Below are 57,671 nucleotides of genomic sequence, written 5' to 3' on the forward strand. Positions count from 1 at the left end.
GTCTGCCAGGTGCGGCGCCCGAACAGCAGCGCCTCGGCCTTGGTCAGCGCGTCGGCGAAGGCGCCGCCCACCACCTCCGGGTCGAAGAAGGGATGCGTCCAACCGCCGTGCGCGAAACCGCCGTCGGTGTCCTCCTCGGGCGCGCCGGGCGCCTGCACCACGCCGTCCAGACTGATGAACTCATTGATCACGATGCGCACGGGACTTGCTCCTCTTCCGGGCAGTTCGGTTCACGGCCACGACCTACGACCACGACCTGACGAAGCGTCGCACGCCGCACCGACATCATGAGGCCCGTCCGGTCCCGCGGCGGTGAAGCGCGGGGCCCGGCACGCCGAAGCGTGCCGGGCCCGGAGCGGAGGCCCTGACGTCAGGTCAGGACCGCTCGGTGTGCGAGTACGGCGGTCGCGGCGACCAGGGCCGCCGGCCCCGCGGATGCCGGGTCAGGGTGTACCCGCCGACGCCGGCCAGCGAGGCGAGGGCCGCGCCGCCCAGGGTCCAGAACCACCGGGTGTTCCAGCCCGAGAACAGCCCGGAGTACCAGTGGGAGGCGGGCGTGCTCGGCGCCGCCACGGCGGCACCGCCGGGCGTCGACGCCACGCCGGACGCCGAGGCTGCCGCGCTCGGCAGGCCGGTGGCGCCCGGCGCCACGGTCGCGCCCGGATTGACCGGCGGCACCAGCGCGGCCTTGAGCGCGCCGCCCTCCGGCTGCGCCTCGTCCGCCCCGCCGGTGGCGCCGACCCGCACGTTCACCTGGGCGGCCAGGCCCAGGTCGGACTGCTGCACGTCGGAGGTCGACAGCCGGACGTAGTAGGTGCCCGGCAGCGGGTCGCCCGACCAGGGTTCGGCCCAGGAGCGGATCTGCCGCAGGGTGCAGCTCATCGAGAGCGAACCGGCCGTCTGGTCGGCGGTGCCGTTCTGCGGCCCGGCCGTGCAGGCCTGCCGGCGGCGCAGGCCGTCGAAGAGGTCCACGGTCCAGGTCTGCGGGCCGTGCCGCTGGGCCGCCGGCGGCAGCGAGACGTCGACCGTGACGGTGTCGGTCTGGCCTGCCGAGGCCGCGAACGCCCAGTAGAGGTAGTCGCCGGTGGCGGCGGCGACCTGGGCGGCCTGGCCCGGGGCGAGCGTGGTGGCAGTCAGGAAGGAGGTGCCGGAGCTGGTCACCGGCGCCGCCGAACCGCTCGCGGACGCCGAGGGAGAGGGCGAGGGCGAGTCGGCCTGCGCCGCGGGCGCCCCCAGCACCAGCACGGCCCCTGCCGCGACGCCCACGGCGGTCAGGGTGGTCAGGGCGGTCGAGATTCTGCCACGCATCGTCAGTTCCCCATGCCTCATCAGTTCGCCCGCCAGACCGCGATCCGCCAGCGCGCGACCCAGCCCCAGAGCAGGCCGGTGACCAGCCCCGCACCGGTGAGCACCAGCAGCATCACCCAGCCCCGGCCCAGGCCCAGCGCCGGACCGTCCGGCGCCGGCGAGGCCGCCACCACGTCCACCGTCAGCTCCAGCGGCAGGCCGGGATCGGCCTGCACGCCGGGCTGACCGGCGAAGGAGTTGCTGACGGTCAGGCAGACCACCTGTCCGGTGTTCGGGTCGGTCGCCGGGACGCCGGCCACCGACGCGGTCGGCGAGGCGGTCGCCCCGACCGATCCCGGCGCGGACCACCGCAGTCCGGTGGACGCCACGTCGGTGCGCCCGCTGCCCGCGTCCGTCCCGCGCACCAGCTCCTGCCCGCCCACGTCGGTCGCCCGCAGCAGCACGCCGTAGTCCGGCGCCACCGCGCGGTCCGGCGTGACGCTCACCGAGGCGCGCAGCTCCTGGCCCGGCTTGACCGACACCCGGTAGAAGCGGTGCTCGGCGAACTTCTCCCGGTCGGCGTAGACGCCGGGGGTGAGCAGCGGCGCGCCCGCGCAGCTGTCCGCGCCGGCGATGTCGGCCGGAGTCGCCCGGTAGCTGGTGTCCGACCGGGTGACCAGCTGCTGCACCCGCTGGCTGAGCTGCTGCTGGGTGTGGACGTCGGTGTAGGTCCCGCCGGTGGCGTTCGCGATGCAGAGCAGCTGCTGGCGGACCTGGTCGTCGTGCGCCAGGCCCAGCGTGTCCACCACCAGGTGGGTGCCCTGGGCGGCCAGTTCACGGGCCACGTCGCAGGGGTCCGGTGGCGAGCAGTCGTCCTCACCGTCGGTGATCAGCACTATTCGCCGGGTGGCCTGCCCGGTGCCCAGGTCCTGCGCCGCGCCGCGCAGCGCCAGTCCGATCGGGGTCCAACCGGTGGGGCGCAGGGTGGCGACCGCGGTCTTGGCCTCGACCTTGTCGGTCCTGCCGACCGGGTAGAGCACCTGGGTGTCCTTGCAGCCGTCCGTCTTGTCGCTCACGGGGTAGGTCGCGCCCAGCGTGCGGATGCCGAACTCGGCCTCCGGCGGCAACGCGTCGATCACCTCGTCGATGGACTGCTGGGCCACCGAGATCCGGCTTCTGCCCTCGATGTCCTGGATCCCCATGGAACCGCTGACATCCAGGATCAGGTCGACCTTCGGTGCCTCGGTGGTGCTCGTCGGGGCGCTGGGCCCGGCCGTGGGCTGGTCGGCGTACGCGGGCAGGCCGCCGCCGAGGACCGCGAAGGCCACGGTCAGCAGGGCGGCGAGCAGGGCGGCGGGCCGGGTCGGCCATCGTCGTCTGATGATCATCACGGCCCGCATCTTATGGATCATCAGTTCGGAACTCACAATGCACCCCACCGCCGTCCGCCGGCAGCCCGCCCGGAATCCGGTCCGGCGGACGTTTCCACCGGCCTCCCCAGGGAAGGCGAGCTCTCAGGGGAGGCGACACGCCGCACGCTGGCGGCGAGGAGGCCACTGATGAGCGAGAACGACGGGCCGCTGTACGAGCTGGTCTTCGCCCACGCCGAAACCGATGCCGCGACCAGCGAGCCGTACGACGTGGTCCTGGTCCGCCCGACCGGAGCCCGCGGCCCGGCGGGCCACCCCGTGTACGGCGACGCGACGGGGATCGTTCGCGCGGAGATCAGCGACCAGGGCGAGGTGCGGATGCTGCTCAGCGGCGGGCACCAGGCTCCGCGCACGCCACTGACGGTCCGCCGGGTCGACCCGTCCTGACCCGATCCGGCGAAACACCGAACGAATCCCCGCCGAACACGGCCGCACTCAAACTGACGCAAGCTAACATTTGCGCACAATGGTGAGCTCCCGTCGAAGTCATGTCAAGAGACCGCACAAGGCCTGCGGGACTTCCACCCGGCCCAACGCCCACTTCTGCGCGAGGCCTTGACATCGGTACGCAACCTGGCTGTCATATGTCCAGCCGTTTGAACCTGTTTATTTCTGTCGGTTCCTGTGCCGGCTTCGCCACCCCCTCGCCCTCCATCCCCACCCCGTCGCACCCCTCCCCCGCCACCTCGGAGGCCACCCTTGCGCACCTCCCCCGCCGGTCTGCTGGGCCGACTGATCCGGCCGGCCCTCGTCCTCGCGCTCGCCGCGGCCGCCGCACCGCCCCTGCTGCTCAGCGCCGCCACCCCCGCCCAGGCCCAGGACAACGGAGCCTCCGTCACCCCGCCGATGGGGTGGAGCAGTTGGAGCTTCCTGCGGAAGGACCCCACCGAGGCGAACATCGAGGCGCAGGCCAAGGCGATGTCGACCTCGGGCCTCGTCTCGCACGGCTACCGCTACGTCAACATCGACGACTTCTGGTACCTCAACCCGGCCAACACGGTCGACGGTTACGGCCGCTGGGCGACCGACCCCAGCCGATTCCCGGACGGCATGGGCTCGGTAGGCAGCTACGTCCACAACCTGGGCGAGAAGTTCGGGATGTACCTGACGCCGGGCATCCCGGTGGCCGCCTACAACCAGAACACCCCGATCGCCGGCACCTCGTTCCACGCCCGCGACATCGTCTCGAACACCCTCGGCTTCGAGACCAACTACAACTACGGCTACGGCTCGATGTACTACATCGACTACGCCAAGAACCCGGCCGCCGCCCAGGCGTACCTGAACTCCTGGGCCGATCAACTCGCCTCCTACGGCATCGACTTCCTCAAGATCGACGGGGTCGGCGACGGCGACGTCGCCGACATCCAGCACTGGTCGCAGGCCCTCGACCAGACCGGCCGGCCCATCCACCTCGCGCTGTCCAACTCGCTGGACATCAACAACGCGCCCACCTGGCGTGCCAGCGCGAACAGTTGGCGGATCGACGGCGACATCGAGTGCTACTGCGCCAGCGGCTCCTACCCCCTGACCGACTGGAACAACGTCGCCGGCCGCTTCCAGGACGCCCCGCCGTGGGCGCCCTTCGCGGGTGCCGGTGGCTGGAACGACCTGGACTCCGTCGAGGTCGGCAACGGGAACAACGACGGTCTGACCCCCGACGAGCGGCAGAGCCAGCTCACACTGTGGTCGATCGAGAACGCCAACCTGCTGCTCGGCACCGACATGACCAACCTGGACAGCGGCGACCTCGCACTGCTCACCAACGACGAGGTCCTCGCCGTCGACCAGGCCGGCCACCCGGCCACCCCGGTCGACCGGACCACCCAGCAGCAGGTCTGGTCCGCGCCGAACGGCGACGGCAGCTACACGGTCGCCCTCTTCAACCTCTCCTCCTCCGCCGCGACCGTCACCGCGCACTTCCCCGACCTCGGGTTCAGCGGCTCCGCCACCGTGCGCGACCTCTGGAGCCACACCGAACTCGGCAGCTCCACCGGGACGTTCAGCGCCACCCTGAACCCCCACGCCAGCCGCCTGCTGCGGGTCACCCCGAGCACCGGCAGCCACTACACAGCCCTGCACTACAACCTGGTGAACGCGGCCTCGGGCCAGTACCTGGGCGTCAGCGGAGCATCGACCGGCAACGACGCCGGCCTGATCCAGGCGCCGGCCGACGGCACCGCCGACCAGCAGTGGCAGCTGGTCCCGACCGGTGACGGTTCCTACAAGATCGACAACGTCAACAGCGGCCTGCTCGCCAACATCCCCGGCAACAGCACCACCACCGGCACCCAGCTGGTCCAGTACCAGGACGACAACGCCGCCAACTCCCGCTGGAAGCTGACCAGTACGGGCAACGGTTCGTACACCGTCACCGCCCGCTCGGACGACCAGAACATCGACGTGAACGGCACCTCGGTCGTCCAGGCCGCCCCGAACGGCGGCGCCGACCAGCAGTGGAAGCTGGTCCCCGTGCCCGTCGCCGGGATGCGGTACAAGCTGGTCAACGCCCTCACCGGCGGCCGGATGGACGTCAACTACGACTCCACCGCGGACAGCGCCGGGATCGTGCAGTGGCAGGACAACGGCCAGACCGACCAGCTGTGGACCGTCACGGCCACCGGCTCCGGCTCGTACACCGTCGGCAACGTCAACAGCGGCAAGCTGCTCAACATCCCCGGCCCGAGCACCCTCCAGGGCACCGGACTGATCCAGTACCACGACGACGGCAACAGCAACTCCCGCTGGACACTGGTCGACGCCGGCCCCAACCAGGTCCAGCTGACGAGCGCCTACGACGGGCAGCTGATCGACGTCTCCAACGGCTCGCTGAGCGACGGCGCCACCGTCCTGCAGTGGCCGAACAACGGCGCCGGCAACCAGAAGTGGATCCTGGTTCCCACCTCCTGACCCGGCCGCGTCCGACCACGTCCCGACCAGGTCCGACCACGGCGGCCGGGCCGGAGCTGCCCACACTCCGGCCCGGCCGCCGCTCGACGCGCCCGGCCTTTACTCGGCGTCCAGCTGCCACATGGCACCCAAGTCCGGTTCCCCGCCCAGCTGTTGCTCGGCCCAGATCACCTTGCCGGTCGCGGTGTGCCGGGTGCCCCAGCGCTCGGCGAACTGGGCGACCAGGAAGAGCCCACGCCCGCCCTCGTCCATGGTGGCGGCGTACCGCAGGTGCGGCGAGGTGCTGCTGCTGTCGGACACCTCGCAGATCAGCGTCCGGTCGCGCAGCAGGCGCACCTGGATCGGCTCCGTCGCATAGCGGATGGCGTTGGTGACCAGCTCGCTGAGAATCAGCTCGGTCACGAACGCCATCTCCTCCAGCCCCCACCGGGCCAGCTGCCGGCTGACCGCCGCCCGGACCTCGCCCACCGCCGCGCGGTCCGAGGGCACCTGCCACTGCGCGATCTGATCACCCGTCAGAACCCGGGTCCTGGCCACCAGGAGCGCCACGTCGTCGGTCGGGCGGGCGGGCAGCAGGGCGGCGAGCACCGCCTCGCAGATCTCCTCCGGCCCCCTGCCGACCTGCTGCAGCGAGCGCGCCAGCAGGTCGAGGCCCTCGTCGATGTCCCGCTCCCGGTCCTCCACCAGCCCGTCGGTGTAGAGCACCAGCGTGCTGCCCTCGGGCAGGCACAGCTCGGCCGCGGCGAACGGCAGCCCGCCCAGACCCAGCGGCGGACCGGCGGGCACCTCGGGAAACTCCACCCTGCCGGCCGGGTGGACCAGCGCGGGCGGCGGATGGCCGGCCCTGGCCATCGTGCAGAGCCGCGAGACCGGGTCGTAGATCGCGTAGAGGCAGCTGGCCCCGGTGACGGCGTCGCTGTCCGCGCCCGCCGACTGGTCCTGGTCGAGCTGGTTGACCAACTCGTCGAGGTATCCGAGGAGTTCGTCCGGCGGCAGGTCGAGGGAGGAGAAGTTGAGCACCGCGGTCCGCAGCCGTCCCATGGTGGCGGCGGCGTGCAGGCCGTGGCCGACCACGTCGCCCACCACCAGTGCGACCCGGGCGCCCGGCAGCGGGATGACGTCGAACCAGTCGCCGCTCACGTCCGCCTGGGCGGGCAGGTAGCGGTAGGCGACCTCCAGCGCGGTCTGCTCGGGCAGGCCGTGCGGCAGCAGGCTGCGCTGGAGGGTCACCGCCATGGCGTGCTCGCGGGTGTAGCGGCGGGCGTTGTCGATGCTCAGCGCCACCCGGGCGACCAGCTCCTCGGCGAGCGACTGGTCGTCCTCGTCGAAGCGGGCCGACCCCTCGGCCCGCCAGAACTTGGCGAGCCCCAGCAGCACGCCGCGGGCCCGCAGCGGGACCCTGACCACCGAGTGGATGCCGAACTCCAACAGCTCGCCGGCCCGTGCCGGGTCCTGGGTCAGCCAGGCGGTCGAGGAGCGCAGATCGGGGTCGCGCACCGCGTGCCCGGTGTCCAGGCTCCAGGCCTGCGGGGTGGCCGGCCGGATCACGATCACCTCGCCCACCGGGTAGAACGGCGCGTCCTGCCGGATGCCGCTGACCGCCACCCGGCGCATCGGCGCGGCGATGCCGCCGGGCGGCTCCGCCCCGTTCAGCACCGGCTCCGCCAGGTCGACGGTGACGTAGTCGGCGAAGCGCGGCACGGCGAAGTACGCGAGTTCCTCCGCGGTCCGGGTCACGTCGAGGCTGGTGCCGATCGCCACGGTCGCGTCGTAGAGCAGCTTGAGCCGTCGGCGGGCCGCCTCCGCCTTGTCCGAGAGCGCGTGCAGTTCGGTGGAGTCGCGCAGCGTCGCCACGCTGCCGGGCGGACCGCCGGCCTGGTCGGTGGGCCGGATGTTCACCAGCAGCAGCCGCTCGCCGGTGACCAGCACCTCGTCACTGATGAGCTGCCCGGAGGCCAGCTGCTCGGCCGCCTCCTGGTCCAGGCCCAGCTCGGTGATCAGCCGCCCCTCGGCGTCCGGTGGCAGGCCGAGCAGCCGGCGCGCCTCGTCGTTGGCCAGCAGCAACCGTCCGTCGCCACCGACCACCAGCACGCCCTCGCGCACCGCGTGCAGCACCGCGTCGTGGTGCTCGTACATCCGGGTCATCTCGGTCGGCCCGAGCCCGCGCGTCTGGTGCAGCACCCGTCGGCTGGCCAGCGCGGTCCCCGCCGTCGCCAGCACCAGCGCGCCGGCCGCGGTGCCCAGCACCAGCGGCAACTGGTGGTCGACGACCCCGCTCACCTTGCTGACGGTGATCCCCGCGGAGACCAGGCCGACCACCTTGCCGGTGGGGTCGTACACCGGGACCACGGCCTGCACGATCGGCCCGATCGTCCCGTTGAGCCGCTGGATGACCACCTGCCCCTGCAGGGCCGGCTGGTAGGTGCCGACGAACTTCTGCCCGATCCGGGCCGGGTTGGGATGGGTGTAGCGGATGCCGTCGGTGTTCAGCACCACGATGAAGTCCACCCCCGAGGCGACCCGGGCCGCCTCGGCCTTCGGCTGCAGGATGGCGGTCGGGTCCGGGGACGCCAGCGCGGCCACGATCCCCGGCGAGTTGGCGAAGGTCTGGGCGACGGCCACCGAGCGGTTGCGGGCCTCCACGTTGCTGTCCCGCTGCGACTCCAGCACCAGCGCCAGCACGGCCGCCAGCACCAGCAGCAGCACCACGACCACCTGCAGCAGGAACACCTGCCCGGCTACGCTGCGGATCCCCCGGCCGAACCGGGACCGCCGCTTCGGGGACTGCGGATCCTTCGGGGACTCCGGATCCGCAGGCGGGGGCTCCCGCCGACTCCCCCGGTATCGGCCGGTGAGCAGAGCGGTCGACGATCGGACCGGCACCCGAACCATGCCCTTGGTGTACCCCCGATTGACCGCGCCAGGCCACCGGAGGCCGATCACAACGCCGCGCATACGCTGCCGCCGCCGCGGTGGCCGCGCTCCGTCGAGCCGAATGTCAGTACGGTTCGAGACGATGGGCACCATGAACGAGACCGCCGCTCTGGCCACTCCCGCCGCCTACGCCGACGCCGTCGCCACCACCGTCCGCGCCGCCGCGGCGTACTACGCCGACGGCGCCACCACGCTGGGCGACGACGAGTACGACGCGCTGGTCCGCGCCATCGAGGCCTACGAGAGCGCCCACCCGGACCAGGTGCTGCCCGACTCCCCCACCGGCAAGGTGGCCGGCGGCGCCGCAGTCGGCGAGGTGCCCCACTCGGTCGCGATGCTCTCGCTCGACAACGTGTTCTCCGCCGAGGAGCTCGCCGGCTGGGCCGCCGGTCTGGAGCGCCGCCTGGGCCGTCCGGTGGCCGGCTGGTGCGTGGAGCCCAAGCTCGACGGTCTGGCCGTCGCCGCCCGCTACCGGGCCGGTCGCCTGGTCCAGCTGCTGACCCGGGGCAACGGCCTCGCCGGCGAGGACATCACGCATGCCGCTGACGCCGTGCTGGGCCTGCCGGCCGCCCTCGCCCAGCCGCTCGACCTCGAACTGCGCGGCGAAGTGCTGCTCACCCAGCAGCAGTTCGAGCACGCGAACGCGGTCCGGACCGAGCACGGCGCCACCCCGTTCGCCCACCCGCGCAGCGGGGCCGCCGGCACGCTGCGCGCCAAGGACCGCCCCTACCGGATCGAGCTCACCTTCTTCGCCTACGGCGCCGTGGGCCTTGCCCCGCTCGGTCTGGACACCCTGGGCCACGCCGAGCTGCTCGCCCACCTGGCCGGGCTCGGGGCCAACACCGCCGCGACCACCGCCGCCCACCCGCTGCGCTGCACCACCCTCGACGAGGTCCAGCAGCGGATCGAGCGGATCGCCGCGCTCCGCGCCGAGCTGCCGTTCGGCATCGACGGCGTGGTGGTCAAGGCGGACGCCGCCGCCGACCAGGAGCAGGCCGGCAGCGGCTCCCGCGCGCCGCGCTGGGCGGTCGCCCGCAAGCTCCCCGCCCAGCACAAGGTCACCCGGCTGCTCGCCGTCGAGTGGAACGTCGGACGCACCGGCGTGATCGCACCGCGCGGCGTGCTCGAACCGGTGGTGATCGACGGTGTCACCGTCACCTACGCCACCCTGCACAACCCCGGCGACATCGAGCGGCGCGGGCTGATGCTGGGCGACCAGGTCTTCGTCCACCGGGCCGGCGACGTGATCCCCCGGGTGGAGGCCCCGCTGGTCGAGGAGCGCACCGGCGCCGAGACGCCGATCGCCTTCCCCGAGGTGTGCCCCCGGTGCGGCGACGCGATCGACCGCTCGGAGCAGCGCTGGCGCTGCGTGCGCGGCCGCGGCTGCCAGGCCGTCGCCTCGATCCGCTACGCCGCGGGCCGCGACCAGCTGGACATCGAGGGCCTCGGCGGCACCCGGGCCGTCCAGCTGGTCGAGTCCGGCCTGGTGCGTGACGTCGCCGATCTGTTCACCCTGACCAAGGCCCAACTGCTCACCCTGGAGCGGATGGGCGAGACCAGCGCCGACAACCTGGTCGCCGCCCTGGAGACCGCCCGGCGTCAACCGCTGCACCGGGTCTTCTGCGCGCTCGGCGTCCGTGGCACCGGCCGCACCATGTCCCGCCGGATCGCCGCGCACTTCGGCAGCATGGCCGCGATCCGGGCCGCCGACGCCGAGGCGCTGGCCCAGGTCGACGGGATCGGCACCGAGAAGGCCCAGCTGATCGTCAGCGAGCTCACCGAGCTGGCCCCGGTGCTCGACCGGCTGATCGCCGAGCAGGTCGGCACGGCGGTCACCGAGCCCGCCGGCGCCGCCAGCGGCTCGCCGGCCGCGGCGCAGCACGCCGAGCCGACCGGCCCGCTCGCCGGCCAGGCCGTCGTGGTCACCGGCAGCATGACCGGCGCGCTGGCCGAGCTGTCCCGCACCGAGATGAACGAGCTGATCGAGCGGGCCGGCGGCAAGGCCTCCTCCTCGGTCAGCAAGCGCACCACCCTGCTGGTCGCCGGGGAGAAGGCCGGCTCCAAGCGCGCCAAGGCCGAGGAGCTGGGCATCCCGATCGTCACCCCGGAGGCGTTCGCCGATCTGGTCGCCGAGCTGCTCGCCGACCAGCCGGCCGATCAGGGTTGACCGCCCGATCAGGGTTACCCCTCCGATCAGGGTTACCCCTCCGATCAGGGTTGAAAGGCGGAGGAACGAGCATAAACGGGCCAAAAGGGGGCGGGTGACAGGCGCCGGATCTCAAGGTTGACGGAGGCCGCCGATGGCCGATCCGAAGGGCTTTCTGACCACCCCGCGCCGCCCCAGGACTCGTCGTTCGGCCACCGCGCGGGTCGCGGACTGGAACGAGGTCTACGAGGGGCAGAGCCTGCTGCCGATCGTCGGCGGGCAGGCCGGGCGCTGCATGGACTGCGGCATCCCGTTCTGCCACGACGCGTGCCCGCTGGGCAACCTGATCCCGGACTGGAACGACCTGGTCTACCGCGACGACTGGCAGGCCGCCGCCGCCCGGCTGCTGGCCACCAACAACTTCCCCGAGTTCACCGGCCGCCTCTGCCCGGCGCCCTGCGAGAGCGCCTGCGTGCTCGCGATCGACTCCGATCCGGTCTCCATCAAGAACGTCGAGATCACCATCGCCGAGCGCGCCTGGCAGCTGGGCCACGACCGTCCACTGCCGCCACTGGACCCCTCCGGGCACCGCGTGGCGATCGTCGGCTCCGGCCCGGCCGGCCTGGCCTGCGCCCAGCAGCTGACCCGGGCCGGCCACCGCACGGTCGTCTACGAGCGGGCCGACCGGATCGGCGGCCTGCTCCGCTACGGCATCCCGAACTTCCGCCTGGAGAAGCACTACCTGGACCGCCGGATCGAGCAACTACGCTCCGAGGGAACCGAGTTCCACACCGGGGTCACGGTCGGCAGCGACGTCTCGGCCGCCGAACTGCGCGCCGGGTGCGACGCCCTGGTGATCGCGGTCGGCGCGACCCGCTGGCGCGAACTGCCGGTGCCGGGCCGCGAACTGGACGGCGTTCACCAGGCGATGGAGTACCTCCCGCTCGCCAACCGGGTGGTGGAGGGCGACTTCGGCACCCCCGCGATCGACGCCGAGGGCAAGCAGGTGGTCATCGTCGGCGGCGGCGACACCGCCGCCGACTGCCTGGGCACCGCGCTGCGCCAGCACGCCGGCGCCGTCACCCAGCTCGACATCAACCCGCGCCCGGGCGAGCACCGCACCGCCGGGCAGCCCTGGCCGGTGTACCCCAGGACCTACCGGATGACCACCTCGCACGAGGAGGCCGAAGCCCTCACCCGCACCGCCCCGCAGGCCGGAGCCGACGCCCGGATCTTCTCCGCCACCACCCTGCACCTCGAAGGCGACCCACACGGCCACGTCACCGCCCTGCGCCTGGCCGAGGCCGAGCCCGCCGACCGCCGGCCGCGGACCGGCACCGACCAGGTGATCCCGGCCGACCTGGTGCTGCTCGCCCTCGGCTTCCACGGCCCGGACCCGGACAGCCCACTGCTCCAGGACCTGTCCCTGGACCTCACCGACGACGGCACCATCGCGCGCGACACCCGCTTCGCCACCCACCACGACGGCGTCTTCGTGGCGGGCGACGCGGGCCGCGGCCAGTCCCTGATCGTCTGGGCGATCGCCGAAGGCCGCTCCGCGGCCGCCGCCGTCGACCGGTACCTGACCGGCCGCACCGCCCTGCCCGCCCCGATCACCGCCGCGGACCGCCCCTTGACGCTCTGACCCGGGCCCCGGACGGCGCGGATTCACCGCTGCCCCTCACTGCAAGGTGACGATCCGGTGCATGCCGAGCACGGCGTGCATGAACCCGAGCCGCTCGTCCGGCACCGTGCAGATCAGCGCGTAGCTGCCCGGCTGGAGACCGTGCGCCTGGATCGAGGCGCTGTGGTCCGGCGACAGCACACCGAGGCCGGTGGCCGGGCCGGTGAACGGGGACTTCGGCTGCCGGCCCGCGGCGATCCCGGCGTAGTAGATCCGCAGGTCCTCCTCGGTAGTCCCCGGGGCGACCGGGCGCAGCTGCAGCTCGTGGAGTTCGGCGGACTCGTTGTGCACCAGGTAGGCCAGGTGCGCGTGGTCCATGTCCTCGGTCTGGAACCGGGGGCCGGCCGCCTCGTCCCGTTCGATCACCATGCCGTCGTCGAAGCGGGCCTGGTTGGCGCTCTGCCCGCTGGTGCCGACCAGGTCCAGGCGCTTCATCACCGGATGAGCCGGGTCCGCCTGGAACGCCGTCAGGTCCAGCAGGTAGACGGCGCCCGGGGCCACCTCCTCGGTGAACTGCTCGTGGACGGCCGAGGTCACCATCGCGCCGCCGAGTGCCTCCGCCTCGCCGCGCACCGCCCGGATCCCGGCCGCCGCCGTGCCGCCGGTCACGCTGAACGAGTCCGCGAGGTCGTGCAGCACCTTGTCGATGGTGACGCCGGCGTGCGGGCGCAGCAGCTGCAGCTGTCGCCCGGCCGCGTCGTCGGTGGCGATCCGGAAGCTGACCAGGCCGCCCTGGTGGCTCTCCGGCGCCTGGATGCCGGCGGCATTGAAGGTCACCTCGATCGGGTGGTCCTCGGGCGAGGCCGCGTTGGCCGGGCACGTTGCGCCGACCACCGCGGTCAGGGTGAGGGCGGAGACCGCGACGGCCCGGGTGGCACGGCTGCGCAGCTGCTGCGACATGGAAGTCCTCTCGACGTGTGGTGCACGATCGATCCCCGGTCGAGCCGCACTCCAGCGGCCCCGGCGCAGAGATGATCCGATCGGCGTACCGGCGAGACGGCGCGGAGAGTGAGCACGAGTGGCGCGCTGTGATGAGCGCCCATAGCTTCGGGTCAACGGACACGCGCAGCCGGGCATCGAGCGCGGCGTCGCCGGCGGACTGCGACCCGTCCGCCGCTGAGCACGGAGACTCCTTGCCAGGGTCCTGGAAGGCAGGAACTCATGCCCACACGACGGCCCACACGACTGCCCACCCGGCGGGCGCGTCAGCTGGCGGGCGCCGCCGCCGGTCTGCTCATCGGCCTGGGCACCGCGCCGCCCGCACACGCGGCGACGGTCCGTGTCGTCCATCCGGGCCAGTCGATCCAGCAGGCCGTCGACGGTGCCCGCCCGGGGGACACGATCCTGGTGCTGCCCGGCACGTACCACGAGAGCGTGCTGCTCACCGCCTCGGACGTGACGCTGCGCGGAGCGGGCCGGCTGACCGTGCTCAGCCCGCCGGCGGACCCGGCTGCCGGGTCCGCCAACGCGTGCGCGCAGGCGGGCGCCGGCATCTGCGTCACCGGATCGGCGGGTCACCGGCTCACCGGTGACCGGATCGAGTCGCTCACCGTCTCGGGCTTCGCGAAGAACGGCATCTCGGCCTCGGAGACCGACCGGCTGACCGTCCGTGAGGTGCTCGCCGAGCGCAACGGTTCGGAGGGGATCAGCCAGGAGAAGTCCACCCGGGGCCGCTTCCAGGGCAACGTGTCCCGGGACAACGGCCAGGCCGGCATCTTCCTGGCGAACATCGCCTACGGCAAGGGCGGCGCGATCGACACCGAGGGCGCGGTGATCAGCGACAACCAGCTCTCCGGGAACCGGATGGGCGTGGTGGTCCGGCGGGTGCGCGACCTCACCGTCGAGCGCAACGCGATCACCGGCAACTGCGGCGGCGTCTTCGTCGTGGGCGACGACGACCGGCCGCGCACGGGCGCCCTGAGCGTCAGTCACAACCGGGTGGACCGGAACAACAAGTACTGCCCGCCGAGCGACATGCTGCCGGCCATCCAGGGCGCCGGCATCGTGCTGACCGGCGTCGAGTCCACCCTGGTGGCCCACAACCAGGTCGACGACAACACCGGCAGCACGCCGATGTCCGGCGGCATCGTGCTGTTCCTCAGCTACAACGGCGGCCCCAGCGCCGACAACACCATCAGCCGCAACGTCGCCACCGGCAACGGCCCGGCCGACCTGGCCGACCGGGACGGCGGACCCGGCAACGCGTTCACCGAGAACCAGTGCCGCGTCTCCCAGCCCGCCGGTCGGTGCTGACCGGCCGGCAGTCGACGGACCGACCGCCGTGCTCTGCCCAGGAAACCCCCGAACCCATCACGAGAGACTCGAAGAGATTGGCGGCGTCATGACCACCGCACCTTCCAACGTCGCACCCGCGGACATGCGGCTGCGCGAACTCGTGTTCGGCGCGGCCTGTGCCGCGGCCGTGCGCGCGGCAGCCGGCCTGAGAGTCGCGGACGCTCTCGGCGACACTCCGGCCACGGCCGACGAACTGGCGACGGCGCTGGGCATCGAGCCGCGGCCGCTGGCACGTCTGCTGCGGGCCCTGTCCTGCTACGGGATCTTCGCCGAGACCGCGGACGGCGGCTACGTCCATACCGAGATGTCCCGGTTGCTGCGCGAGGACGCTCCCGACAGCCTGCGCTACATCGCCCTCTGGTGCACCGCCCCGTGGACCTGGGAGGCCTGGCCGCGCCTGGACGACGCGGTCCGCTCGGGCGCGAGCGTCTTCCCCGGCCTGTACGGCAAGGAGTTCTTCGACTACCTGCACGACGACGCCTCGGACTCGGCCCGGGTCTTCGACAAGGCGATGACCCACTCCAGCCGTCAGTCCGCCCATGACATCGCGGCCTTCGTCGACCTGACCGGCGTGGCCTCGGTGGCCGACATCGGCGGCGGCCAGGGGCACGTGCTGGCCGGTCTGCTGGAACGCTACCCGCAGCTGCACGGCACGCTGCTGGACCTGCCGGCGGTGGTGGCGCACGCCGATCCGCGCCTGCGCGACGGCGGCCCGCTCGCCTCGCGGGTCCACCTGGTGCCGGGCGACTGCCGCACCGAGGTCCCGGTCCAGGCCGATATGTACATCATCAAGAACATCCTGGAGTGGGATGACGACAGCACCCGCCGCACCCTGCGCAACGTGGTCAAGGCCGCGCGCCCCGGCGCCCGGGTGCTGGTGATCGAGAACCTGGTCGACGACAGCCCGTCCATGCGGTTCACCACGGCCATGGACCTGTTGCTGCTGCTCAACGTCGGCGGCGCCAAGCACTCCAAGGACAGCCTGCTGGCGCTGATGGCGGAGGCCGGTCTGGAGATCGGCGACGTCCGTCCGGTCAACTCCTACCTGCACGCCTTCGAGAGCACCGTCGCGGGATAGCTCCGAGCCGCGCGGGCGGCGGGGCCCGCCCCCCCCCGGGGGGGGGGGCCCCCCCCCCCCCCCGGGGGCCCGGCCGCCGCCGTCCGCCGCCGCGTCAACCGACCGGCGCCGGCTCCTCGGTGGCCGGGCCCGCCGCCTCGTGCCTGCTGCCGACCAGCCCGGTGGTGTGCCGGGCCGTGCGGAAGAGCGGGTGCGCGAGCATCTCCCGCAGGAAGCCGAGGGTGGTCCGCACGCCGGATCCGGCGACCTGGAACTCGCCCAGGGCGCGATCCATCCGGGCGATCGCCTGGTCGCGGTCCGGGGCCCAGACCGAGGTCTTGGCCAGCAGCGAGTCGTAGTCGGGCCCGACCCGCCAGCCCGGGAAGGCGTGCGTGTCGACCCGGACGAAGGGGCCGCCGGGTGGCACGAACTCGGCCAACAGGCCCGGCGCCGGAGCGAAGTCGCGCTCCGGGTCCTCGGCGTTGACGCGGCACTCGATCGCCACCCCACGGACCGTGACGTCCTCCTGCCGGACCGAGAGCGGCAGTCCGGCGGCGATGGTGATCTGCTCCCGCACGATGTCGACGCCGGTGACCAGCTCGGTGACCGTGTGCTCCACCTGCAGACGGCAGTTGATCTCCATCAGGTAGAACTCGTGCTCCGGCGTCAGCACGAACTCGAAGGTGCCGGCCCCGACGAAGCCCACCGCCGCCGCACCGCGCACCGCCGCCGCCCGGAGCGCGTCGCGCACCGCCGGTGAGAGTCCCGGCGCCGGCGACTCCTCGATCAGCTTCTGGTGCCGGCGCTGCACCGAGCAGTCGCGCTCACCCAGGTGGATCACCGAACCGTGCGTGTCGCAGAGCACCTGCACCTCGACATGGCGCGCGTCCTCGACGAACCGTTCGAGGTAGAGCCGGTCGTCGCCGAACACCGCCCGCGCGTGCGCCTGCGTCTCACGGTAGGCGAGCCGCAGTTGGTCGGCGCCGCGCACCACGGCCATGCCCCGACCGCCGCCGCCGGCGACCGCCTTGAGGATCACCGGATAGCCGACCTCGCGCGCGAGTTCCTTCGCCTCTGCCGCCGAGGTCAGCGCACCGATGCTGCCCGGCAGCACCGGCAGCCCGGCCCCCGCCATCACCGTGCGGGCCACGGCCTTGTCGCCGAGCTGCTGCATCACCGGCGCGGGCGGCCCGATGAAGACGATCCCGTGCATCTCGCAGATCTCCGCGAAGTCCGGGTCCTCCGACAGGAAGCCGTAGCCGGGGTGGATGGCCTGCGCCCCGGTCTGCAGCGCCGCCTCGATGATCGCCGGAACGCTGAGGTAGCTGCCCCTGGATGGCGGCGGCCCGATGTGCACCGCTTGGTCCGCGAACCGGACCACCGCCGAGTCGCGGTCGGCGGTGGAGTACACGGCCACCGTCCGGATGCCGAGCTCGCGGCAGGCACGGGCCACCCGCAGCGCGATCTCGCCGCGGTTGGCGACCAGGACGGTCGAGAACATCGGACTCACCTCGGTGGTCGGGACGGCCTGGGCACTCAGCGTGCGTCCTCGTCGGCGGCCACCGGCTCCAGCGCGATCAGGCGCTGGTCGAACTCCACCGGTTGGGCGTTCGGCGCGAGGATCTCGACGACCCGGCCACCGGTCTGCGTGGTGATCGTGCTCATCATCTTCATCGCCTCCAGGACGCCGACCGGCTGCCCCGCTTCGACCAGGTCGCCGACCCGGACGAACGGCGGGGCGTCCGGCGCACTGGCGTGGTAGAAGGTGCCCACCATCGGGGCGCGGACGTAGCCGAGCGCATCCGGCGCCTCGGCGTCCGGGCCGGCCGCCCGCTCGTCGGCGGCGGCCAAGGCGGCCGGCGATACGGACGCGACGGGGCCGGCGACCGGATCGGGCCACTCCACCTCGACGGTGGTCTGCCCGTCCTGCAGGCGGATCCGCCGGGGCGGGGCCCCGGTGGCCTGGGCCAGTCGCACCACGTTGCGGCACAGCTCGTCCAGCGCCACACCGCCCGAGGGCAGCGGCCGTACCGGCCTGGGCGCATCCACGTCCCCGTCGGCCCGGCGGTCGCTCTCGCGGCGCTCGCCCGCCCGGCGTTCCCACTCGGCACGTTCTGGCTTCACAGGGCCCCTCCTTCAGCACTCGGGTCGGGGTCGAGACCGAAGCGGTGGAAGCGGCCGCCGCGTTCGCGGAGCAGCCGTTGCGGCTCCCACGACTCCAGCTCCTGCAGGGCGGCGGTCACGGCAGCACCCAGCAGCGCGGCAGCTTGCGAGTGATCCGTATGCGCACCTTCCGGTGGCTCCGGCACGACTCCGTCCACGATACCGAGGCGGAGCAGGTCCCTGGCGTCGACACGCAGAGCCGCCGCCGCGGTCGGCGCCGCCTGCGCGTCCTTCCACAGAATGGCCGCACAGCCCTCGGGACTGATGACCGAGTAGATGCCGTTGGCACAGATCAGCACGCGGTCCGCGACGGCCAGCGCCAGCGCGCCGCCGCTGCCGCCCTCGCCGGTCACCACGGCGACGATCGGCACGGGCAGCCGCGACATCAGCCGCAGGTTCTCGGCGATGGCGACCGCCTGGCCGCCGCGCTCGGCGTCCGGCCCCGGGTTGGCCCCCGGCGTGTCGATCAGCGTGACCACGGGCAGGCCGAGCTTGGCCGCCATCCGCATCAGCCGGGCCGCCTTGCGGTAGCCGCTGGGACTCGGCATGCCGAACTTGCGACGCTGGCGTTCGAGGAGGTCGCTGCCGCCCTTCTGATGCCCGATCAGCATGATGGGCCGGCCGTTCAGCCGGCCGGGCCCACCGACCACCGCCGCGCAGTCCTCCGCGATCCGGTCGCCGTGCAGCTGGTGGAAGCCGTCCAGCAGGTGCGTGGCGTAGTCGAGGGTGGTGGGCCGCTCGGGATGGCGGGCGAGTCGCACCGCCGTCCAGGCGTCGGTCTGCGGCAACTCCTCGGCGCGGCGCAGGATTCGGCCGCCGTCCTGCCCCGCCGGGGCGGCGCCCTCGGCGGCGGGCGCGTGCAGGCCGAGCAGTTGGGCGAGCGTCGCCCGCAGGGCGGCCCGGGGCACCACGTCGTCGACCAGCCCGTGGTCGAGCAGGAACTCCGCGGTCTGGAAGCCCGGGGGCAGGCTCTCGCCGATGGTCTGTTCGATCACCCGCGGCCCCGCGAAACCCAGGCGTGCGCCCGGCTCGGCGATGATCACGTCGGCGAGCGTGGCGTAGGAGGCCGCCACGCCGCCGTAGGTCGGGTCGGTGATCAGCGAGAGCACCAGGATGCCCGCCTCGTCCAGCTCGGCCAGCGCCTGACTGGTCTTCGCCATCTGCATCAGGGAGAGCACGCCCTCCTGCATCCGCGCCCCGCCCGAGGCGGTGATCAGCAGCAGCGGGATCCGCCGCCGCAGGCTGGTGCGGGCGGCCTCGGTGATCAGCGCGCCGACCCCGCACCCCAGGCTGCCGCCGAGGAAGCGGAAGTCCATCGCGGCGGCGACCACCGGCCGGCCCTCGATGGTGCCCTGCACGCAGAGCACCGCCTCGCGCAGGCCGGTGGCGGCCTGCGCGTCCGACAACCGCTCCGGATACGGCCTGGTGTCCACGAAACCGAGCGGATCGCTCACGCACTCGACATGGTCGAGCGGCTGTGCCGAGCCCGGGTCGAGCAGCTGGTCCAGCCGCTGCTGCGCGGTGAGCCGGGCGTGCGAGCCGCAGTCGGGGCACACCTGCAGCGCCCGGCTGAACCGCTTGCCGTAGATCAGCGTGACGCAGCCCTCGCACCGGATCCACGGGGCGGCGGCCGGGGCGGCCGGCGAGTTCTCTGCCTCGATCACGAGGGTGTCCTTCCAAGCTGCCGGAGCAACACGGTCACGCGGTGGTTCCGCGCTCCCAGCGGTAGAACTCGCGGGCCATCGCGTCCTTCGGCTCCCGCCAGGTCTGCGGGTCGTACGCCTGGACGTAAGCGGCGAGCCGCTCACTGACGCTGCGGAACTCCGGATGGCCGTTCAGTTTGGCCACCTGGGGGCCGGGCGGCTGCTCGGCCTCGATCAGATGCAGGTACAGGTCGCCGAACTGGAAGAGGCTGCGGCCGGTCACGCCGATCAGCTGGGGCAGTTCCCCGCGATCGGAGTCCGCGAAGGTGGCGGCGATGTCCTGGGCCGCCCCCGGCTTCATCCGGGCGACGATCAGAGCACGGTGCATGACGATCCTCCTGCGGGCTCAGCGGGGCATGGCCGCGGGGGCGTCCAGGCCCGTCTCGCGGGCATGCTGTTCGACCTTGTCGCGGATCAGCTCCATCTGGATCTTGGAGTTGCGGTTGATGTGCGCGGTCATCCCGGCGTCGTCGACCGGCGCGGTGGGCTTCATCGCGAAGTCCTGGATCCAGCGCATCGAGGTGCCGCCGGTGACCGCCTGGTACTCCCACTTGATGTTCATGTGCTCGAACGGGCCCGTCTCCACCCGGCGGGCCAGCACGGTGAGCGCCGAGCGGTCGGCGTGCCGCTCGGAGACCCAGCTCCAGACCTTGCCGTTCTCGTCGGGGTGCATGGTCAGCCGGAAGGTGACCTTGTCGCCCGCCCGGTCGAGCACCTCCACCGAGGCGTACTCGCTGAACAGCTGCGGCCAGCGCGCCAGGTCGTTGGTCAGGTCCCAGGTGAGCTCCAGCGGGGCCGCGATCAGGATCTTGTTGTCGGTGTGTCCGGTCATCTCAGGCTCCAGCGGTGAGTTGGTCGTTGACGAGGTCGAGGAAGTCCCCCGGGGTCTTGCAGAGTTCCGGCTCGTTGCCGATCGAGTGGCCGTAGCGGTTCTCCAGCTCGGCCACGATGCCGAGCAGGCCGAGCGAGTCGAGGCCGAACTGCTCGAAGGGCGTGTCGGGCCGGTCGGCCATCGCTTGGGGATCGACCGACAGACCCGCCCGCCCCTTCATCAGGGTGGCGAGTTCGTCGAAGGTCACGGGGTCGGTCAGCATCGGGTCTCCTTCGGTCGGGGCTGTGACGATGGATCAGGTGGCGGTCGGGGGGTCAGGGCCGCTCGTCGGTGTCGCGACGGAGCACCAGCGCCGCGTTGCAGCCCATCAGGCCGCGGCTGAGCACGAGTGCGGTCCGCAGCGGGACCCGGCGGGCGTGCCCGGTGACCAGGTCCAGGTCGTGGCGCACCTCGGTGATGTTCGGCGTCGGCGGCACCACGCCGTGCTCCAGCGCGAGCACCGCCGCGGCGACGTCCAGCGCCGAGGCGGCGGAGTAGGCGCGGCCGAAACCGGTCTTGGGCGCCGTCACCGGGACGCCCACGGCGTGCGGGCCGAGCGCGTCGGCGATCGCCAGCGCCTCCGCCTGGTCCGCCGCCGGCACGCCCAGGGCGTCCGCGAACACCACGTCGACCTGGTCGGCGGTGCAGCCCGCGTCGTCCAGCGCTCCCTGGATCGCCCGCGCCAGGCCGTGCCGGGAGTTTTCCCAGCCGTCGGTGCCGGTGAAGGTCGCGGCGTGGCCGGCGACCACCGCCCGGATCCGGGCGCCGCGGCGGCGCGCGGCGCCCTCCTCCTCGACGACGAACATCGCGCCGCCCTCGGCCGGCGAGAAGCCGCAGGCCTCGTCGGTGAACGGCAGGTAGGCCCGCTGCGGGTCGCTCGCCAGGCTGAGTTCGGGGTAGCCGAGCTGGCAGACCACCGAGTACGGGGCCAGCGGCGCCTCGGTGGCGCCCGCGACCACCGCGTCGGTGCCGTGCCGGATGGTCCGGGCGGCATGCGCGAAGATGTCCAGACCGCCGGCCTCATCGTTGGCCAGCACGCCGCACGGCCCCTGGAAGGCGCCGCGGATCGAGATCTGGCCGGTGCTGGCCGCGTAGAACCAGGCGATGGACTGGTAGGGCCCGACGAAGTGCGGGCCCTTGCCCCACAGGCGCTGCAGTTCACCCTGGCCGAACTCACCGCCGCCGGAACCGGCCGCCGTCACCACGCCGATGCCGAACGGCGCGTTCGGGTCGGCGGTCAACTGGGCGTCGGCGAGCGCGAGTTCAGCCGCAGCCATGGCGAAGTGGGTGAACCGGTCGGTCTGGACCAGGTAGCGGTCCTCGATCAGGCCGGCCGGATCGAAGCCGCGGACCTCTCCGGCCACCCGCAGCGGCAGGTGGGTGCAGCCCTCCCGGGAGACCGGGCCGAGCGAGACGGTGCCCTGCTGCACCGCCTTCCAGAAGGCGTCGGTCCCGACGCCGCCCGGCGCCACCACGCCCATGCCGGTGACCACCACCCGCCGCTGCGCCGGCTGCTGCTCCACGCTGCTCATCCCGACCTCCCGTCGGCGTGGGTGAGGACCACCGCGGACTGGAAGCCGCCGAAGCCGCTGCCCACCGAGAGCACGGTGCGCAGCCGGGCCGTGCGGGCGGTCCTCGGCACGTAGTCGAGGTCGCATTCGGCGTCCGGGGTCTCGTAGTTCGCGGTCGGCGGCACCACCCCGTGGGTGAGCGCGAGCGCGCAGGCGACCAGCTCGATCGCGCCGATGGCGCCCAGCGAGTGGCCGACCATCGACTTGATCGAACTCATCGGCACGGCGTACGCGTGCTCGCCCAGCGAGCGCTTGACGGCCGCGGTCTCGTGCCGGTCGTTCTGCTTGGTGCCCGAGCCGTGCGCGTTGACGTAGTCGACCGCGGTGGGGTCCAGGCGGGCCTGGGCCAGGGCGCGATCGATCGCCTCCGACATCTCCCGGCCCTCCTGGGTGAGCCCGGTCATGTGGTAGGCGTTGCCGAAGGTGGCGAAGCCGCGGATCTCGCAGTAGATCCGCGCGCCGCGGTCGCGGGCGTGCTCGAACTCCTCCAGCAGCAGCACGGCGGCGCCCTCGCCGAGCACGAAGCCGTCCCGGTCGGCGTCGAACGGGCGGGAGGCGTGGGCGGGGTCGTCGTTGCGGGTCGAGGTCGCCTTGATCGCGTCGAAGCAGGCCACCGTGATCGGGGAGATCGGCGAGTCCGAGGCGCCGGCCACGATGATGTCCGCCTTGCCCTCCGCGATGGCGTGGAAGGCGTGTCCGACCGCGTCCAGGCCGGAGGTGCAGCCGGTGGAGACGGTCTGCACGGGGCCGTGCGCGCCGATCTCCTCCGCGACCTCGGAGGCCAACGCGCTGGGCGAGAAGGCCCGGTGCAGGTGCCGGCCGGCGCCCCGGTGGTCCACGTCCCAGCGGTCGCCCGAGGCGCTGACCGCCACGTAGTCGTGCTCCAGGCGGGTGGTGCCCCCGACGGCGGATCCGAGCGACACGCCGACCCGCCACGGGTCCTGCAAGCCGAGGTCGAGCCCCGAGTCCCGGACCGCCTCACCGGCCGCCGCGAGCGCGAACTGCACGTAGCGGTCGGCGCGCTCGGCCCGCTCCGGGTCCAGACCGCAGGCCAGCGCGTCGAAATCGCACTCGGCGGCGATCCGCGAGCGGAAGCCCTCGGGATCGAAGAGGGTGATCCCCCGGGTCGCCGTCTGCCCGGAGGTGAGCAGTTCCCAGAAGGCACGCACGCCTATCCCACCGGGCGCGACCACGCCCAGCCCGGTGACCGCGACCCGCCGCGTCACGTCCTCGCCCCCGTCACGTCCTCGGTCGATTCGGCCGTGTGGGTGTCCTCGGTGTCGACGTGGCCGAGCTCGGGGCGGGGGGCCAGCGGACCGAGGTGGAAGACCATCCGGGCCTCGGTGCGGCCCACGTTGCGGAAGCGGTGCCGGACGTCGCGCGGGATCATCAGGCCCTGGTCCGGCCGCAGCGGGTGGGGGACACCGTCCAGATCCACCTCCAGCTCGCCGCTGACCACGAAGACGAACTCCTCGGAGTACGGGTGGTAGTGCTCCCCGATCCGCTCGCCGGGCTGGACGATGGCCAGCCCCATGAATCCGCTGGTGGCGCCCACGCTGGTCGGCGTGAGCAGGGCGCGCAGGTCGCCGCCGCGCCGGCGGTTGGGCTGCGTCTCGTCGAGGTGCACGATGCGTACGGGCTGGCTGGTCATGGGTCACTCTCCGGTGGCAACGGTGGCAGCGGTGGACGGTGCGTCGCCGGCGGTGTGCGACTCGGGTGGTGGGGCGTGGCGGTCGGTGACCAGCTCCATGGCGCAGTCGGCCAGGAAGCGGGTGATCCCCGCCTCGGTGCCCAGGTCCGTCGCGGCGTCCAGGTCCAGGCACTGGCTCAGCGCGGCACTGGCGCGGTCGGGCGCGATGCCGGCCGCCTGCGCGGGGGCCTCCTGGTAGGGGACCCGCAGGTCGACCAGGCGGACCAGGACGCCGTCGCGCAGGAACATCGTGCTGCCCGCGAGCGGTCGGCTCCGGTCGTCGCCGACGACCGCCCGGTCCCGCTCGGCGAGCAGCTGCGCGGCCGCCTCGCCGCGGCCCGGCTTGACCGGGTAGAGGAACGCCAGGCGGATGAGCTCGGCGTCCGCCGCATCGAGGCCGGCCCCGACGTGGTGCACCGCAGGCAGCGCCGCGCGGGCGAAGAAGGCGCGCGCCGACGATGGGTCGCCGAGGTCGCGGGCCTCCTCCAGGTACGGGTTGACCGCTTCCTCGACCGCCCGGACCTCGGGCTGCATGGCGACGTGCCGCAACGCGTTGCCCAGGTCGCCGCGGACTTCGACGGCGCGGACCACGCGGTTGCCGCGCATGAACAGCGAGGTGCGGCAGAGCCGCGTGGTGGCGTCCACCTGGGCCTGCGGCGAACGGTAGCCGGCCAGGATCTCGGCCACCGCCCGCTCGCTGCCCGGCTTGACCGTGAAGGTGAGCGCGTGGCGCACCAGGCCCCCGCTGGACAGTGGCGGGGTGGGCAGCGGGTCGGTGCCGGCCACCCGGGGCCGCTGGGGCGCGCCGGTCGGGCCGTGTTCGGCCACCCGGGTGAGCGGCCGGTGCGGCCCCGGCGTCCCGGGCTCCGGGGTCTCCCGGGCGATGACGAAGCGCAGCGAGCGGGTGTCGCTGACACACGCGTGCAGCGGTTCCACCACCGCGCGGTGGGCGGAGCTCTCCACCCAGCTGAGGAAGGGTTCGGCGCTCTCCCACTCACTGGTGATGAGCCATTGGGAGGAGTTGCCGAGCGACTGGCAGAGCTGGTCGCTGATGTGGCCGGGCACGCTGGCCACCTGATGGCGGATCTGTTCATAGGCGGCCAGGAAGTTCTGCTCCTGGCCGTCGTGCACGTCCAGCAGCAGCACGACTCGAAGCCGGGACGTCGCGAGGGTGGCGGGTGGGGCCGGCCTGTCGGACAGGGTCGTCACGGTGCTTGTTTCCTCTCGCTCGATCCAGGCCGCCGAGTGCGTTCCGGGGCCTGATCGCATGCGTTCGATACTACGTACCGCCATGGGACGTGCACGATGCGTGAGTCGCGCGGGTGAAGATCCGGTCAACCGCACCCTCGGCGGGAATAGAGCAGCGCAGGCAGCACGACCCGTCGACCGCGCGCCGCGCGCCCCTCGACGGCCACACCCCAACTCCCGCACGGCTGGAGAGACTCATGACATCGGAAGTCGACGACCGCGTGCCCGTCCTGATCGTGGGCGGTTCCCTGGTGGGGCTGTCCGCCTCGCTCTTCCTCGGTCGCCTCGGCGTCGAGCATCTGCTGGTCGAGCGGCATCCGCGGACCTCGCACCATCCGCGCGGACGCGGCAACAACGTGCGCACCATGGAGCTCTACCGGACGGCCGGGGTGGAGCCGCTGATCCGTGAGGCCGCCTCCGTGCTGGCGGAGAACCACGGCATCCTGCAGGCCGAGACGCTGACCGGCACCGACCAGGAGTGGCTGTTCAAGAAGATCGACCCGGGTGGCGCGCTCTCCCGGCTCAGCCCGTCCGGCTGGTGCCTGTGCAGCCAGAACGACCTGGAGCCGGTGCTGGTGCGCTGCGCGCGGGAGCTGGGCGGGCAGCTGCGGTTCGGCACCGAGCTGGTCTCCTTCGAGCAGGACGGCGACGGGGTGACGGCCGTCGTCCGGGACCGGGAGAGCGGCGACACGCGGACCGTCCGGGCCGACTACCTGGTCGCGGCCGACGGACCGCGCAGCCCGGTCCGGGAGGCGCTCGGCATCGGGCGCAGCGGGCCCGGCGACCTGTTCCACAACGTGAGCATCACCTTCCGGGCCAAGAAGCTGGCCGACGCGGTGGGCGACCGGCGCTTCATCGTCTGCTACCTCACCAACCCCGCCGGGTCCGGCGCGCTGCTGCCGGTCGACAACCAGCAGCACTGGGTCTTCCACGCGCCCTGGCACCCGGACCGCGGCGAGACGCTGGAGGACTTCACCGACGAGCGCTGCGTGACGCTGATCCGGGCCGCCACCGGCGTGCCGGACCTGGAGGTCGAGGTCACCGGCAAGGCCCCCTGGCACGCCGCCGAACGGGTGGCGCAACGCTACGGCGCCGGGCGAGTCTTCCTGGCCGGGGACAGCGCGCACGAGATGTCCCCGACCGGGGCGTTCGGCTCGAACACCGGGATCCAGGACGCGCACAACCTCGCCTGGAAGCTCGCGGCGGTGCTCCGTGGCTGGGCGGGGCCGCGGCTGCTGGAGACGTACGACGCCGAGCGGCGGCCGGTGGCGCTGGCGACCGGCGCGCGGGCCTCGGCCCGGTCCGCCGAGCACCGGCACCCGGGCTACGACGTCAGCCCCGGCACCGGGCGGCAGGCGGGCATGCTCGCCGTGGTGCTGGGCTACCGCTACGCCTCCAGCGCCGTGCTCGGCACCGAGGACCGGGCCCAGGCGATCCCGGAGGACTTCCGGCCGGTCGCCGAACCCGGCGGGCGGGCGCCGCACATGTGGCTGACCCGGGCCGGGACCAGGATGTCGACGCTGGACCTGTACGAGCGGTCCCTGGTGCTGCTCTGCGGTCCCGAGGACCGGGCCTGGCAGGCGGCCGGGCAGCGCGCGGCCGAGCGGCTGGGCGTGCCGCTCAGCTGCCACCGGGTGGGGCGCGACCCGGCGGACACCCTGGCGCCGGAGGCCGGCGCCGACTGGGCGGGGCTGCACGGCGTGGCGGCCGACGGTGCGGTGCTGGTCCGACCGGACGGGTTCGTCGCCTGGCTGGCACCGACCGCCGCCGACGATCCCGAGCGGACCCTGGTGGCGGTGCTGGAGCAGGTCCTCAGCCGGGAGTGACGGCGGCCCGGGGCCGCTGCCGGGTCACCTGGTGACGCGGTAGCGGCCCGCCATCCCGCCCATCATGTGGTGCGCGACGTGGCAGTGGTAGATCCAGTCGCCGGGGTTGTCCTCCAGGTACTCGACGGTCAGCGTGCTGGACGGCCCGATCAGCTGGGAGTCCACCCAGCCCTGGTAGCCCTGGCCGCTGCGCCAGCGGTGCCCGTGCAGGTGGAACACGTGGAACTCGGAGCCCAGCGAGGCGATCCGCCAGCGCACCCGGTCACCGACCTTGGCGGTGAAGGTCGGGGTGTTGTCGAGGTAGGCGCCACCGTTGACCAGGTTGAGGTTCTGCACGAGTGACGGGACGTCGGACCTGTAGAGGTCGTGCAGGAAGACCACGAACTCGCGGTCCACCGCCGGGGTCTTCTGGTCGGTGACCACCAGGACGCCGAACAGGCCGAGTTCCGCGCCGATCTCCATCATCGGCTCGGCACCCGCCCGCACGGCCTGCGGCGCCGCGTGGTCGTGGTAGGGCCAGGTGCCGACCGAGCCAGGTGGGCAAGTCCAGGTGTAGGTGTAGCTGCCCCCGAACGGGACCGCCGTACCCGGGTGGTCGGGATCGTCTGCCAGCCAGCCGCCGTCCGCGTCACGGCCGTAGCGCACGCCGTGCGGGTGCAGGCTGTGCGGCCACTTGTAGTGCTCGTCGTTGTTGCGGAAGTGCACCCGCAGGACGTCGCCGACCTCGGCCCGCAGCACCGGACCGGGGATGCCGCCGTTGGCGCCCACCCCCTGCGGCCCCGTGTCCGCGTCCAGCAGCCGCCCCCACCCGTCGGTGTAGGCACGCAGCCCGATCGCCCAGAACGTGCTCTGCTCGGGCTTGATATGACGGCCCATCATGGCGTCGTAGCCGTTGGGCACCGCGTTGTGCTCGAAGGACTCGGCCTGGATCCAGTACTCGCGCACCCGCCCGCTCGCCCGGAAGGTGTCCGCCGCGAACGGGTCCGCCCCGGTGGCGGCGGACGGCTCGGTCAGGGCCTCGGCCGAGGCCGGGAGCGTTGCCGAACCGATCAGCGCGGTGGCGGCACCGCCGGCCAGCAGCGTGCGGAGCGCGGACCGGCGGCCGTGGTCGTCGTTCCGGGTGGTCTCGGGTGATGCCTGGTCAGCCGACATGGGTCCCTTTCGTTGGGGACGTGGGGTGGGGGGCGGGGGGCGGGCCGACTCGACCGCCCGCGCGGAGGATCGGCACTCCTCTGGCGAGGCTAGGCACAGTCCGCCGCCAGTCCCGGTACCTGCCCTGGCGCAATCGCCCGGTCGGCCGAACCGGTTGCTCCGGGCAGTCGTCCTGGGTCGCCGCAGGTCGCTGGCGCTAATACAAGCTGATATGCCTGTTTTGTCCGCTCGCATCGGGCGAGCCGCGCCCAGGAGCCACCGGTGACCAACTACCCCATGCTCAACCTGTTCTGGACCATGCTGGAGTTCTTCGTCTGGCTGCTCTGGCTCTTCCTGCTCTTCAAGGTCATCACCGACATCTTCCGCAGCCACGACCTGAGCGGCTGGGGCAAGGCCGGCTGGATGGTCGTGGTGATCCTGCTGCCCTTCCTGGGCGTGCTGCTCTACGTGATCTTCCGCGGCAAGGCCATGGCCGAACACGACCGCGAGCAGGCCCAGCGCGCGGACGAGGCCGCCCGGCAGTACATCCGGGAGGCGGCCGGGCCGTCCGCCGGCGGATCCGGCTCGCACGCCGACGAGCTGGCCAAGCTGGCCGATCTCAAGGCCAACGGCGCGCTGACCGAGCAGGAGTACCAGCGGGCCAAGGAGAAGCTGCTGGCCTGACCGGCCCGCGGCATCCCGCCGCTTCTCATGGGAGCCCCGCCGGACGGATCGATCCGTCCGGCGGGGCTCCCATAAGAATCGCTCTTAGGAGAGCTCGCCACCCTCGGAGCATGACTACCACTACCTCTCATCGGGCGGTGCGCAGCCGGCGCCGCCGGGCATCGATGGCGGCGCTCGCGCTGGCGGGCGCCACCGCGCTGGGCGGGCTGAGCTGGCCGTCCGCGTTCGGCGCGACGACCGCTCGACCCGCGGTGCGCCAGCACGACGGTGTCGTCGAGATCCCGATCAGCGGCGGCACCGCCGAGCTGCGGACCGACTCGCTGGCGGTGACGGCGCGTGGCGGCGACGGCCGGACGCTCGTGCTGTCCGCACCCGCCGCGCAGCCGCTCGGGCGGCCCGGCAAGGTCACGGTCAGCGGCGGCACGGCGAGTTGGACGCTGCCCGACCAGGGCCTGCGCGTCACCGCGGCGGCCGTGCGCGGACGACTGCAGGTCACCGTGCACGACGACCGGGACGGGGCCAAGCTGTCCTGGCCGGTCACCGGCACCGATCCGGCCGCCGCCCAGTTGCAACTGCCGCGCGGCGAGGGGCTGGGCATTGCGGTCGCCGACCCGTTCTGGAACGCGAGCGACACCGGGGTGGCCGGTGCCTCGTACGATCTGGAGACCGATCTGAGCCTGCCCCTGTGGGGGTACACGTTGGGCGGACGCGGGGTCAGCTACCTGGTCCCGCAGCCGATCGGCACCTCGCTGGGCCTCAGCTCCCAGGCCGGGCGGCTGGACGGCACCGCCGTGCACACCTTCGCGCGGCGCGAGGGCACCCAGGACTACACCGTCACCTTCGCGCTGACCGACCCCTCCCCGGTCGCTCCCGCGCAGGACTACCGCCGCTGGCTCACCGAGCACGGCCAGCTGGTCACCCTGAGCAGCAAGATCGCCGCGAATCCGCAGGTCGCCAAGCTGCTCGGCGCCTTCCACGCCTACACCTGGGGCACCGCCCGCACCGCCCAGGGCATCCAGCAGATGCAGGCGCTGGGGCTGTCCCGGATGTGGCTCGGCTACGACGCCGACGCGCAGCCGATGGACGCGACCGCGGTGGCCGCCGCCGAGCGGGCCGGCTACCTGGTCGGCCCGTACGACTCGTTCGCCAACGGGCAGGACCCGGCCACCGCCGACTCGCCGACCTCCGCCTGGCCGGCGCCGGTCTACCCGGACTTCTGCGTCCACCAGCAGGACGGCTCGGTGCTGGCGGGATTCCACGATCGCGGCTGCTACCTGAGCTCGCAGGCGTTCGCCCAGCACGACCAGTACCTCGCCCAGCGCACCGCGCAGATGACCGCCAACGGGGCCGACAGCTACTTCCTGGACGTGGACGCGGCCGGCGAGCTGTACGACGACTTCAGCGCCGACCACCCGATGAACCAGCAGCAGGACCAGGCCAATCGGATCGCCCGAATGCGCCAACTCTCCGGTCCCGACAAGCTGGTGCTCGGCTCCGAGGCCGCGCACAGCTGGGCCGCGCCGGTGATCGACTTCAGCCACGGTTCGCAGACCGTGCCGGCGGACGGGCTGTGGCCGCTGGAGAAGAACAAGGACGTCTGGGGCGGCTACGTGCCCGCCGCCGCGCCCGGAATCTTCTTCAAGCCGGTGACGCTGCCGGCCGACCTGTCCAAGGCGATGTTCGACCCGGTGTACCGCGTCCCGCTGCTGGAGACCGCGCTGCACGACTCGCAGGTCAACCTCGACCGGTGGGAGCTGTCGTACACCAAGATCCCGGCCCTGGAGCAGGACCGGGCGCTGCAGGCGATCCTGGACGACACCCCGCTGAACCTGGTGCTGGACGGCCCGACGCTCGCCACCGACGGCAAGCAACTGGCCGCGCTGCAGCAGTACTTCGCACCGCTGCACGAGGCCGCCGGGACCGCGCCGATGACCGGGTTCCGGTATCTGAGCGCCGACCACCAGGTGCAGCACACCGAGTTCGGCGACGGCGTGCTCCAGGTGACCGCCAACTTCGGGACCAGCAGCTACGGTTCGGGGCCCGACGCGCTGCCGGGCGGGTGCGTGGACGCCAAGCTCAAGGGCGACCGGCAGCCGCGCCGGCTCTGCCCCGGCACGCTGCCGCAGGCACCGCTCAACTGAGCACCCGGATCAGCGGCTGAACGCCGGCCGCGGCCGCGCCCCGCCGTCCGGCGCTCGGTCATGACACGTCCAGCCGGTAGCCGATCCCGTGCACGGTGTGCACCAGGCGCGGCTCGCCGCCCGCCTCCAGCTTGCGGCGCAGGTAGCCGATGTAGACGGCGAGGGAGTTGGAGCCAGGACCGAAGTCGGCGCCCCAGACCCGGTGCATGATCGCCTCCCTGGTCAGCACCTGTCCGGGGTGCCGCAGCAGGAGTTCCAGCAGCGCGAACTCGGTGCGGGAGAACTCCAGCGGCCGGCCGCCCCGGCTGCCGGTGCGGCTCTGCGGGTCCACCGTCAGGTCCGCGAAAGCGCGATCGTCGCGCTCCGCCGGGCCGGACCCGGTTCGCCGCAGCACCGCGCGCAGCCGGGCGGTCAGCTCGTCCAGTGCAAACGGCTTGACCAGGTAGTCGTCGGCGCCCGCGTCCAGCCCGGCCACCCGCTCGCTCACCGAGTCGCGGGCGGTGAGCACGATGATCGGCAGCCGGTCCCCCGCCGCCCGCAGCCGGCGGCACACCGCCAACCCGTCCAGTGCCGGCATCATCACATCCAGCACCACGGCGGCCGGCTCCCAGCGGGCCACCTCGATCAGCCCGGCCAGGCCGTCGGCGGCGCCGCGCACCTGGTACCCCTCGATCTCCAGTCCGGTCTCCACGGCGGCCCGCACCTCGGGGTCGTCGTCGACGACCAGCACCCGCAGCCCACTGCCCACGCCGCCCCCGCCTCTTCGACCCTGCTGCTCCTGCGGCCCCGATCGACGGGGCCGTCCACCAGCGAGGCGACGTCACCGGGCCCGCTTCCGGTTCCGTCCGGGGAACGGATTTCGCTTCTGGTCCGCACTGCCGTACAGTCGGGTTCACCGACGCGGGGTGGAGCAGCTCGGTAGCTCGCTGGGCTCATAACCCAGAGGTCGCAGGTTCAAATCCTGTCCCCGCTACTACATGTGGCACGTGAGGCCCGGCACACCTGGTGTGCCGGGCCTCGTCGCGTTAGGTCTCGGCGTTCGGTTCAGTCGCGGCCGATCAGCGCCAGATAGGCCGGCAGCTGTGCCGGATCGCGGGTGGCCAGACCCAGATAGCCGTCCGGCCGGATCAGGAAGAGCCCGGGTTCGAAGAGCGCCGGCTGCGCGAACTCCCGCACCAGCAGCCCGGGAGCGCGCACCTCGGGCGCCGGGCGCCCCACCGCGAGGAGGGTGGCGTGCGGGCCGCGCAGCAGGTCGAAGAGGCGGCGGCCGGCCAGGGCGGTGTCCGGGACCCGGTGGCCGGCCCGCAGTGCGTCCTCGGGCAGGTCGTGGCGGGTCTCCACGCTGAGCGGGCTGTCGGGGTAGCCGATCTCCAGTTGCGAGGTCTGCGCGGCCCGGCGCACCACGGCGGGCCTGCGGCCGCGGTAGGAGTGGTGCAGCCGGCTGCTGAGCTCGAGCACGTCGGCGGCCACCGGGCGGCGCTCGGCCTGGTAGCTGTCCAGCAGCGTCGGCGGCGCGCCGTGCCGCAGCACCCGGCCCAGCTTCCAGCCGAGGTTGTAGGCGTCCTGCACGCCTGTGTTCAGCCCCTGGCCGCCGGCCGGCGAGTGGATGTGCGCGGCGTCCCCGGCCAGGAAGGCACGGCCGACCCGGAACCGGTCCGCCAGCGCCGCGCGCGGGCGGTAGTCCGAGGTCCAGAGCACCTCCAGCACCGCCTCGGCGGGCAGCGAGGTGCGGGCCGCGATCACCGCGCGGACGGCCTGTGGCGAGGTGTCGACCGGGCCTTCGCCGGTCCGGCCTTCGTCGATCGGGACGGAGAGCGCGAAGTGGTCGGTCCCGGGCAGCGGGCAGAGCGAGAGCGTGTCGCCCGGCGCTCTCGTCCACATGTGCCAGTTGCCGCGGTCGAGCCCGGTCAGCCGGACGTCGGCGACCAGGGACGAGCGCCGGTCGAGCGTCTTGCCGGTCATCGTCACCCCGAGCGCCGCACGCACCGTGCTGCGTCCGCCGTCCGCGCCGACCAGGTAGTCGGCGCGCACCGTCCTGGTGCTGCCGTCAGCCCGGGTCAGTACGGCCCGGACCGAGCACTGATCCTGCGTCAGCGAGAACAGCGCCGTGCCGAATTCGACCTCGCCGCCGAGCTCCCGCAGGCGGGCGTGCAGGATCTCCTGGGTGCGCCACTGCGGGAGCATCCAGCCCACCGGGTAGGGCACGCCCGCTCGGGCCGGGGCCGGCGCCACCAGGTCCCAGACCTTCCGGGTCGCGTCCGGCAGGCGGCTGAGGACCCGCGGCAGCGGGCCGCCGGCCGCGCGCACCGCGTCGATCACGCCGAGGTCGTCGAAGACCTCCTGGGTCCGCGGCTGCACCCCGCGGCCGCGCGAGCCGGGGAAGAGCGCGTCACTGCGTTCGATCACCAGGGCCCGCACGCCGCGCCTGGCCAGGTCACAGCCCAGGGTCAGCCCGGTGGCGCCGGCACCGACCACCAGCACCTCGCAGGTCTCGTCCTCGTTCCGCGCATCGCTGAAATCCATGCGGGGAGCCTGGGTCAGTGCCGACTGATCGTCAAGTGGCCACCCGCGCAGCGACGGTGAGGCGGCTCGGCGCCGCGCGCGGGAGGCGGCGATCGCCGGGGGCGACCGGTTCGCGCGGGGCGCTCAGCACGAGGTTCGAGGTCACACCGTCCGGCCTAATAGAATCGACCCTCGGGCCTGCGGACCAGACGCCGGGCTCAGCAGGTACGGATCAGCAGGTACGGAGAGGCATCACCGGCCTGATGCCCTCCCCCAGCCTCCGGCCGGGGGGACCCCCAGCCCGCGAGGAGACACGTGAGCAACGAACAGCCCGTCCCCGTCCAACAGGTCCTCAACGAGGCCGGCCGCCGGCGGACCTTCGCCGTGATCAGCCACCCGGACGCGGGCAAGTCCACGCTCACCGAGGCGCTGGCGCTGCACGCGCGGGCGATCACCTCGGCGGGCGCGGTGCACGCCAAGGGCGGGCGGCGCGGGGTGACCAGCGACTGGATGGAGCTGGAGCGCGAGCGCGGCATCTCGGTGACCTCGGCGGCGCTGCAGTTCGACCACCGCGGGCACGTGATGAACCTGGTCGACACCCCCGGGCACGCCGACTTCTCCGAGGACACCTACCGGGTGCTGGCGGCCGTCGACTGCGCGATCATGCTGGTCGACGCGGCCAAGGGCCTGGAGGAGCAGACCCGCAAGCTCTTCGCGGTCTGCCGCCACCGCGGTGTGCCGGTGATCACCTTCATCAACAAGTGGGACCGCCGCGGTCGCAACGCGCTCACCCTGCTGGAGGACATCGAGACGCACCTGGGCATCACCCCGGTGCCGGTGGTCTGGCCGGTCGGCGACGCCGGCAACCTGCGTGGCCTGGTCGAGGCCGAGAACACCGAGCAGATGCTGCGGTACACCAAGGTGCCGGCCGGCACGCACGCGGCGATCGAGGAGAAGCTGACCGCCGAGCAGGCCGCCGAGCAGGAGGGCGAGGACTGGGCGAACGCCCTGGAGGAGCTGGAGCTGGTGCTCTCCTCCGGCCCCGGCTACGACCAGGAGGCCTTCGAGTCCGGCAAGATCAGCCCGGTCTTCTTCGGGGCCGCGCTGACCAACATCGGCGTGAAGCTGCTGCTCGACGCCGTGGTCGACCTGGCTCCGGCGCCCGGCCCGCGCCCGCTGGCCAAGGGCGGGGCGCGCGAGGTGGGCGAGGAGTTCTCCGGCCTGGTGTTCAAGATCCAGGCCAACATGGACCCGGCGCACCGCGACCGGATCGCCTTCGTCCGGGTCTGCTCCGGCGTCTTCGAGCGCGGCATGAACGTGACCCGCGCCGCCAGCGGCCGATCGTTCGCGACCAAGTACGCGCACACCGTGTTCGGTGCCGAGCGCACCGTGGTCGACACCGCCTACCCCGGCGATGTGGTCGGCCTGATCAACGCGAGCCAGCTGCGGGTCGGCGACACCCTCTTCACCGGCCGGAAGGCGGAGTTCCCCGCGCTGCCGGCCTTCGCCCCCGAGTACTTCGCGGTGGCCCGTCCCAAGGACATCAGCCGCTCCAAGCAGTTCCGCAAGGGCGTCTCGCAGCTGGACGAGGAGGGCGTGGTCCAGGTGCTGGTCTCCGACCGGCGCGGTGACCAGGCGCCGGTGATGGCGGCGGTCGGCCCGATGCAGTTCGACGTCGTGCTGCACCGCATGGAGCACGAGTTCTCCTCCCCCATCACGCTGGACCACCTCTCGTACCGGCTCGCCCGGGTCACCGACGCGGCCGGCGCCGCCGAGCTCGGCAAGGCCCGGCTGACCGACGGCGAGGTGCTCACCCGCCGTTCGGACGACGTGCTGCTGGCACTGTTCGCCGACAAGTGGCACCTGAACGCCTTCCAGCGCGCCAAGCCCGAGGTGCTGCTGGAACCGCTGATCGCCACGGCCGACTGACCGAGGGCGGCGCCACCCACGAAGACGGACCGAGACGGCTGAGCCCCGAGCAGGGGGCTCAGCCGTCTCGGCTTTCCCGGCCGCCGTCCTCGGGACGCCGACGTCGAGAACACGCGAAGAGCACGCCGAAATAACGCGGCTATAACACCAAGTGAGTTGCGCCACACCGGGCCCGATAAGAACGCGTCAAGAATGGGCAGCGACGCGCCGCCAACTGGCTTTTGACGTCAAGAACGCGCTAAGCAGTGCAGGTGCAAAATGACAATGCGACCGCCGTGGCGCCGGAGCGCCCCCCTGGCGCGGCCACCGGACCCGGCGTGCTGCCGCCTGAAGTCGACCTGCCGGAGAGCCTCGGCTACCGGGTGAAGAAGGTCCTGCTCGGGCCGCCGCTGGTGACTTCGGAGCTGCACAACGAGAAGCTCTCGAAGCCGATCGCCCTCGGTGTGCTGGCGCCGGACTGCATCAGCTCCAGTGCGTACGGCACCGAGCAGATGCTCACCGTGCTGGTGCCGACGTTCGGCGTGCTGGGCTTCGCACTGGTGATGCCGGTGACCGGCGTCATCCTGGCGCTGCTGCTGCTGCTCACGCTCTCGTACCGCGACGTCGTCATGACGTACACCCGGGCCGGCGGCTCGTACGTGGTGGCCCGGGAGAACTTCGGCCCGCGGGTGGCCCAGGTCGCCGCGGTCGCACTACTCATCGACTACATCGTCACGGTCGCCGTGCAGACGGCGGCCGGCACCGACGCGGTGGCCTCGATGCTCCAGTTGCTGTTCCACACGAACATCGACTCGGAGAAGCTGTACATCACCCTCGGCGTGGTCTGCCTGCTCTGCTACGGCAACCTGCGCGGCATCCGCGAGGCCGGCAAGGCCTTCTCGCTGCCGACCTACCTGTTCATCCTGGCCACCGGCCTGACCGTGGTCGTCGGCATCTTCCGGCTGATCACCGGCAGCCTGCCGCAGCTGTCCACCGCCGACCTGCACGCCTCCGGCGTGATCGACATCGGCCACTCGACGAACGGGCTGCTGACCTTCGCCTCGCTCTTCGTCCTGGCGCGCGCCTTCGCCAACGGCGGCTCCTCGCTGACCGGCCTGGAGGCCATCTCCAACGGTGTCAGCGCGTTCCGCGAGCCGCAGGGCAACAACGCCCGCCGCACTCTGGTGATCATGAGCGCCACGCTCGGCACCCTGGTGCTCGGCGTCTCCGTGCTGGCCTGGCAGACCCACGCCGTGCCGTTCAGCTCGGGCAGCCCGACCGTGCTCGCCCAGGAAGCGCACCTGGTGTTCGGCCAGAGCGGCTTCGGCTCGGTGATGTTCGCCTTCGTCCAGATCGCCACCGCGCTGATCCTCTACACCGGCGGCAACACCTCGTTCAACGGCTTCCCGTTCCTGGCCAGCTTCGTCGCCGAGGACTCCTTCCTGCCCCGGCAGCTGACCATCCGCGGCCACCGCCTCGCCTTCTCCAACGGCATCATCGTGCTCACCGGCGTGTCGCTGGTGCTGCTGCTGGTCACCCGCGGCAACCTCACGCAGCTGGTGTCGCTCTACGCGATCGGCGTCTTCACCGGCTTCGTGATGGCGGCCAGTGGGCTGGTCAAGTACCACTGGAACCGCCAGGAGAAGAACCGGATGGCGAAGGTCGCGGTGAACGCCGCCGCCGCGGTGGCCTCGGCCGCCGTCGTGGTGATCTTCGCGGTCACCAAGTTCACCGAGGGCGCCTGGACGGTCGTGGTGATCTTCCCGATCGGCGTCTGGGCGCTGATCCGCACCAACTCCCGCTACCGGGCCGAGAGTGCCGCGCTGGCCACCGCGCCCGCCTCGGCGAGCCTGCCGAGCCCCAACCGCAGCACCGTCTTCATCCTGGTCGACCGGCTCGACCTGTCCGTGCTGCGCGCCCTGCACCACGGCCGCAGCCTGCGGCCCACCGAGCTGCGCGCGGTGCACTTCATGGTCGACGACCGGGCCGCCGAACGGCTGCGCGCCCAGTGGGACGAGAGCCGCGCCGCGGACGTCCCGCTGGAGATCATCGACTGCCCCGACCGCCGGCTGCGCCGGGCCACCGCCGAGCTCGCGGCCCGCGCCACGGCCGACGGCCGCACCCGGGTCACCCTGGTCATCCCGCGCCGCGCGTACGGCACGCTGATCGGCCGGCTGCTGCACGCCCGGGTCGGCGACCGGATCGCCCAGGCGGCCAGCCGACTGCCGAACGTGGCGGCCACCATCGTGCCGTTCGACGTCAGCCAGGCGATCGACGACCTGGACACCGACAGCCAGCAGGGCGTGGCGGCGGACCTGGCTGCCCATGCCGCCGGAGGTGCCCGCCCCGCCGAGCACCGCGTGCAGCCCCTGCCGGTCGACGCGCCGACCGCGGACCCGCAGACCGTGCCGGCGCCCCGCGCCGACGGTCTGACCCAGATGCGCGACCTGGTCTGGCGCGAGCGGGCCAGCGTCGAGGGCCAGGTGCGCTCGGTGCACGTCACCCCCGTCTCGGGCGTGCCGCAGCTGCAGTGCCAGCTCTACGACGAGACCGGCGGCATCACCCTGGTCTTCTTCGGCCGGCGTGACGTGCCGGGCATAAGCCCCGGCGTGCGGCTGCGCGCCGAGGGCATGATCGGCAACACGGACGGGAACCTGACGATCGCCAACCCGACCTACACGCTGTTGCCCAAGACCGAGGGGCAGCCGGCGGGCTGACGGACGGCGACGGTTTCGCCGAGGAGCGGCGGTGTCGGGGTTTCCCGGCGCCGCCGCTTCGCGTTTCCCGTCTGCTGCGGGCTGTGCCGGCATTTCGGGCCAGGGGCGATTCGTCGGGTTGCCGGCCGTGGCTTGTCCGCTCTGTCCAGCGACCTCGATCCGGCGGTGGCCCTAGCGTTCGGGGACCACGGCGGACGGACGAGAGGGTGGCACGCGTGAACTGGCTGATCCACGACTACCGCGAGGAGGACCTGGCGGCGGTCGTCCACCTGATCGACAGCACGGCCGGCCTCGGCCAGGAGTCGGTCTTCTCGCTCGCCGAGTGCATCGGCGCGCTGACCGGGCGGCAACCCGCCGTGGTCGCCGTCCACCAGGGCACCCCGATCGGGGCCGCGCTCGCCTGCCTGGCCGGCGACCGCGGCTGGGTGATGCGGATCGCCATCGCCCCCGCCTGGCGCGGCCGGGGCCTGGCCAGCGCGCTGCTGCGGGAGCTGGAGCGGCGACTGGTCGCCGCGCGGGTGCGGCGGATCGCCTACGTGCTGCCCGAGGAGGAGCTGCTCGGCGAGGGCCTGCGCAACGCCGGCTACCAGCGGCGCCCGGCCGCCGCGTACTTCGAGAAGGTCGAGCCGGCGGGCGGCTCGGCCACCGACCTGCTGGAGGAGCTCGGCGGCCGGCTGGTGTCCGGCGACCTGTGGGCCGCCGTGGCCGGCATGGCGGCCGAGAAGGACCTGATCGAGCGCCGCGTGGTCCTGCCGCTCGCCGAGCCGGAACGCGCCGCCCGCCACGGCGTGCGGCCACCGCGGGCGATCACCCTGTTCGGCCCGCCCGGCACCGGGAAGACCACCTTCGCCCGGGCCATCGCCTCCCGGCTCGGCTGGCCGTTCGTCGAGCTGCTGCCCTCCCGGCTCGCGGACGAGGGCAATCTCGCCGCCGCGCTGCGCACCGCCTTCGCCCGGATCGGCGAACTCGAACGGGCCTTGGTCTTCATCGACGAGGTCGAGGAGATCGCCCCGGTGCGCGGCGACGGCCCGGCCGCCGGCAGCGGCATGCACGGCGTCACCAACGAACTGCTCAAGCTGATCCCCCGCTTCCGCGAGGGCGACGAGCGCCTGCTGGTCTGCGCCACCAACTCGATCCGCAGCCTCGATCCGGCCTTCCTGCGCCCGGGCCGGTTCGACTACCTGATCCCGATCGGCACCCCCGACGCCGCCGCCCGCGCCGCCATCTGGACCCGGTACGCCGGGCCGAGGACGGACGTCGACCTCGACGTCCTGGTAGCGGCGAGCGAGCTGTTCACCCCCGCCGACATCGAACACGCGGCCCGGATCGCGGCCCAGGCGGCCTTCGAGCGCGACCTGACCGGCCCCGGCCAGCCCGCGGGTGCGGGGACCGACGACTACCTGGGGGCGATCGGCCAGTGCCGGCCGACCGTCACCGCGGCGATGATCGAGGAGTTCACGGCGGACATCGGCTCGCACGCTCGGCTGTGACGTTCCCGCCCGGTCGTGACGTGGCCGTCGGTATGGTGACAGCCTGTCACCATACCGAGCGCGCCAAGGCGTAGCATGAGGCGTGCTCTCGATCGCCCTCGCACCCTGGCGCGGCTCCCCGGTCCTGCTGCGGAACGCCGACGTGCCGCACGTGGCGGCCAGCACGATGAAAGTGGCCGTGCTCGCGGCCCTGTACCGCAGCGGGATCGACCTCGACCTGCCGGTTCCGGTCCACAACGACTTCGTCTCGGCGGTCGGCGGCCACTACGCCAACTCACCCGACCAGGACAGCGATCCGCGTCCCTGGGGACTGCTCGGCGCGAGTGCACCGCTGCGCTGGCTCGCCGAGCGGATGATCACCCACTCGTCGAACCTGGCCACCAACCTCTGCCTGGCGCAGGTGGGGGTGCCGGCGGTGGCCGAGGTCTGGCAGCGGGCCGGCGCCACCGGCAGCAGCACCCCGCGCGGCATCGAGGACGCCCCGGCCAGTGCCGTCGGGCTTCTCAACCGGGTCACCGCCCGTGACCTCATCCGGCTGCTGGAGTCACTGCACGCCGAGGAGTTGGCCGTCCTCGAAGGAAATGTGCACCGCGTGGACCTCGCGGCCGGGCTGCCACCGGGCACCCGGACCGCGTGCAAGAACGGCTGGATCGACGGAGTTCGCAACAGCGTCGCGCTGGTCCACCCCGAGGACGCCGCGCCCTACACGCTCGCCGTCTGCTACACCGGCCCGCTCGCCTCGGGCGACGACGTGGTCGACCCGGCGGCCCGGCTGCTCGCCCGGATCTCGTCCCAAGTATGGGAACGCCGCGGCGGGTTGATGCCATAGCCGGCTGTGCTGCTCGACGGACCGGGAAGGGCCGCGCACACCCCAGGACCCGCAAGGTGGGCTCCCTGCGCCGGCATTGTCCGGGTCAGGTGGTGGAGGTCGCCTTCCGGTCTCACAGACCTTCCAGCCTCTCAGCCCGGCCGGTCCAGCACAGTCCCGGCCGCGAATCCCCACTCGCCGTCCGAGACCCTCATCCGGTCGAACTCCCTCGCTCGCCCTGCGGGCCTCGTTCCAGGATACTCCCGTCACTCCCGGCGCAGCGACGGCACCGACAGCGGACTGCGCACGTCATCGGCCCGTGCGAGACACGTCAGGGACTCCCGGTACTCCTCGCGCGCGACCAGCCCCGCCAGCAGCGCCGCGGCCAGCAGGCACTCGGCCTCCTCCCGGGTGAGCCCCGGGCCGACCACGGCGGGCAGCGCGCGCAGCTCCGCCGTTCGACGCCGGCGCCGCCCGATGAACCGCACCAGACCTCGCACCGCCCGCCCCACCCACCTGCCCGCCAGCACGGCCGCCATCAACACCAGTACCACGATCACGACGGCCACCTCCGCACCAGCCGAACCCTCTCCCCTCCAGCCTCCTCCCTCGAGCCGCATCCCACAGTGCGCGCCGGGTCGGCGGGCGGGAGCGGCGATCCGGCCTGCTCTCGCCCGGTCGACGCTCGGCACCCACCGGGCTTGCCCGGTTCCCCAGTTGCCCGCGCCCGGTCCGAACGGGCCCATTACAGTGAAGCGGGGGCAGGAGGTGGTCTCGGAATGCCGAACTTCCCGCGGCGCAGGTTCGCCGCTCCCGTGGCCGCGGCCTTCGCACTGGCGCTGATCGGCGTCGGCGGCTGCGGCAGCAGCGCGAAGTCGCACCCCACGACCTCGCCGACACCCAGCGCGTCGTCCAGCACCGCCGGCGGGCTCTCACCGCTCACCGGACTGCCAGGCCCGGCCGGGCAGATCGTCGCGGTGAAGGTCGACAACATCGTCAACGCCCGCCCGCAGACCGGGATCAACTCGGCCGACGTGGTCTACGCGATCGAGGTGGAGGGTGGGCTCTCGCGGTTCCTCACCATCTTCGACAGCAACCACCTGCCACCGGGCGACAGCGTCGGCCCGGTGCGCAGCGCCCGCGAGAGCGACCTGCCGATCCTGCAGCAGTACGGCAAGGTCGACTTCGCCTACTCCGGCGCGCTGAGCCGGTTCCTGCCGGTGCTGAGCGACGCGAACATCTTCAACGCCTCTCCGCAACAGGACAGTTCCTCGTACTTCCGGGGCACCGGCAACGTCGCTCCGTACAACCTGTACGTGCGGCCCTCGGGGATCCTGCACACCTTCCCGGACTCGGCCCAGGCCAAGGACATCGGGTTCAAGTTCGGCCCGGCGCCGGACGGCGGTACGCCGACCGACAGCTTCACCGCGACGATGCCGGCCGCCTCGTTCACCTTCACCTGGTCCGCCGCGCAGGACAAGTACCTGGTGGCGATGGACGGCAAGCCGGCCATGACCACCGACGCCGGGCAGATGGGCGCGCCGACCATCGTGGTGCAGAAGGTGGCCGAGACCACGTCGCCGCGCGGCTTCATGGACTCCCCCGGGGTGCTCTCCCCCTACGCGCCGACCGTCGGCAGCGGGCAGGCGGTGGTACTGCGGGACGGCAAGGCGTACCAAGGCAGTTGGTCCAGGACCGACCCCAACGGCGGCACCTCGTTCAGCTTCGCCGGGCAGCCGTTGAACTTCCACCCCGGGCAGGTCTGGGTGGTGCTGGAGCCCCAGTGAGCTGACGTCGACTGACCGCCGATCGGATCCGATCGGCGGTCAGTCGACGTCAGGCAGTCGGTCGGCGTCAGTCGGCGTACTTGTACGTTTCGGGATCGTCCGTGGTGTACATCGCGGCCTCCTCCGCCGAGGCCGCGCCGCCGGAGATGCCCCGGTCGTCCGCGATCTGCTCGGTGCGCGCGCCGTCGCAGGCGATCAGCCGGCCGGTGCGGGTCTCCCCCGCCTCGGAGTCGACCGGCTCCGCGTCGGTGCCGTAGGTGTCGCCGATCCCGTCGCCGTCCGGCGTCACGATCTCGGGCAGTTCGGCGGCCAACCGCCGATCCAGGCTCTCCCCGTCGTGCTGCTCGGCCGCCGTGGTGCCGTAGCGGTTCACCGCGACCGGGCGGTCCAGCGGCGCGTAGCCCTCGTCCAGGGCCGAGTCCAGGCCCCGGTCGATCAGGGTGTCCTCCGGCTCCAACGGGCCGATGTCGTCCTGCACCTCGGAGCCGTCCGGTTGGTACACCTGGTCGCCCATCAACGTCTCCTCCGACATGAGCTCCTCCTTACCGGATCAAGGCCCGCACCGGCGCCACATGCCCAGCGTGGACCTTCGCCCAGCGGATCGCAGCCCGAAGCGGGCGGCGGGCCCCGGGAATTCCTGCCGGACGGGGTTGAGAACCAGCCAAAACACCCGACGACCGCCGGGGCGGAACTGGCGGGCGGCCAATCGTGGGAACAGAGTGACGGAGCTTCCGCAAGACACCGCGACGCACTCCCGGACGCAATAGCACGGCCAGGCCGAAAAGGGATCAAGCCGACCTTGACTCACCCGGGGGGATCGCGCCATCCTCGTGCGGAGGGCGGTCTCCGTTTTATCGACAGAGCCGCCCTCTCGATACGCCCGGACACCTTTTCGCCGGACACCCTCCGTCGTCGAAGTCGCCGCAGATAAGCGGAAGGCCATAAATGCGCCTGGAAAATGCTGAATCGGACAGCGGCAACCGCTGCGTATGCAGCACCGGGAGACTCAGAGGGCGGGAGCTCGCGCCCACGTTGGCCGCTCTGGTGCGGCTGTCGGAGCGGGAGCGCGAGGTCCTGCTGCTGATCGCCTCGGCCTACAGCGACGCGGAGATCGCCACCGAGCTGTTCATCAGCCATCGCACCGTGCGGGCGCATGTCAGCTCGATCTTCGACAAGCTCGCGCTCGGCAGCCGGGTCGAGGCGGCGGTGGTCGGCACCTACGGCCTGCTGGGCTGCGTGCATGTCACCGAGACCCTGCGGCCTGCCAGCGCCCGGCTGCCGGTCCTCGATCTCGTCTGATGCCGGCCCCGGCCCGCGGGCGGGGCCGGGGCGGGGGCCGAAGCGCGACACGGCGGGCCAGGACTGTCAGAAGTGACGATGACGACTGTCTGACACAGCCATGACGATAGATCCGGCCCAAGTCGGCCGAGTCCGCGTCCCAGCTGAAAGCGAACCCGAGTACAGGTTTCGCCTCCCAGCCGCCGTCCGAGTTCCGCGCGCCACCGACCGCTCCCGACCACGCTCGATCGGGCCCGCGGCATTTCTCCGTGCCATTTCCCGCCCGGCGCCCGGCGCGCCATTTCCGGTTCAGCGCACCAGCCCGGATCCCCGCGATTCGAGCAATTCCCCGCACCGCCCGGCCAATGCCCGACGACCCCTGGGTGAACAATGCGCACACTGCTGCTGTTCGACGGTCTCGGCGGTTCCTGCGCCGAACTGATCACGGAACTGCGCGACCTGTCCGCACAACCGGAGAACCGCGCTTTCTTCACCGTCGTGTGCGAGGCGGTGGAGACCACGCTCGACCATGTCGGCAGCGCCGCGTACCAGGAGCAGCTGCCCGCCGGAGTGCCGCTGCGGGCCTGGCTGCGCGCACCCACCGCCCCGGCCACGGCGCCGGCCGACTCGATCAGCGCGGGCGTCTGCACCCACGCGCTCCAGCTCTGCCGGCTCCAGCCGACCGGCCGGGTCGCGCCGCCCGTCGAACATCGCGAGGTGGTCGGCGCGCTCGGCCTGAGTCTGGGCCTGCAGGCGGCGATCGTCGCGGGCCTCGGCGCGCGCCGACCCGACGCCTTCCTCGACCTGTGTGCCCGGTCCATGCGGCTGGTCGTCCTCGCCCTGGTCCGAGCCCAGCAGCTGACCCGGGCGGACACCGTCGACCCGGAGCTGGTGCGCCGATACCTGCACGACCGGCCACAGGCCCACCGCCCCGCGCCCATGGCCTCGGTCACCGGCGTCGAGCGCGGCGTGCTGGCCGCGGCCGTCACCCGGCACAACGTGCGGGCCGATCCGGCGGGCACCGCACCGGCCGTCGAGGTCGGGCTGGTCGCCTCGCCACAGACCCAACTGCTCAGCGGCCGGACCCAGGACCTGCTGGACTTCCACTTCCGGCACGAGCGGTTCCTCGCCGAGGCGGGCGCGAGGTGGAGCTTCCTGCGCAACACGCTGCCGTTCCACAGCACCCGGCTGGCACCCGCGCTGCACCGCGAGGAGCGCGACCGCGGCTACCTCGGGGCCGGGCCGAGCGGCGCGCAGCTCAGGTTTCCGGTCCAGGCCACCGACGCGCCCCGCAATCTGCAGGAATCGGCGGACCTGGACGCCGAGTTCACCAGCCTGATGCTGGTGCGCCCGGTGGACTGGCCGGCCGCCGTGGCCCAGGCGATGGCCGCGTACGCACCCGAACGGGCCGTCGATTTCGGCCCCGGCCCCGCCGCGCGGATGTTCACCCGCGACTGCCTGCGCCCCGCGGGCCGCAGGCTGCGGTTCGACTCCGGCCCGCGGGCCTCGTTGCAAGGAAGGTGACCGATGCACTGCCTACTCTTCCCCGGGCAAGGCGTCCAGCGCCGCGGGATGGGCGCCGGGCTGTTCGAGGAGTTCGGCGAGCTCACCGCGGCCGCGAACGCCGTACTCGGATACTCCGTCGAGGAGTTGTGCCTGCGTGACGAGCAGCGCCGGCTGCGCGACACCCGCTACGCCCAGCCGGCCGTCTTCTTCGTCAACGCGCTGCTCGGCCGCAAGCTGCTGGCGGAGCGTCCCGGTGCCTACGACCGCCTCGCCGGGCACAGCCTGGGCGAGTACAACGCGCTGGTGCTCGCCGGCTGCCTGGACCTGCTGGACGCGCTGGTGCTGGTGCGGCGGCGCGCCGAGTTGATGGCGCAGGTGACCGGCGGCGGGATGGCCGCGGTGGTCGGCGTGCCGGGCGTACTGGTGGAACGGGCGCTGCGGGAGACCCAGCTCTCCAAGGTGTACATCGCCAACCGGAACGCCGACCTGCAGACCACCATCGCGGGCGACAGCGCGGAACTGCTGGTCGCCACCAAGGCGATGGCGACGCTGCCCGGCGCCCGGGTGGTCCGGGTCAACGTCAGCGGGCCGTTCCACACACCGCTGATGGAGCCGGTCGAGGCCGCGCTCGCCGAGCTGCTGCGCGGGTGCGCGTTCACGGCCGGGCAGCTGCCGGTGCACTCCAGCGTCACCGGCGAGCTCTTCGACCCGGCCGACGCGGTCGACCTGCTGAGCCGTCAGGTCTCCACGCCGGTGGAGTGGATCCGCACGGTGCGCGGCCTGCGCGCGGCGGGGGTCTCCCGCTTCGACGAAGTCAACGGGCGGACCCTGCTGCCCCTCACGGAAGGAATCCGCTGACTCCCATGAGCGCAGCGCACGCAAGCACGGACATCGCCGTGATCGGCATCGGCATCGACCTCCCGGGCGCCCGCGACCTCGCGGCGTACTGGCGGATCATCAGCTCCGGCAGCAGCCTGACCCGGCCGTTCCCCGCCGACCGGGGCCGCCGACTGGCGGAGTACGTCCGCTTTGCGCGGGCGACGACCGTCGAGCCGGTCACCGACCCCGAGGTCGACTACTACGACGGCTGCTACCTCGACGAGGTCGACGGCTTCGACTACGCCGTCTTCGGGATGAACCCCAAGCAGGCCGCCACCACCGACCCGCACCAGCGGCTCGCACTGCGCACCATGTACCGCGCGCTGGAGGACGCCGGGCACACCGGCGAGCGGGCGCGCGGCAGCCGGACCGGCGTCTTCGTCGGGTTCGCCACCAACCCGGGCTCCACGTACCTGGATTACGTCTGCCGGATCGACCCGGCGCTCGCCCAGCTCGCGCTCACCGGCAACATCCCCACCATGATGGCCAATCGGCTCTCGCACGTGCTGGACCTGCGCGGCCCCAGCCTGGTGGTCGACACCGCCTGCTCCGCCTCGCTGGTCGCCGTCCACCAGGCCAAGAACGCGCTCCTGGTGGGAGATTGCGACCTGGCCGTGGTCGGCGGCGCCCGGATCGTCTTCGCGCCGGTCAAGCACCCGCACACCAGGATCGGCATCGAGGCGGCCGACGGCATCACCCGCACCTTCGACGAGTCCGCCGACGGCACCGGCTTCGGCGAAGGCGCGGGTGCGGTGGTGCTCAAACGGCTGGCCGAGGCCGAGGCCGACGGGGACCGGATCCATGCCGTGATCAAGGGCAGCGCGGTGAACCACGACGGCCGCACCGAGGGGATCACCAACCCCGACTCCGACTCGCAGGCGGAACTGCTGCTCGCCGCCTGGCGCGACGCGGGCGTCGACCCGCGCAGCATCGGCTACATCGAGGCGCACGGGACGGCGACCAGCGTCGGGGATCCGGTCGAGTACGAGGGCCTGCGACGCGCGTTCGCCCGGCACACCGCCGACCCGCAGTTCTGCGCGGTGGGCGCGGTGAAGGCCAACATCGGCCACCTCTTCGAGAGTTCGGGGGTGGTGGGGCTGATCAAGGCCGCCCTCACGGTGAAGTACCGCACCATCCCGCCGCTGGCCAACTTCAAGGTGGCCAACCCGAAGATCGACTTCGCGGCCGGCCCGCTCTACGTGCCGACCTCCGCCCGGCCCTGGGCGGCGGCCGGCCCCCGGCGCAGCGGCGTCAGCGCGTTCGGCCTCGGCGGCACCAACGCCCATGTGGTCCTGGAGGAGTACCTCGCGCCGGCCGTGCCGCCCGCCGCGCCCGGCCCGCAGCTCTTCACGCTCAGCGCGGCCACCCCGGCTTCGCTCGCCCGGCTGGTGCTGAGGTACCTCGCGTTCATCGACCAAGGCGGCCTGGCCGGGGTCGAGTTCGCCGACGCCTGCCACACCGTCCGGGTGTCGCGCGCCGGGCACCGCCACCGGCTCGCGGTGATCGCCGACGGCGTCGCGCAGCTGCGCGCGGGGCTGGCGGAGAGCGCCGAGGGGACCCTGACCGACCGCGGCGCCCGGGCCGATGCCGAACTCGTCACCGCGGCCACCTCCTGGCTGGCCGGCGGCCCGCTGGACCCGCCGCCCGGGGCGGACTCCCGCACCCCGCGGATCGTCGACCTGCCCGGCTACGAGTACGACGACACCAGCTGCTGGGTCGACTTCCCGCCGGATTGGCGGGCCAAGCTCTCGGTCGCGCCGGTCGAGCGGCACCCGGTCACCCACGCCGTCGAGTTCCGTCCGGCGCCCGAGCCCGCCGCCCCGACGACGCCGGTGCGGATGCTCGCGCTGGTCGGCCCCGACGGCGCGGCGCACACCGCGCTCACCGCGGCGGCCGGCGCCCACGAGCTGCGCGTGCTGCGGCTGGCCGATCAGGCGGCCCAGGCGCCGAGCGCCGCGGACCCCGACCGCTTCACGCTGGACGCCGAGTCCCTCGACCGGGTCGCCCAACTGGTCCTGGACCACGAGTACACCCATGTGGTGCACGCGCTCTGCTTCGAGCGCGGCCCGGCCGAGGACGTGGCCGAGCTCGACCGCCGGGTGCGGGCGAACCTGTACAGCCTCTTCCAGCTGGCCAAGTCCCTGATGACGCACGGCGTGAAGGCCACCCTGGTGGTGCTGAGCCGCCAGGCCCTGCCCACCGAGCAGGGCGAGGCCTGCGCCGTCGAGAACTCGGCGGCGGTGGGCCTGGCCAAGGTGGTCACCCGCGAGTACCCGTACCTCGGGACCATGGTGGTCGACATCGACGACGCCGTGCCCGCCGCGGCGCTGGGCGGCCAACTCGTCTCGCCTCAGCTCGGGGTGTTCGCGCTGCGCGGCGACCGGCGGCTGCGCGAGGTCTTCGCCGAGCTGCCCGAACTCGCACGAACCGACGCCGGGCGGACCGGCGTTGAGCGAACCGACGCCGACGAGCCCACCGGGACCGCGCCGCCCGGCTACCTCAAGCCGGGCGGCGTCTACCTGGTCACCGGCGGCACCGGCGCGCTCGGCCTCGCGGTCGCCCGCTTCTTCGCCGAGTCGCGCACCGACCTCACCCTGGTGCTGCTCAGCCGCTCCGGCCTGCCGCCGCGCGAGGAGTGGCCCGCCGTGCTCGCCGCGGGCCCGGACCGGCATCCGATGGCGGCACGGGTCAGGGCGGTCGAGGAGCTGCTGGCGCTGGGCGCCACCGTGGAGGTGCGCCGCACCGACACCGGCGACCCCACCGCGCTGGCCGCCACGATGGCCGAACTGCTGGCGCGGTACGGGCGGATCGACGGCATCGTGCACGCCGCCGGCCTGCCCGGCGAGAGCAGCCTGCTGTTCCGCGAACCGGCCGACTTCGAGGCGGTGGTGCGCCCGAAGCTGCACGGCGCGTTCGTCCTCGACCAGGCCACCCGGGGCAACCGGCCCGACTTCATCGTGCACTTCTCCTCGGTCGCCGCCGTCTTCCCGGCCCCCGGACAGGGCGACTACGCGGCCGCCAACTACTACCTGGACGCGCTGGCCGGCGCCAACGCCGACGAGCACTGCCACGTGCTCGCCCTCGACTGGGTCGCCTGGAAGGAGATCGGCATGGCAGTGGACTACGGGACCAGCGGCGACACCATGTTCAAGGGCCTGCGCACCACGACCGCCCTGTCGATCATGGACGCCGCGTTGCGGTCCGGCCGCAGCCGCGTCTTCGCCGGCGAGACCAACTACGGCGGCGAGCTGGTCCACCTGCTCGGTTCGTACGACGTCGCGCTGGCACCCGAGGTCGAGGCCAAGGTGCGGACCGCCGTCGCCGCCGCCGAGGGCCGGCTGCGCCAGGCCGCCGAGCGGATCAAGCGCACCGTCGACGCGGTCACCGTCGAGCTCACCGGGCGCCCGGACGGCGCCTACTCGCCGGTGGAGCGCACGGTCGCCCGCTGCCTGGCCCAGGCCTTCGGCTACCCGGCGCTGGACCTGGAGGACGACTTCTTCGACCTGGGCGGGGACTCGATCATGGCCGCCTCGGTCGCCGGCACCATCTCGGCCTGCCTGGACGTCCGGTTCGACGTGGCCGACCTGCTCGCCGACCGGACCATCGCCGAGATCGCCTACCACATCGAGTCGTCGGGCGACCTGCTCGCCGACGCCGGTGCCTAGCCCGGGACACCCGGTGGCGGACCTGACCCAGGGCCCCGTGCTCTCCCGGATCGTCGGCTTCGCCCTGCCGCTGACCGTGGCCGACCTGCTGCAACAGGGCTACCTGCTGGTCGACAGCATCATCGTCGGACGCTACGTCGGCATCGACGGCCTCGCCGCCGTCGGTGCCGGGCAGCCGCTGTACTACCTGATGAACGCCATGTTCATCGGCATCGGCACGGCCTTCACCATCCGGCTGGCCCACCTCAAGGGCGCCCGCGACGGCGGCGGGGTGCGCGCGGTGGCCCGGTCGCTGACCCTGTTCAGCGTCGGGTGGAGCATCGGCGGCCTGCTGCTCACCGTGCTGCTGGCCCGCTACGCCTTCGACCTGATCGGCATCCACGGTCAACTGGTCGGGCAGGGCCGGGCGTTCCTGGACACGCTGGCATTCGGCTTTCCCGCGATCTTCGGCAGCGCGGCGGTCAGCGCCTTCCTGCGCGGTCTCGGCGCCGCCCGGGCCGCGATGTGGATCCAGGGCCTGGGCAGCGTGGTGAACGCCGCGCTGGCCTGGTACTTCGTCGCCGGGCTGCACCTGGGGGTGGCGGGCGCGGCGCTGGCCACGGTCAGCGCCGCGACGCTGGCCCTCGCGGTGGGCGCGCTGCACATCCGCCGCGCCCACCCGCTGGGGCCACGCGACGCCGCCCCCGCCGTCCGGCGCGAGCTCACCGACGCGCTGCGGCTCGGCGCCCCGCTGGCGATCCAGCACATCGGGCTGGCGCTCGGCATCATGGTGCTGGTCTGGATCATCGCGCGGTTCGGCGCGGTCTGCCTGGCCGCCTTCACCGTGGTGGCCAGGCTCGAGCTGTTCACCTCGCTGCTCTTCCTCGACCTGTCCGGCGGTCTGTGCGCGTTCGTCGCGCAGAACCTGGGGGCCGGCCGAACCGACCGCAACCGCACCGGACTTCGGCAGACCGTGCTGCTCACCCTGGCCCTCACCACGGTCGTCTCGGCGGTCGTGCTGCTGGCCCGCGCCCCGATCGCGGGCCTGTTCACCGAGGACCCGCGCGCCCGGGAGCTGACGGCCCGTTACATCCTGATCACCTACCCGTTCTTCGCCTGCTACACCGTCATGGTCGTGGTGCACGGCTACCTCAACGGCGCCCGGCGCACCGCCGTGCCGCTGATCTGCACCGTGCTCGCCTTCCTGCTGACCCAGGTCCCGGCCGCCTACCTGCTGCACGGACCGCTCGGGATCGACGGCGTGATGTGGGCGGTCGTGCTGGGCTGGGGCGTCGGCCTGGCCTACACCCTGACCTCGGTGCGCCGGCTGCTGCTTCCCGCTGCGGCGCCGCCGGCCACTCGGGCCGAGGAGGTTGCCACATGGGCGAAGTGACGATCCGTCAGATCTCCCTCGGCGGCGGCCGAGCCCGCACCGCGCCGCTCGCCTGGGGCCAGCGCACCACCTGGGACGACATGGGCCGCTTCCTGCCGGAGGTGAAGGCCTTCTTCGTGCTGTCCCGGCGGGTCCCGGTGCCGGCCGGCCTCGGCACGGACGCGGTGGTCGACGGGCTGCGCGTGCTGCTGGAACGTCACGAGTCGCTGCGCAGCCGGTACCACCGGGCTCCGGGCGCCGCGGTGGTGCAGGAGGTGCTGTCCGAGGGCCGGGTGCCGCTCACCGTGATCGACTGGACGGCCGCGGACGGCGAGCCCTTCGAGGCCGCCGTCGAGCGGGCGCAGCAGGCCGTCGTCACCCGGCGGATCGACCACGCGTGCGAACCGCCCGTGATGCTCACCCTGCTGACGCGGGCCGGCGCGCCGGCGCTGGTCGTCCTCGGGGTCTCGCACGTCGCCGCCGACGCGCGGGCCGTCGACCTGCTGATGGCCGAACTCGCCGGACTGCTCGACGCCACGGCGGCGGGCGCGGCCACTCCGCCGCCGTGGACCCGGTGGCAGCCGGCCGACCAGGCCGCCTACGAGCAGTCGCCGGCGGGGATGCTGCGCAACGCGGCGGCGCTGCACCGGCTGCGCGAGCAACTGGCGGCCGCCGCCCCCGGAGCCTTCCCCGCGCCGGTGCCGCCGGTGACGCCGCCTGGCCACCCGCGCTACCTCTGCGGCCGCCTGGAGTCGGCCGCCGTCCCGCTGGCCCTGCGGGTGCTCGCCCGCCGCCACCGCACCAGCACCTCGGCCGTGCTGCTCGCCGCCACCGCCGCCCTCGCCCGCGCGCTCACCGGCACCGAGCGCCACACCTTCGCCCTGGTTGCGGCGGGCCGCACCGACCCGGCCGCGCAGTACGCCATCACCAGCCTGAGCCAGACCGGCTGGGCCACCCTGGACACCGGCGTGGCGAGCTTCGCCGAGCTCACCGCGACCGCCGCCACCGCCCTCGCCGACACCGCCCGGCACTGCCTGCACGACCCCCGGGCGGCCCGCACGCTGATCCACGACCTGCAGCGGCGCAGCGCCGCACCGCTCGAGCTGGGCTGCCGCTTCAACGACATGTGGGCGTGGACCAGGAAACAGCCGGTCCACGCGTTGCCGGACCAGCGGGCCGTCCTGGCCGCCACCGCCGGCACCCGGCTCGACTGGCCCGCCGACCAGGCCACCGACAACGACCGGATCACCCTCTCCGTCAACATCTACGGCACCGCCGAGCGCATCGTCATCGAGGCCCTGGCCGACACCCATCGGCTGCCCCGGTCACGGCTGGGCGACCTGCTGCGCGGCTACGAGCGTCTGCTGGTGGAGCTGGTCACCCGCGAGGTGGCCCCGGCCGAGGTGGCCGAGCTGCTGGCCGCCGACTTGGCCGAGCAACCTGAGCGACCCGGCGGCCGTGCGGGCGAAATCACCGTTCCTGGCGCATGACCCGACCGGTACCGGGGATGCGGTCACCAGGAAGGTGGTCGAGATGGGCAGGCAGTCGAGCACGCCCCCGCGGTCGGCGGGCCGCGGGTGCCATCGATGAACGGCGCCCGCGACGCCGCACGCGGACGGGTCGCCGGGCTGCTCGACGGCCACCTGCTGGTGAGCTTCTGGCACGGTCTGCGGGCATGCGCCACCGAGCTGTGGCACCGGGGGCGCGAGGTCGAGCTGCTGCAACGCTCGATGGCGTTCGCGGCGCTCTACTTCGTCACCCTGGTGCCGCTGCTGGTGGTGATCGCCGCCGCCTCGCCCACCCGGGGCGACGGGATCACCGGCTGGATCACCGACGGCCTGGGCCTGACCACCCGCGGCACCGAGGCGGTCAGCGCGCTCTTCGCCTCCCAGCACGAGGTGCTCAGCACCACCACCGGGTTCGGTCTGGCCGCGCTCGCCGTCTTCGGCCTGTCGCTGATGGCCTCGATGCAGACCGCCTACGAGCGGATCTGGCAGCTGCCGCGCGGCCGCTGGCACACGGTCTGGCGGCAGGCGGTCGGCCTTGCCGGTCTGATCGCCTACATCATGATCGCCGCCTGGAGCGGGGCCCCGTGGAGCCGCAGCGACGCGCAGCCCAGCCTGCGGATCGCCGCCACGGTGCTCGGCGGCGCGCTGCTCTTCTGGTGGCTGCAGCGCCTGCTGCTGGGCGGCCGGGTCCCGTGGCGCACGCTACTGCCGGGCGCGCTGTCCACCATGGCCGCGCTGGCGGGGCTGCGCTTCTTCTCCCGGCTGGTCTTCGCGCCGCTGCTGGTCTCCAACGCCGTCTCCTACGGCACGGTCGGCACGGTGCTGGTGGTCCAGTCCTGGCTGATCGGGGTGGGCTTCACCGTCTACGGCGGCGCGCTCTTCGGGCGCGCGCTGAACAGCCGGTTCGGCTGGGGCGAGGACATCAGCACGGGGAGCTGAGCCCGCCGCTCAGCGCGCCTGCGCCGCCGTGCGCAGCCCGTCCAGGTGCAGCTCCAGGTGCCGGCGCCAGGCACCGGGCGCCACCGCGTCGCCGGCGTCCACGATGCCGCGCAGCGCCCAGGCGGTCGTCTGGATGTCGGCGAGTGCCACGTCGGGCCGGATCCGGCCGTGCCGCTGGGCCCGCGCCAGCAGCTCGCCGAGCAGCACCCGCAGCTGTTCGGTCTGCTCGGGCTGCGGGCGGCCGAAGACCTTGTCGGCGTAGCCGCGGTGGTCGGCGAAGGACTGGCCGAGGATCGCCAGGAAACGCTCCAGGCCACTGCCGTCGGTACGCTCCAGCTCGCACCGGGCCGCCTCGATCAGCTCGTCCAGGATCAGCCGGACCAGCTCGTCGAGCAGGTTCTCCTTGTTCGGGAAGTGCCGGTAGAGGGTGCCGACGCCGACCCCGGCCCGCGAGGCGATCAGCTCCATGCTGGCGCCGGAGCCGTACTCGGACATCACCGCCCGGGCGGCGTCGATCACCAGCCGGTGGTTGCGCACGGCATCCCGCCGCACGGTCCGCGTCCCGCTCTCCCGCACGGTGGTCCCTCCTCCTGGCGCGCCCGACATCCCCGCAGGTCATGAAGTCCCCGCAGGTCATGAAGTCTAGGTCGGCCGGGAGCGAAGCCGGCACGACCGGTGCTACTCCGGCTTGTCGCCGACCAGGGTGCCGCCGGCCACCAGCCCGGCCTGGGGGTGGGCGGGCTCGTCGGCAGGCAGCTCGGCGCCGCCGCCCACGGTGCGGGAGCGCCCCGTCACCGGGATCAGCAGCGCCGCCGCGGCGGCCACCAGCAGCGCGCCGCCCAGCATGGCGAAGCCGTTGGTGTACCCGGCCTCGCGCGGCAGCCCGCCCGGGCCGGGGTGCGAGGTGACCACGCTGGCCATCAGCGCCGCGCCGACCGAACCGCCGATGGTGCGGATGTTGGCGTTCATACCGCTGGCGACACCGGTCTGCTCGGCCGGGACGGCCGACACGATCAGGCTGGACATGGCCGCGAAGGCGAGGCCGAAGCCGACGCCCATCACGCCGGTGCCGACGTACACCTGCCAGGCGTGCTGGTGCGCGTAGGCGAAGATCACCATCGCCAGCATGCCGACCAGGCAGCCGAGCAGCACCACGGTCTTGGCGCCGATCCGGCGGGCCAGGCCGCCGGCGGCGGTGCCGACCAGGAACATCGTGACGGTGGCGGGCAGCAGCATCAGCCCGGAGCGGGTGATGTCGGCCCCGAAGCCGTAGCCGGCCACCGTCGGGGTCTGCACGAACTCCGGCAGGAAGGCGAAGACGGCGTACATGCCGACGCCGATCAGCAGCGCGACCAGGTTGTTGGTCCACACCGCGGGCAGCCGCATCATGTCCATGTCGATCAGCGGCGCGGCCGCCCGTCGCTCGCTCCACACCCAGACCACGGCCAGCACCAGCGCCGCGACCAGCAGCCCGATCACCTTGCCCGAGCCCCAGCCCCACTCGGGCGCCTCGCTGAGCGCCACCAGCAGCGCGACCAGCCAGGCCGAGAGCAGCAGCGCGGGCAGCCAGCTGATCCGCCCCGGGGTGCGCACCGGCGACGGCGGCACCAGGAAGAAGGCCGCGACGGCCGCGACGATGGTGAGGATCATCGGCAGCCAGAAGAGCCAGTGCCAGTCCAGCGCGTCGACGATCGGCCCGGCCAGCACGATGCCCAGGCCCGCGCCGACCGCGCTGAGCGAGGCGATGGTGCCGACCGCGCCGGAGACCTTCTCCCGGGGGTACTCGTCACGCACGATGCCGAAGGCGAGCGGCAGCACGCCGCCGCCGATCCCCTGCACCGCCCGGGCGACGATCATCAGCTGCACGTTGCCGGCCAGCGCCGCCAGCAGCGAGCCGAGGGCGAGCGCGATCAGCGTGCCGACGAAGACCCGCTCCTTGCCGATCATGTCGCCGATCCGGCCCATGATCGGGGTGAAGATCGAGGCGGACAGCAGGTAGGCGGTCAGCACCCAGGTCACGGTGGACTGGTTGGTGTGCAGGTTGGCCTGGATCGTCGGCAGCACCGGCGTCACCAGGGACTGCAGCAGGGCGTACGCGGCGACGCCGGCGGCGAGGACGGCGAAGGTGACTTGGTGGTGGGTGCGCGGCGCTGGGGACGCCATCGGAGCCTCCGGGAAATCGTGCGGTGAAACGGAACGGCCATTCCGATACGGGCTCACCCTAGCCGTTCAGGAATGACCATTCCGTTTTCTTTGCCGAGCTGTGACCGGACTCGAAATCGCCCCGTCCGAAGCGATCACTCGTGGCAAGGTGAGAAGTGTGATCGGCGGCGCGCCCCGGGCGCCTTCGCCGACCCGCGACCACCCGGCGTCTGGAGGCCCATGAACACCCCGCTGGCCGTGCTCTTCGCGCTGCTCACCACGGTGTTCAACGCGCTCGCCACGGTGCTGCAGCGCAAGGCCGCCGGGCGGGTGCCGCTGCGCGGGCTGGGCCGGGGGCTGTTTCCGGCGCTGCTGCGGCAGCGGGTCTGGCTGGCCGGCATGGTCGCGGTGGCTGCCGCCGCCTGCTGCCAGGCGCTGGCGCTGGCCAACGGCCCGCTCTCGATCGTCCAGCCGATCTTCGTCCTGGAGCTGCTGATCGCGCTGCTGCTGGCCGGCGTCATCCTGCGCCGTCCGCTGCCGCCCCGGACCTGGCCGGCCGCCGTCTGGGTCACCGCGGGCCTGAGCGTGGCGCTCTGGGCGGCGGCACCCAGCGGTGACGGCGCACCGGCCGGGTTCGGCCGCTGGCTGCTGGCCACGGTCAGCTGCCTGGGCCTGGTGGCGCTGCTGGTCGGGGTGGGGGCGCGGCGCGGCGCCGGCGCGGTCCGGGCGGCCAGCCTGGCCCTGGCCGCGGCGCTCTGCTACGCACTGACCGCGGCGATGCTCAAGGCCTCGGCACTGGCCTGGCAGCGCGGCGGGCTGACCGCCTTCCTGACGGTGTGGCAGACCTACGGCTTCGCGCTGGCCGGGATACTGGCCCTGTTCCTGCTGGAGAACGCGCTGCAGTCCGGGATGCTGGTCTTCTCCCAGCCCGCGCTGACCCTCGGCGACGCCTGCGCCAGCGTCGCACTCGGCGTGACGCTGTTCGGCGAGCGGATCCGCACCGGCGGCTGGCTGGCGGTGGAGCTCGCGGGCGCCGCGGCCGTCGCGGTCGGCGTGGTGCTGCTCAGCCAGGCCGCCACCGCACAGGAACGCGCGGCGGGCGGGCCGGACTCGCCACTGCGGCCGACGCAGGCGCCTACCAACCGGTAGGGTTTTCGCACACGGCGGCGCGGGGCGGGAGTTGACGTATGGACGAGCAGCGGGAGACGGGCTTCTTCGACTCGGTCGAGGAGGTGTCGGACCGGCTGGCCGAGGTCGGTTACCTGGCCTCCACCGCGGTGGCGACCACGGTCTTCCTGGCCGACCGGCTGGGCAAGCCGCTGCTGGTCGAGGGCCCGGCCGGGGTCGGCAAGACCGAACTGGCCAAGGCGGTGGCCGCGGTGGCCGGCGCCCGGCTGGTGCGGTTGCAGTGCTACGAGGGTGTCGACGAGTCCCGCGCGCTCTACGAGTGGAACCACGCCAAGCAGTTGCTGCGGATCACCGCCGGGCGCGAGGAGAGCTGGGAGCAGGCCAGGACCGACATCTTCGGCGAGGAGTTCCTGCTCCCCCGCCCGCTGCTGACCGCGATCCGCGGCAGCGAGCCGACCGTGCTGCTGATCGACGAGACCGACAAGGCCGACGTCGAGGTGGAGGGCCTGCTCCTGGAGGTGCTCAGCGACTTCCAGGTGACGGTCCCGGAGCTGGGCACCATCACCGCCGAGCGCCGCCCCTTCGTGCTGCTCACCTCGAACGCGAGCCGGGAGCTCTCCGAGGCGCTGCGCCGGCGCTGCCTCTTCCTGCACCTCGACTTCCCCGACCCGGAGTTGGAGGTCCGGATCGTCCGCTCCCGGGTGCCGGGGCTGGAGCAGGTGCTGGCCGAGTCGGTGGTCGCGGTGGTCGGCGCGCTGCGGGCGATGGAACTGCGCAAGGCGCCGTCGGTGGCCGAGACCATCGACTGGGCCCGCACGCTGCTGGCGCTCGGCGCCGACACGCTGGACGACGCGGTGGTCCGGCGCAGCCTCGGCGTGATCCTCAAGCACCAGGAGGACCTGCGCCGGGCCGCCGAGAAGCTGACCCTGGTATGAGCTCCGTCGCCGCGCGGCTCACCTCGTTCGTCCAGGCGCTGCGGGCGAACGCCCTGCGGGTGGGCCCGGCCGAGACGGTGGACGCCGCCCAGGTGCTCGCCGTGCTCGGCCTGGCCGACCGGGAGCGGCTGCGCGAAGGGCTGGCCGCCGCCCTGCTGCGCGCGCACGGCCAGCGGTCGGTCTTCGACGCCACCTTCGACCTCTACTTCCCCAGCCGGGTCGGCGAGCCGGAAGTCGCCCAGCGGAGGGAGGAGCTGACGGTCGAGGAGCTGCGCGAGCAGTTGGCCGCGGCGCTCGCGGCCGGGGACAGCGCGGCCATGGCGCAACTGGCCGCGTTGGCCGTGGGGGCGCTCGGCG

The 57,671-nt window shown here is 73.0% G+C and carries 45 protein-coding genes, 1 tRNA gene and 1 pseudogene (2 of these 47 running past the window's edge); 25 read left to right on the plus strand and 22 right to left on the minus strand.

All coding sequences use genetic code 11. The features are described from left to right. From ABH937_RS10140 to ABH937_RS10150, 3 genes are all read right to left on the minus strand, one after another. Nucleotides 1–200 carry the start of a dihydrofolate reductase family protein gene (locus ABH937_RS10140; protein ID WP_280689306.1) on the minus strand. It extends 397 nt beyond the left edge of the window, so 200 of the gene's 597 nt are visible here — the first part of the coding sequence; its start codon is at nucleotides 198–200; its stop codon lies beyond the left edge, outside the window. Between the two features lie 175 nt (nucleotides 201–375). After that, on the minus strand, nucleotides 376–1,308 hold the full coding sequence (locus ABH937_RS10145) for a peptidase (RefSeq protein WP_370217967.1): 933 nt from the start codon (nucleotides 1,306–1,308) through the stop codon (nucleotides 376–378). 20 nt (nucleotides 1,309–1,328) lie between these two features. Beyond that, entirely contained in the window at nucleotides 1,329–2,675 is a 1,347-nt protein-coding gene (locus tag ABH937_RS10150; protein ID WP_370218018.1) for a VWA domain-containing protein, read from the minus strand. Between the two features lie 171 nt (nucleotides 2,676–2,846). Between ABH937_RS10150 and ABH937_RS10155 the strand changes: the two genes are divergently transcribed. Together ABH937_RS10155 and ABH937_RS10160 are read left to right on the plus strand one after the other, a co-directional pair. Further along, on the plus strand, nucleotides 2,847–3,104 hold the full coding sequence (locus ABH937_RS10155; RefSeq protein WP_280689304.1) for a DUF6296 family protein: 258 nt from the start codon (nucleotides 2,847–2,849) through the stop codon (nucleotides 3,102–3,104). 312 nt (nucleotides 3,105–3,416) lie between these two features. Beyond that, nucleotides 3,417–5,627 carry an alpha-galactosidase gene (locus tag ABH937_RS10160; RefSeq protein WP_370217968.1) on the plus strand — a complete coding sequence of 737 codons (2,211 nt, stop codon included), beginning with the start codon at nucleotides 3,417–3,419 and terminating at the stop codon, nucleotides 5,625–5,627. 99 nt (nucleotides 5,628–5,726) lie between these two features. Here the strand turns inward: ABH937_RS10160 and ABH937_RS10165 are convergent, their stop codons facing one another. Further along, nucleotides 5,727–8,519 carry a SpoIIE family protein phosphatase gene (locus tag ABH937_RS10165; RefSeq protein WP_370217969.1) on the minus strand — a complete coding sequence of 931 codons (2,793 nt, stop codon included), beginning with the start codon at nucleotides 8,517–8,519 and terminating at the stop codon, nucleotides 5,727–5,729. A gap of 133 nt (nucleotides 8,520–8,652) precedes the next feature. Here ABH937_RS10165 and ligA point away from each other — a divergent pair, with 133 nt between their 5' ends. Both ligA and ABH937_RS10175 read left to right on the plus strand, forming a co-directional pair. Then, nucleotides 8,653–10,728 carry an NAD-dependent DNA ligase LigA gene (ligA, locus tag ABH937_RS10170; protein ID WP_370217970.1) on the plus strand — a complete coding sequence of 692 codons (2,076 nt, stop codon included), beginning with the start codon at nucleotides 8,653–8,655 and terminating at the stop codon, nucleotides 10,726–10,728. A 133-nt stretch (nucleotides 10,729–10,861) separates the two neighbouring features. Continuing rightward, on the plus strand, nucleotides 10,862–12,352 hold the full coding sequence (locus tag ABH937_RS10175) for a glutamate synthase subunit beta (RefSeq protein WP_280689300.1): 1,491 nt from the start codon (nucleotides 10,862–10,864) through the stop codon (nucleotides 12,350–12,352). A gap of 36 nt (nucleotides 12,353–12,388) precedes the next feature. Here ABH937_RS10175 and ABH937_RS10180 read toward each other — a convergent pair whose 3' ends face one another. Further along, nucleotides 12,389–13,291 (minus strand): hypothetical protein, encoded by a 903-nt coding sequence (locus ABH937_RS10180; RefSeq protein WP_280689299.1) that lies wholly within the window; start codon nucleotides 13,289–13,291, stop codon nucleotides 12,389–12,391. A 261-nt stretch (nucleotides 13,292–13,552) separates the two neighbouring features. Here ABH937_RS10180 and ABH937_RS10185 point away from each other — a divergent pair, with 261 nt between their 5' ends. Continuing rightward, the gene (locus ABH937_RS10185) at nucleotides 13,553–14,644 is read left to right on the plus strand and encodes a nitrous oxide reductase family maturation protein NosD (protein WP_280689298.1); all 1,092 of its coding nucleotides are present in this window, start codon (nucleotides 13,553–13,555) and stop codon (nucleotides 14,642–14,644) included. Nucleotides 14,645–14,732: 88 nt separating this feature from the next. Beyond that, on the plus strand, nucleotides 14,733–15,764 hold the full coding sequence (locus ABH937_RS10190; protein WP_370217971.1) for a methyltransferase: 1,032 nt from the start codon (nucleotides 14,733–14,735) through the stop codon (nucleotides 15,762–15,764). Between the two features lie 94 nt (nucleotides 15,765–15,858). Here ABH937_RS10190 and ABH937_RS10195 read toward each other — a convergent pair whose 3' ends face one another. The 10 genes from ABH937_RS10195 to ABH937_RS10240 are packed head-to-tail and all read right to left on the minus strand — an operon-like array spanning nucleotide 15,859 to nucleotide 24,950. Continuing rightward, nucleotides 15,859–17,244, minus strand: coding sequence for an acetyl/propionyl/methylcrotonyl-CoA carboxylase subunit alpha (locus ABH937_RS10195; protein ID WP_370217973.1), 1,386 nt, complete (start codon nucleotides 17,242–17,244; stop codon nucleotides 15,859–15,861). 35 nt (nucleotides 17,245–17,279) lie between these two features. Further along, nucleotides 17,280–17,867, minus strand: coding sequence for an acetyl-CoA carboxylase biotin carboxyl carrier protein subunit (locus ABH937_RS10200; RefSeq protein ID WP_370217974.1), 588 nt, complete (start codon nucleotides 17,865–17,867; stop codon nucleotides 17,280–17,282). After that, nucleotides 17,864–19,570 carry an acetyl-CoA carboxylase, carboxyltransferase subunit beta gene (accD, locus tag ABH937_RS10205; RefSeq protein ID WP_280689294.1) on the minus strand — a complete coding sequence of 569 codons (1,707 nt, stop codon included), beginning with the start codon at nucleotides 19,568–19,570 and terminating at the stop codon, nucleotides 17,864–17,866. Before accD ends, ABH937_RS10200 begins: the two co-directional genes overlap by 4 nt. 34 nt (nucleotides 19,571–19,604) lie before the next feature. Continuing rightward, complete coding sequence (locus ABH937_RS10210) at nucleotides 19,605–19,937, minus strand: TcmI family type II polyketide cyclase (RefSeq protein ID WP_280689293.1); 333 nt, start codon at nucleotides 19,935–19,937, stop codon at nucleotides 19,605–19,607. A gap of 18 nt (nucleotides 19,938–19,955) precedes the next feature. Then, nucleotides 19,956–20,441, minus strand: coding sequence for an SRPBCC family protein (locus ABH937_RS10215; RefSeq protein WP_280689292.1), 486 nt, complete (start codon nucleotides 20,439–20,441; stop codon nucleotides 19,956–19,958). 1 nt (nucleotide 20,442) lies between these two features. After that, nucleotides 20,443–20,700: an acyl carrier protein gene (locus ABH937_RS10220; protein WP_280689539.1), complete on the minus strand. Its 258-nt coding sequence runs from the start codon at nucleotides 20,698–20,700 to the stop codon at nucleotides 20,443–20,445. Nucleotides 20,701–20,755: 55 nt separating this feature from the next. After that, a complete protein-coding gene (locus tag ABH937_RS10225) occupies nucleotides 20,756–22,012 on the minus strand; it encodes a beta-ketoacyl synthase N-terminal-like domain-containing protein (protein WP_280689291.1) in 1,257 nt (418 codons plus the stop codon). Further along, entirely contained in the window at nucleotides 22,009–23,277 is a 1,269-nt protein-coding gene (locus ABH937_RS10230; RefSeq protein WP_280689290.1) for a beta-ketoacyl-[acyl-carrier-protein] synthase family protein, read from the minus strand. The genes ABH937_RS10225 and ABH937_RS10230 overlap by 4 nt, the downstream gene beginning before the upstream one ends. Beyond that, nucleotides 23,274–23,702, minus strand: coding sequence for a cupin domain-containing protein (locus ABH937_RS10235; RefSeq protein ID WP_280689289.1), 429 nt, complete (start codon nucleotides 23,700–23,702; stop codon nucleotides 23,274–23,276). Before ABH937_RS10235 ends, ABH937_RS10230 begins: the two co-directional genes overlap by 4 nt. A 3-nt stretch (nucleotides 23,703–23,705) precedes the next feature. Next, nucleotides 23,706–24,950 carry a SchA/CurD-like domain-containing protein gene (locus tag ABH937_RS10240; RefSeq protein WP_370217975.1) on the minus strand — a complete coding sequence of 415 codons (1,245 nt, stop codon included), beginning with the start codon at nucleotides 24,948–24,950 and terminating at the stop codon, nucleotides 23,706–23,708. A 236-nt stretch (nucleotides 24,951–25,186) separates the two neighbouring features. On the opposite strand from ABH937_RS10240, the gene ABH937_RS10245 reads away from it, so the two are divergent. Next, on the plus strand, nucleotides 25,187–26,815 hold the full coding sequence (locus ABH937_RS10245) for an FAD-dependent oxidoreductase (protein ID WP_370217977.1): 1,629 nt from the start codon (nucleotides 25,187–25,189) through the stop codon (nucleotides 26,813–26,815). Between the two features lie 24 nt (nucleotides 26,816–26,839). Here ABH937_RS10245 and ABH937_RS10250 read toward each other — a convergent pair whose 3' ends face one another. Then, on the minus strand, nucleotides 26,840–27,967 hold the full coding sequence (locus tag ABH937_RS10250) for a multicopper oxidase domain-containing protein (RefSeq protein WP_370217978.1): 1,128 nt from the start codon (nucleotides 27,965–27,967) through the stop codon (nucleotides 26,840–26,842). A gap of 261 nt (nucleotides 27,968–28,228) precedes the next feature. Between ABH937_RS10250 and ABH937_RS10255 the strand changes: the two genes are divergently transcribed. Both ABH937_RS10255 and ABH937_RS10260 read left to right on the plus strand, forming a co-directional pair. Then, complete coding sequence (locus ABH937_RS10255; protein ID WP_280689285.1) at nucleotides 28,229–28,630, plus strand: SHOCT domain-containing protein; 402 nt, start codon at nucleotides 28,229–28,231, stop codon at nucleotides 28,628–28,630. A 110-nt stretch (nucleotides 28,631–28,740) separates the two neighbouring features. Next, nucleotides 28,741–30,771, plus strand: a complete 2,031-nt coding sequence (locus ABH937_RS10260) for a glycoside hydrolase (RefSeq protein WP_280689284.1) — start codon at nucleotides 28,741–28,743, stop codon at nucleotides 30,769–30,771. 58 nt (nucleotides 30,772–30,829) lie between these two features. Here the strand turns inward: ABH937_RS10260 and ABH937_RS10265 are convergent, their stop codons facing one another. Beyond that, the gene (locus ABH937_RS10265) at nucleotides 30,830–31,519 is read right to left on the minus strand and encodes a response regulator transcription factor (RefSeq protein WP_280689283.1); all 690 of its coding nucleotides are present in this window, start codon (nucleotides 31,517–31,519) and stop codon (nucleotides 30,830–30,832) included. A 151-nt stretch (nucleotides 31,520–31,670) separates the two neighbouring features. Between ABH937_RS10265 and ABH937_RS10270 the strand changes: the two genes are divergently transcribed. Beyond that, nucleotides 31,671–31,744 (plus strand) — tRNA-Met (locus ABH937_RS10270). A gap of 71 nt (nucleotides 31,745–31,815) precedes the next feature. On the opposite strand, the gene ABH937_RS10275 is transcribed toward ABH937_RS10270, so the two are convergent. Then, nucleotides 31,816–33,294 carry an FAD-dependent monooxygenase gene (locus tag ABH937_RS10275; protein ID WP_280689282.1) on the minus strand — a complete coding sequence of 493 codons (1,479 nt, stop codon included), beginning with the start codon at nucleotides 33,292–33,294 and terminating at the stop codon, nucleotides 31,816–31,818. A 294-nt stretch (nucleotides 33,295–33,588) separates the two neighbouring features. Between ABH937_RS10275 and ABH937_RS10280 the strand changes: the two genes are divergently transcribed. From ABH937_RS10280 to ABH937_RS10295, 4 genes and pseudogenes are all read left to right on the plus strand, one after another. After that, nucleotides 33,589–35,202 (plus strand): peptide chain release factor 3, encoded by a 1,614-nt coding sequence (locus tag ABH937_RS10280; protein WP_280689281.1) that lies wholly within the window; start codon nucleotides 33,589–33,591, stop codon nucleotides 35,200–35,202. 338 nt (nucleotides 35,203–35,540) lie between these two features. Next, nucleotides 35,541–37,466: pseudogene (locus tag ABH937_RS10285) on the plus strand (APC family permease); the annotation flags it as partial. Nucleotides 37,467–38,113: 647 nt separating this feature from the next. Continuing rightward, a complete protein-coding gene (locus tag ABH937_RS10290; RefSeq protein ID WP_370217980.1) occupies nucleotides 38,114–39,388 on the plus strand; it encodes an ATP-binding protein in 1,275 nt (424 codons plus the stop codon). 82 nt (nucleotides 39,389–39,470) lie between these two features. After that, nucleotides 39,471–40,217, plus strand: a complete 747-nt coding sequence (locus ABH937_RS10295) for a serine hydrolase (protein WP_370217981.1) — start codon at nucleotides 39,471–39,473, stop codon at nucleotides 40,215–40,217. A 245-nt stretch (nucleotides 40,218–40,462) separates the two neighbouring features. Here ABH937_RS10295 and ABH937_RS10300 read toward each other — a convergent pair whose 3' ends face one another. Next, nucleotides 40,463–40,756, minus strand: coding sequence for a hypothetical protein (locus ABH937_RS10300; protein ID WP_280689278.1), 294 nt, complete (start codon nucleotides 40,754–40,756; stop codon nucleotides 40,463–40,465). A gap of 219 nt (nucleotides 40,757–40,975) precedes the next feature. Between ABH937_RS10300 and ABH937_RS10305 the strand changes: the two genes are divergently transcribed. Continuing rightward, a complete protein-coding gene (locus tag ABH937_RS10305) occupies nucleotides 40,976–41,983 on the plus strand; it encodes a DUF3048 domain-containing protein (protein ID WP_370217982.1) in 1,008 nt (335 codons plus the stop codon). A 67-nt stretch (nucleotides 41,984–42,050) separates the two neighbouring features. On the opposite strand, the gene ABH937_RS10310 is transcribed toward ABH937_RS10305, so the two are convergent. Then, nucleotides 42,051–42,515, minus strand: coding sequence for a DUF5709 domain-containing protein (locus tag ABH937_RS10310; protein WP_280693239.1), 465 nt, complete (start codon nucleotides 42,513–42,515; stop codon nucleotides 42,051–42,053). 500 nt (nucleotides 42,516–43,015) lie between these two features. Here ABH937_RS10310 and ABH937_RS10315 point away from each other — a divergent pair, with 500 nt between their 5' ends. The 7 genes from ABH937_RS10315 (at nucleotide 43,016) to ABH937_RS10345 (ending at nucleotide 53,109) form a co-directional block, all read left to right on the plus strand. After that, nucleotides 43,016–43,282 (plus strand): helix-turn-helix transcriptional regulator, encoded by a 267-nt coding sequence (locus ABH937_RS10315; RefSeq protein ID WP_280693238.1) that lies wholly within the window; start codon nucleotides 43,016–43,018, stop codon nucleotides 43,280–43,282. Between the two features lie 369 nt (nucleotides 43,283–43,651). Continuing rightward, nucleotides 43,652–44,785, plus strand: coding sequence for a hypothetical protein (locus ABH937_RS10320; RefSeq protein WP_370217983.1), 1,134 nt, complete (start codon nucleotides 43,652–43,654; stop codon nucleotides 44,783–44,785). Nucleotides 44,786–44,788: 3 nt separating this feature from the next. Further along, complete coding sequence (locus tag ABH937_RS10325; RefSeq protein WP_280693236.1) at nucleotides 44,789–45,625, plus strand: ACP S-malonyltransferase; 837 nt, start codon at nucleotides 44,789–44,791, stop codon at nucleotides 45,623–45,625. A 5-nt stretch (nucleotides 45,626–45,630) separates the two neighbouring features. Beyond that, a complete protein-coding gene (locus ABH937_RS10330) occupies nucleotides 45,631–49,311 on the plus strand; it encodes an SDR family NAD(P)-dependent oxidoreductase (protein WP_370217984.1) in 3,681 nt (1,226 codons plus the stop codon). Between the two features lie 13 nt (nucleotides 49,312–49,324). Continuing rightward, a complete protein-coding gene (locus ABH937_RS10335; RefSeq protein WP_370217985.1) occupies nucleotides 49,325–50,683 on the plus strand; it encodes an MATE family efflux transporter in 1,359 nt (452 codons plus the stop codon). Further along, nucleotides 50,671–52,152, plus strand: a complete 1,482-nt coding sequence (locus tag ABH937_RS10340; RefSeq protein WP_370217986.1) for a condensation domain-containing protein — start codon at nucleotides 50,671–50,673, stop codon at nucleotides 52,150–52,152. The genes ABH937_RS10335 and ABH937_RS10340 overlap by 13 nt, the downstream gene beginning before the upstream one ends. Before the next feature lie 96 nt (nucleotides 52,153–52,248). Beyond that, on the plus strand, nucleotides 52,249–53,109 hold the full coding sequence (locus tag ABH937_RS10345) for a YhjD/YihY/BrkB family envelope integrity protein (protein WP_370217987.1): 861 nt from the start codon (nucleotides 52,249–52,251) through the stop codon (nucleotides 53,107–53,109). Between the two features lie 9 nt (nucleotides 53,110–53,118). Here ABH937_RS10345 and ABH937_RS10350 read toward each other — a convergent pair whose 3' ends face one another. Next, nucleotides 53,119–53,685, minus strand: a complete 567-nt coding sequence (locus ABH937_RS10350) for a TetR/AcrR family transcriptional regulator (protein ID WP_370217988.1) — start codon at nucleotides 53,683–53,685, stop codon at nucleotides 53,119–53,121. Between the two features lie 102 nt (nucleotides 53,686–53,787). After that, nucleotides 53,788–55,272, minus strand: a complete 1,485-nt coding sequence (locus ABH937_RS10355; protein WP_370217989.1) for an MFS transporter — start codon at nucleotides 55,270–55,272, stop codon at nucleotides 53,788–53,790. A 219-nt stretch (nucleotides 55,273–55,491) separates the two neighbouring features. Between ABH937_RS10355 and ABH937_RS10360 the strand changes: the two genes are divergently transcribed. The 3 genes in view from ABH937_RS10360 to ABH937_RS10370 are tightly spaced (at most 38 nt apart) and all read left to right on the plus strand, a layout consistent with a single transcriptional unit that may run on beyond the window. After that, nucleotides 55,492–56,400, plus strand: coding sequence for a DMT family transporter (locus ABH937_RS10360; RefSeq protein WP_370217991.1), 909 nt, complete (start codon nucleotides 55,492–55,494; stop codon nucleotides 56,398–56,400). Between the two features lie 38 nt (nucleotides 56,401–56,438). Next, entirely contained in the window at nucleotides 56,439–57,314 is an 876-nt protein-coding gene (locus ABH937_RS10365) for an AAA family ATPase (RefSeq protein ID WP_370217992.1), read from the plus strand. Beyond that, nucleotides 57,311–57,671: the 5' end (the start) of a VWA domain-containing protein gene (locus ABH937_RS10370; protein ID WP_280693226.1), read on the plus strand. Its footprint extends 1,028 nt past the window's final position; the window shows 361 of its 1,389 coding nt (coding positions 1–361); its start codon is at nucleotides 57,311–57,313; its stop codon lies beyond the right edge, outside the window. The genes ABH937_RS10365 and ABH937_RS10370 overlap by 4 nt, the downstream gene beginning before the upstream one ends.

It is taken from the genome of Kitasatospora sp. GAS1066B, assembly GCF_041262605.1.
Lineage (GTDB): Bacteria > Actinomycetota > Actinomycetes > Streptomycetales > Streptomycetaceae > Kitasatospora.

Coding starts and splice junctions, on each gene's coding strand:
- ABH937_RS10145 (WP_370217967.1), bottom strand. CDS start 1,308: ATGCGTGGCAGAATCTCGACCGCCCTGACCACCCTGACCGCCGTGGGC.
- ABH937_RS10150 (WP_370218018.1), bottom strand. CDS start 2,675: ATGATCATCAGACGACGATGGCCGACCCGGCCCGCCGCCCTGCTCGCC.
- ABH937_RS10155 (WP_280689304.1), top strand. CDS start 2,847: ATGAGCGAGAACGACGGGCCGCTGTACGAGCTGGTCTTCGCCCACGCC.
- ABH937_RS10165 (WP_370217969.1), bottom strand. CDS start 8,519: ATGGTTCGGGTGCCGGTCCGATCGTCGACCGCTCTGCTCACCGGCCGA.
- ligA (WP_370217970.1), top strand. CDS start 8,653: ATGAACGAGACCGCCGCTCTGGCCACTCCCGCCGCCTACGCCGACGCC.
- ABH937_RS10175 (WP_280689300.1), top strand. CDS start 10,862: ATGGCCGATCCGAAGGGCTTTCTGACCACCCCGCGCCGCCCCAGGACT.
- ABH937_RS10180 (WP_280689299.1), bottom strand. CDS start 13,291: ATGTCGCAGCAGCTGCGCAGCCGTGCCACCCGGGCCGTCGCGGTCTCC.
- ABH937_RS10185 (WP_280689298.1), top strand. CDS start 13,553: ATGCCCACACGACGGCCCACACGACTGCCCACCCGGCGGGCGCGTCAG.
- ABH937_RS10190 (WP_370217971.1), top strand. CDS start 14,733: ATGACCACCGCACCTTCCAACGTCGCACCCGCGGACATGCGGCTGCGC.
- ABH937_RS10195 (WP_370217973.1), bottom strand. CDS start 17,244: ATGTTCTCGACCGTCCTGGTCGCCAACCGCGGCGAGATCGCGCTGCGG.
- ABH937_RS10210 (WP_280689293.1), bottom strand. CDS start 19,937: ATGCACCGTGCTCTGATCGTCGCCCGGATGAAGCCGGGGGCGGCCCAG.
- ABH937_RS10215 (WP_280689292.1), bottom strand. CDS start 20,441: ATGACCGGACACACCGACAACAAGATCCTGATCGCGGCCCCGCTGGAG.
- ABH937_RS10225 (WP_280689291.1), bottom strand. CDS start 22,012: ATGAGCAGCGTGGAGCAGCAGCCGGCGCAGCGGCGGGTGGTGGTCACC.
- ABH937_RS10235 (WP_280689289.1), bottom strand. CDS start 23,702: ATGACCAGCCAGCCCGTACGCATCGTGCACCTCGACGAGACGCAGCCC.
- ABH937_RS10245 (WP_370217977.1), top strand. CDS start 25,187: ATGACATCGGAAGTCGACGACCGCGTGCCCGTCCTGATCGTGGGCGGT.
- ABH937_RS10250 (WP_370217978.1), bottom strand. CDS start 27,967: ATGTCGGCTGACCAGGCATCACCCGAGACCACCCGGAACGACGACCAC.
- ABH937_RS10260 (WP_280689284.1), top strand. CDS start 28,741: ATGACTACCACTACCTCTCATCGGGCGGTGCGCAGCCGGCGCCGCCGG.
- ABH937_RS10275 (WP_280689282.1), bottom strand. CDS start 33,294: ATGGATTTCAGCGATGCGCGGAACGAGGACGAGACCTGCGAGGTGCTG.
- ABH937_RS10305 (WP_370217982.1), top strand. CDS start 40,976: ATGCCGAACTTCCCGCGGCGCAGGTTCGCCGCTCCCGTGGCCGCGGCC.
- ABH937_RS10310 (WP_280693239.1), bottom strand. CDS start 42,515: ATGTCGGAGGAGACGTTGATGGGCGACCAGGTGTACCAACCGGACGGC.
- ABH937_RS10320 (WP_370217983.1), top strand. CDS start 43,652: ATGCGCACACTGCTGCTGTTCGACGGTCTCGGCGGTTCCTGCGCCGAA.
- ABH937_RS10325 (WP_280693236.1), top strand. CDS start 44,789: ATGCACTGCCTACTCTTCCCCGGGCAAGGCGTCCAGCGCCGCGGGATG.
- ABH937_RS10330 (WP_370217984.1), top strand. CDS start 45,631: ATGAGCGCAGCGCACGCAAGCACGGACATCGCCGTGATCGGCATCGGC.
- ABH937_RS10340 (WP_370217986.1), top strand. CDS start 50,671: ATGGGCGAAGTGACGATCCGTCAGATCTCCCTCGGCGGCGGCCGAGCC.
- ABH937_RS10345 (WP_370217987.1), top strand. CDS start 52,249: ATGAACGGCGCCCGCGACGCCGCACGCGGACGGGTCGCCGGGCTGCTC.
- ABH937_RS10355 (WP_370217989.1), bottom strand. CDS start 55,272: ATGGCGTCCCCAGCGCCGCGCACCCACCACCAAGTCACCTTCGCCGTC.
- ABH937_RS10360 (WP_370217991.1), top strand. CDS start 55,492: ATGAACACCCCGCTGGCCGTGCTCTTCGCGCTGCTCACCACGGTGTTC.
- ABH937_RS10365 (WP_370217992.1), top strand. CDS start 56,439: ATGGACGAGCAGCGGGAGACGGGCTTCTTCGACTCGGTCGAGGAGGTG.